We start from the raw sequence: 54395 nt of genomic DNA, 5'->3' as shown, positions 1-54395 counted from the left end.
GAGGCGCTGGAACTGTTCTCGCACCTCGCCAATGTTGGCGACACCAAGTCGCTGGTCATTCACCCGGCCTCGACCACGCACCGGCAACTGTCCGACGAGCAGAAGGTAAAGGCCGGTGCCGGCCCGGACACGGTCCGCCTGTCGATCGGCATCGAGGACGTCAACGACATCGTCGCCGACCTCGAACAGGCGCTGAGCAAGGTCTGAGCGCGATGTCCGCCTTTCTCGCGGTTGATCCCGAAACTGTCGAGCCGGAGGCCGGCGCGCCGGCCCCGGAACGCTTGATCTCCGGCGATCCGAAATTCCGCACCTGGAATGTCGAGGAGCGGGACGGCAGCCTTTATGCCGGCATCTGGGAAGCGACGCCGGGCAAGTGGCGCATCGTCTATGACGAATGGGAATTCTGCCACATCCTGTCCGGCGTCTCGGTGATCGCCGAAGACGGCGGCGACGCGCGCACGGTCAAGGCCGGCGACAGTTTTGTGCTGCGGCCGGGTTTCAAAGGGACCTGGGAAGTGGTGGAGACGACTCGCAAGGAATATGTGATCAAGCTGTGAAGCGCGCTTGCCGGGCTGTTAGAGCAGCGGGTCGACATCCGCTTCGGAGAAACCGAATCCGGCCATCAGGTCGCGGTGCCACCGGCTTCCAAGCAGGTCGCCCAGACAATCATCCACACGCCGCCTCAACGCGTCGTTGCCTTTGGCGACCGCAAACGCGCCGGCGGCGGGCAGCCGTTCGGACGCGGGAACGTCAATGACATCGGCCAGCGCAGCCGGTCGCCGCGCGATGTAGCCGCGATGCGCCATGGCGACGCTGGCATAGGCCTGCACCATGCCGGTAGCCACCGCCTCCGCCGCTTGGGCCTGCGTGGTGAACACACTGATCCGCTCCGGCGGCACGCCATTCTGCAGGGCCGTCCGATGCTGGATCTGGTTCGATATCACGCCAAGCCTCGCGGAGGGGTGGCCTGCAAGAGAGCGATAGCCTTCAAGGTCGAGCGGGTTGCCCTTGGCGACCATCAAGCCGTCCGGCAGCGACCAGATCGGGCGACTGAAGTCCACCAGCTTGCTGCGCTCTTCCGAGATGAACAGGCCGGTGGTCATGTCCCAGCGGCCGTCGGCCAGTCCCGGCAGTAACTCGGCGAATTCAGTCTCGACGGGCGTGAAAGCCGTCGTTTCGGACATCGCGAAGATCTTCTCGGCCAGCATCGCGTCGCAGCCGCCGACTTTCCCGGATGCATCGGTGAAGCAGAAGGGCGGTTCCTGCAGAAAGGCGAATCTCATTTTCAGATCTTCGGATTTTTGCGGCTCAGAAGCGCACCGAGAGCGCTTCCAATCCATGAAAATGATAGGTGTCGCGGAAGCGCGGCTCTTCCGTCAGGCCTAGATCCGGCAGCCGGTCGAACAGCGTCTTCAGCGACACCTGCAACTCCAGCCTGGCCAGCGGCGCGCCGATGCAGAAGTGGATGCCGGCGCCGAACGACACGTTCTTCTGGTCCGTCCGCGCCGGGTTGAATGTGGCCGGTCCGGCGAAAGCCAGCGGGTCGTGATTGGCCATGCCGAGCAGCAGCGCCACCGTCTCTCCGGGCTTGAGCAAAATGCCCGGAGCAGCTTCCATCTCTTCATAGGCATAGCGCAGGAACATGTGCAGCGGCGCATCGTAGCGCAGGCATTCCTCGACCGTGGCGGCATTGGCCTCCGGTGTTGCAAAGAAGCGGCGCCCATCGCCGCCCTGCGCGAGGATCGTTCTCACGGCATTTCCGGTCTGGTGCACAGTCGCTTCGTGCCCTGCGTTGAGCAGAAGGATAGCTGAGGAAACCAGCTCGTCCTCCGAGAGCTTCTGGCCGTTGTCCTGGGCCTCGATCAGCAGCGAAAGCAGATCGTCGCCGGGTCTCTTGCGCCGCTCGGCGACATAGCCGCGCAGGAACGCCGCGAAATCGCGCGCGGCGCGGTTGGCCGTCTCCTCGGTCTCGCGCGTGCGGCCGTGCATGTACATGGCGACCATCTGATGCGACCAGTCGAGCAGTTGCGGCCCCATCTCGACCGGAACGCCGAGCATCTCGGCGATGATGGTGATCGGCAAGGGCGAGGCGTAAGCGGGCAGAAGATCGGCAGAGCCCGGCTCGAAGCGGTCGATCAACTCGTTGGCCAGAGCCTCGATGCGCGGCCGCAGCCGCTCGACCTGGCGCGAGACGAAGGCTCGATTGACCAAAGTTCTCAGCCTAGTATGCACCGGCGGCTCGAGCTCAAGCATCGAATTGGCTTCGATGGCGTCGAAGGCTGTCAGGTGCGAACGGTCGTCGCCAACCCCGCGGCTGTCGGGAATGCCGGCCGGGTTCTGGCGGCCGAAGCGACGATCGCGAAGCAGGCGGTTGACGTCGTCGAAGCCGCCGAAACACCAAAAACCGTAATTCTCCCAGAAGAAGGCGTTCGAAGCGCCGTGCAAGAAGGCGTAGCCCTCATACGGGTTCTGCACAAAGGCCGGTTCATGCGGGTCGAGGCGCAGGCGGCGGCTGACGGGGTCGAACGTGAGATAGGGTGGCATCATGTTCGACCAATAGCGCGCCTTGCCGGCCCGATGCCAGACCGCATCGCCGAGCCGGTCGTGCCGATATATTGAGCCAGGCTGGCCGCTGGAGAGGAAGAGCGGGTGGCGCGCCCATGGCTCCGGCGCAGCGCTTCAGCGTCCCGTTTTCAGGATACCGGCCACCTTGGTGGCGATCGCGGCATCGAGCACCTGCCAGTTCCCGAGCAACTCGCGCGGGAAGCGGTAGGTGAGGCTGAGATCGTCGCCGACCTGGATGTCGCGCTCGCAGGGGGCCAGCGATTCCTCGGCACTTGGGCCGCTCAGGCAGCGGGCGACGAACGGGTCTTTGCCGGGGCGGTCGGCGACCGCCAGGACCTCGTTGAGATAGCCCGATTTCTCGGCGAAGCCGTAGAGCGTCGTCCCGCCCGGGCCGGGTGTGCCCGGCTTGACGATCAGGGCGCTGTAGATCGGCGCGAAACGGCCGCTCATGTCGCGCGACATCATCCGCGGCTCGAATGACAGGAAGATGATCTTCCTGGTCGTGGTGTGGTTGAAGTCGCCGCGCGCGGCGGTGCTGTAGCCGTCCATTTCGGGATAGCGCAGATAAAGGTCGAGGCGCGAGGCGTTTCCGTCGCGCCTGGCCTGGTCGAAGCGGATGAAGTTGGCCGGCACACTGATCACATTGTTGCCCATGACGACCTGGCGCACGGTCGTGTCGTCGGTGTAGCCGGCCATGGCGATCGACCGGCCGAGCCATTTGCCGCCGAGACTGATAGCCACCGAAAGCAGGGCGAGCGCCGCGAAGACATAGAAGACCCGCTTCATCAAGGTCGAGTCGACAACCTCGAATTCCTCCGCGGCGGCTGCCTCTCTCATCGCAATTCCCCGATCCGCTCACCTGTCCTCAGGTGGCACAACTAGCGCGGCATGGCTCTTGCAGCGCGTCGGCACGACTGTGCGGTCTCATGGTAAACGGTTGGTAAAGATGGATCTCATGCTGCTCCCTCTCTACGCTTTTGCGGTCGGCCTGACGGCTTGCGGCCTCGCCGGCTCGGCGATGGAAATCGTCTGCGGTGGCCGGCTGGCCTTCGCCGAACCCTATGTCACGCCTGCCCATATTGTGCGCTCGCTCGCGGTGACCGCCTGCGCCGGCCCGTTCATGCTCACCAATGATGCTCTGGCTGCGCGGCGCGAGGGACGCATCGGCACGCTGGCGCTGCTTTCCTGCGGCTGCACGGCGATTGCCTGGGCACTGGCGCTCGGCATCGTGCTGATCACCATTGCTTCCTGGGCAACGGGTCTCCTAAGCTCCGCCGAATTCTCGGCTTGAGACGAATCGGAGAAAAGATGCCGATCTATGCGATCGACGGGAAGGCGCCCCGGTTCGAGGACGCCGAAACCAATTGGGTGGCGCCCGACGCCACGCTGATCGGCGATATCGCGATAGGCCGCAATGCCGGCTTCTGGTTCGGCGTCGTCATCCGCGGCGACGGTGAAACGATCACCATCGGCGCCGACACCAATGTGCAGGAACATACGGTCATGCACACCGATCCGGGCTATCCGCTCACCATCGGGCAGGGCTGCACGATCGGTCATCGCGCCCTGCTGCATGGCTGCACGGTCGGCGACAGCAGCCTGATCGGCATGGGCGCCATCGTGCTCAACGGCGCGAGGATCGGCAAGAATTCGCTGGTCGGCGCCGGCGCTTTGGTGACGGAAAACAAGGTTTTCCCGGACAATTCGCTGATCGTCGGCTCGCCCGCCAAGGCGATAAGGGTGCTGGATGACGCGGCAATCGAGAGGCTGCGGGTCTCGGCCGCGCACTATGTCGCCAACGGCAGGCGCTTCAAGACCGGATTGAAGGAGCTGTGACAGCGGTTCAGTCCGCCGCTTCGCCCGCGACCTTATTCACTGCGTCGGGACATTGCCTGACGCAGCAGCGACGCCCCCGCTTCGAAACCGGCGCGGTCTGCACCTTCCAGGGCGGTTTCACAATCATCGATGCGCGTCCTGAGCGACGGATCCGCGCCCGACGCCAGCAGCAGGCGGATTGCCTCGGCGTCGCGCTGCGCCACGGCGTAATGCAGAGGCGTCCAGTCGTTGACCCCGCGCATGTTCGGGTCGGCGCCCTGCTCGAGCAGGATCTGGATAAGCTGCAGCCTGTCCGGCCGCTCGGTGGATAGCGCGGCGATGATCGACGGGAAGCCGGCGGGATCCTCGTAATTCGGATTCGAGCCTGCATCAAGCAGCGTGACGATGAAGCCGGCCGGGCTCCAATAGATCGCGTATTCCAAGGGATGGCCGAGGCCGAGCTCGAACGGCATCCTCTCGTCGTACCATTGCGCGGAGCCGCCGAGCGCCTTGCCAAGCCCATCGAAATCGCCCGCCTTGAAGGCGTCGTCTATCGCCTTGAACAGCTTGGCGCGCTCGCAGCGGTCGTCAGGGATTTCCAGCATCGCCGTCCATCCAAAAATAAACGGCCATAGTGCTCCGGTCTGCCGTTACGAGAAAGGCCCGCAGGCGGCGGCAAAAAAAGCGGAGCCGGCCCGGGGACAGGGCCGGCTCCTAAAACCCGGTCGTTGGGGACGGGGAGGGTGGGGACTCGACCGGGCTTTTTCCAGGCACGCCGTATGAATGCGGCGTGCTTAATCTCTTCGTGTTGCCCCAAAAGCCCTGCGCATCTTGGGGCAGCATGCATTGGGATCCTAGCGGACGCTGGCGACCGCGTCCTCGCGGCCGTCGTTGATCGAAACCCAAACGCCTGAATTCTCTGTCGATTGACGTTTGAGGTAGGTGTAGACCGTGTCGTTCCAGGCGAGCACTTTCGGCTCGAGATTGTCGAGGATGAACTCGCCGAGGCTGGTGCGCACCGTCAGCACCGCGTGGCCGTCGCCGTTCGGCTGGCGCACGACCGTCATCAAAAGGTCGCCGGCGGGGACACCGGCGGCCATTAATTCGCGGCGCTTCTCCAACGCGAAGTCCTCGCAGTCGCCGAAACCGTTGTCGGGATAGGCCCAGTATTCCTCGACCCCGTAGATCTCCATATCGGTACGTGGCTTGACGCGGGTGTTGACCGAATTGTTGACCTTGATCATCGTCGCCCACAGCTTGCGGGTCAGCTCGACAGGAGACCCATTCGGCGTCCTCTCATTGCATTCGATGGGGATACGCTGGCAGAGTTCATAATGGCCGACGGGCTGGGCGGTGCGGCCACCCGTATGCATGAACAGCGGTCCCGCGCTTGCCGTGCCCCAGGCGGAAAGCTGCATCGCCATTGCCAAGAGCAACAGCTTGCCCCTCGTCATTTTCATTATGGTAGTCTCCCCGTTTGAGAGAGACTGTGCCACGTTGGGATTTATTTGACGCAAAAACCGGAAGTAGAGATTGAGTAAAACGCCCGTAGATTAAATATAAAATTTGAACTATCTCGACTGCGGATTGTTGAGAATCTAAACCGGCCGCCGCACCCGGATCACGTGGCTTCTCGACATGCCGCCCGGCTGCTAGAAGGCCCTGATCCGGCCAACAAAAAACCGGCCGCTGGAGGCCGATTGGATGCATGTCCGCATTCTAAGCGGTCAGGACCGCGGCGCGTTGAATTCCGAATCCAAGGTTTCCGGCCGCTGGATGACGGCAAACTCAATGGCGACGCCGTCCTCGAAGTGACGCACGACCTGGCCGCGCATCGTTCCCAGCATGACCTGCACGCCGATTGCTGGTTTGACGTCGATCTCGATCGCCGCGCCCGAGAGCGACAGGTCGATGATGCGGCACTGATACTGTCGCCCGTCGGTGAGCTGCAGCACGCTCATCGGATTGCGCGGCGCGACGCGCTCGTGGCGGCGGTCTTCCGGCAGGTCGAGCTCATGCTTGTTCGCAAGCCAGGTGAGCTGCGCGGCGAGCTTGTCCTTCTTGCGGTCCGAAGCGACGACGGTCATCGCGAAACCGTCCTGCGAGGTGCGCGTCACGATGCCTTCGATGCGACCGATGTGATCGATATAGGCAATGACCTTTTCCCCCGGCATGCCGACGCGATCGGTGCGCAAGGCGACATTGCCTGGCGACATGTCTATCACCTGGCACGCGTGTTCCGTGCGGTCCTCCAGCATGAAGCGTCCGTAGATTTTCACCCGGACACGCTGAAAATTGCGCCGCTCCACACGGGACGGCGCAAATTCCGCCGCTGACCTCATGACTGCCTACACCCCGTTGGCATTCCGCGCGACGTGCGAGGAATTTCACCGGAAAAAGCTACAGCAAAGCAGGTTAACAAACGGGAAAAAGCCGGCCCAAATGGGTTGGGGGCGGACGCCCACGCAAGGCAAAGGCCTGGACCAGATCGGGGCAAAATCTCGCGCTCCGCTCTACTCGTTGCGCCCGCCGTCGAAGACGACGAGATGCCGTATCCGGCGTACGCGGCCGAGCGCCGAAATGGTCTCGGGCGCGTCGAACTCCGTCGGCACGAGCGACGGAACATCGATCGCCGGCCGGTTCTTCAGGAACATCGGGTCCTTGTCGGGATCGATGACCCGAATCGCGTCGATCAGGGCGTCCGCCAGCGGGTCGGCACCAAGCCAGAACGGCCGATCCGCGGCGCTGACGATGCCGAGGCAGCGAGGGCTCTCGACGCCGCCATCGAGCGGCAGCGCCAGCAGCTCGAACTTGCTGGAACGACCGTTTCGGCTGAATCCTTCATAGGTCAGAAGCAGCACCGATTTCTGGTCGAAGACGCCGTGGATGAGACGCGACATAAGCCGCTGGTCCTTCTCGCGCCAGAGCGAGGGGAAGGAAAACCCTTTGAGCTCGCGGCCGTAATAGGCGCAGAGCCTGGTGCCGGCCAGCCGGAACACGGCTTCGGCGCGTGTGTCGCGCTCCAGGATGAATGTATCGGCCAGGAGCGTCTTGATGTCCGCCGGCTCCACTTCCGAGCGTTTCGGAGCCGGGCGGCCATCACGCAGCCGGTTCCAATATTGGAACAGCGCGATTGATCCGTTCTGATTCATTTCCATTCCGCTCCGGCAATCTGTCTTTCTTGTTGTCCCATCGGCGAACAGACAGGGCGCCCTCCGATGACCTTCATGCGGTGCGGAGCAGGATGCGTGCCAGCATCGTTAACGTTTGTTCACGTCTCGGGGCCGTTAAGGTTAACAAGTGGTTTACGTTGCGCGCCGACGGGGCCTGTGGCACATCAAAAACCACTCCACAACGGTCGTTTCAGCAGCGATCGGCAGCGCTTCAGTCAGTTTTCGGGGAGCAGGGGACTCGACCGGCCGTTCAGGGAAACCTGGACGGCTTTCTTTTGATTCGCGTCGCCGATCCAGGCCCTATCCGATTCAGCTTGAGCGATTCGCGATTTGTGATTCGATCAGGCGTGAACTACATGCTCGGCCGAAATCGAGTCTCCAGCCATCTGCGAAGAGGCCATGAGCGAGCCGGTAACACCGACCGAAACCGAAATGCAACCAGACGACGAAGCGCCGGAGCCGCGCCGCGAGCCGGTGTTCAACTTGCCGCCGGTTGTGCTGGCGGTGATGGGGATCTGCGCGATCGTCTTCCTGCTGGAGCGATATGTGCTGAACGACGACCAGCAAATGACGCTGCTCTACGACGGAGCCTTCATTCCGGTGCTCTACACCGGTCAATACGGCTTCGACTGGTTCCTGTTCACGCGCCCCTTCACCTATGCCTTCATGCATGGGGGCCTCGCTCACATTGCCGTCAACATGGTGTGGCTTGCCGCTTTCGGCTCACCGCTCGCCAATCGTTTCGGCGCGGCCCGGTTTGCGGTGTTCTACGCCGTGACCGGGCTGGCTTCGGTAGCGCTGTTCTGGGCGATGCATCCTTATGGCGAGATGCCGCTGGTCGGCGCGTCGGGCGCGATCTCGGGCATGATGGGAGCTGCGGCGCGCTACGGGTTCCGGATCGATCGCTCGTCAGGCCAGGCGGCCTTCGCCGGCGAGCCGTTGCCGATCGCAATCGTGCTGCGTTCGCGCGGCGTCATGACCTTCCTCGGCGTCTGGATGGTGATCAACCTCGCCACCGGCCTTCTCGGCTTTGCGCCGGGGATCGAAGGACAGATCGCCTGGGAAGCCCATATCGGCGGCTTTGTCGGAGGCTTTTTCGGCGTGCGTTTTTTCGATCGGCCCCAGCCGTCCGAGTAGCGCTGCGGCGCACTTGAAATGCAACCAATCACGGCGCACCATGTTCACCGGAACGTGAATGCCGGTCAGGGCAGGAGCCGGCGGGCAAGGCACAGGAGGACGCCATGACTGTGAAGGCAATTCTTGAGCAAAAAGGCCATGACGTGTTCACACTCGGGCCTAATGAAAAGCTGAGCGAAGCTATTCGCATCCTGACCGAGCATAGGATCGGCGCGCTGGTCATCACCAATGGCGACCGCAAGATCGTCGGCATCCTTTCCGAACGTGACATCGTGCGAGTGCTGGCCAGGGAGGGCGCGGCCGCGCTCGATATTCCGGTCCGATCGGCCATGACGCCGAAGGTCAAGATCTGCAACGAGAACCACACGGTCAACGAGGTCATGGAGATCATGACGAAGGGTCGCTTCCGCCACCTGCCGGTGGAGAAGGACGGGATGCTCGACGGCATCGTGTCGATCGGCGATGTGGTCAAGCGCCGGATCGAGGATGTCGAGCGCGAGGCCGAGGAGATCCGGGCCTACATCGCCACCGCCTGATACAGGCGGGAAGGTGCCGCCAGCACAGCCCGTGGGCTTACAAGCGCAAGCTGCCTGGAAGCCTGCGCGCGGCTTTGGACTTGTCTCAAGGAACGGTTTGCACTAGCGAGTGATGCGATTTTCGCAACGCGATAAGCAAAATCGCGCCAGCCACAAATGCGACCCATAGGCCTCCATGAGCATCATCGATACCCGCACGCCCGACCCGAAACGCCTGATCTCCGGCGCCACCGGCGACTGGGAAATCATCATCGGGCTCGAAGTGCATGCGCAAGTGACGTCCGAGGCAAAGCTGTTCTCCGGCGCCTCGACCTCTTTCGGCGCGGCGCCCAACGCCAATGTCAGCCTGGTCGACGCGGCGATGCCCGGCATGCTACCGGTGATCAACGAGGAATGCGTCAAGCAGGCGATCCGCACTGGGCTGGGCTTGAAGGCCGCGATCAACCACAAGTCGGTCTTCGATCGGAAGAACTATTTCTACCCGGACCTGCCGCAGGGCTATCAGATCTCGCAGTACAAGCAGCCGATCGTCGGCGAAGGCAAGGTGATCGTCTCGGTCGGACCGGACCGGCAGGGCGAGTTCGAGGACATCGAGGTCGGCATCGAGCGCCTGCATCTGGAGCAGGATGCCGGCAAGTCTATGCACGACCGGCATCCGACAATGTCCTATGTCGACCTCAACCGGTCCGGCGTTGCGCTGATGGAGATCGTCTCCAAGCCGGACATGCGCTCTGCCGACGAGGCCAAGGCCTATGTCAGCAAGCTGCGCACCATAATGCGCTATCTCGGTACCTGCGACGGCAACATGGACGAGGGTTCGCTGCGCGCCGACGTCAATGTCTCGGTGCGCCGCCCGGGCGGCGCGTTCGGCACGCGCTGCGAGATCAAGAACGTCAACTCGATCCGCTTCATCGGCCAGGCCATCGAGTCCGAAGCGCGCCGTCAGATCGCCATCCTCGAAGACGGCGGCTCGATCGAGCAGGAGACGCGCCTATTCGACCCCAACAAGGGCGAGACGCGCTCGATGCGCTCCAAGGAAGAGGCGCATGACTACCGCTATTTCCCCGACCCCGACCTTCTGCCGCTGGAGTTCGACCAGGCCTATGTCGATGATCTGGCACAGCATCTGCCGGAACTCCCGGACGAGAAGAAGGCGCGGCTGATCGGCTCGCTAGGCCTATCGCCCTACGACGCCTCGGTGCTGGTCTCGGAAAAGCCGATCGCCGACTATTTCGAGAAGGTGGCCTCGGGGCGCGACGGCAAGCTTGCCGCCAACTGGGTCATCAACGACCTGCTGGGCGCTCTCAACAAGGCTGGCAAAGATATTGAAAACGCTCCGCTTTCGCCTGAGCAGCTCGGTACGGTCGTCGACCTGATCAAGGAGGGCACGATCTCCGGCAAGATCGCCAAGGACCTGTTCGAGATCGTCTGGAACGAGGGCGGTGATCCGCGCCAACTGGTCGAAAGCCGCGGCATGAAGCAGGTGACAGACACCGGCGCCATCGAGAAGGCGGTCGACGAGGTCATCGCCGCCAATCCGGACAAGGCCGAGCAGGCGCGCGCCAAGCCGACCATGGCCGGCTGGTTCGTCGGCCAGGTGATGAAGGCGACCGGCGGCAAGGCGAACCCGCAGGCGGTCAACGAGCTGGTCAAGGCCAAACTCGGCATCGAATAGAGCGATGTTCGTCCGCACCGCCAGCGAGCGCGATCTTGTTGCGATCCGCGCGCTGCTGGTCGAGACGTGGCATGCGACCTATGACGCCATCTACGGCGCCGAGCATGTAACGGCGATCACCGACGACTGGCATTCTCTTGCTTCGCTCAAGGCGCAACTGGCCCGGCCGAATTCCGAATTCCTGGTCGCTGACGATGGCAAGCGGCTTGGCGGCATGGCTTTCGCGGCCGCGACTGCCAACCCGAGGATCGTCCTTCTGAACCAGCTCTACGTATCTCCGGATTGTCAGCGGCAAAGGATCGGCCAGGCGCTGCTCGACGAAGTCGAGGCCAGTTTTCCGGAGATGCGGACGCTGCGTCTGGAGGTTGAGCAGGCGAATGCGGTGGCGATCGCCTTCTACGAGGCGAACGGATTTCGGACGGCAGGCAGGACAGCGGATTGCGGCGGCAGTTCGGGATGGCCCGCGCTCATCCTGGAGAAGCGGCTCGGCTAAAGCGCCGGCGGATGCCGATTGCCTCATCGCAGGGTTTTGATTGATCGCGCCGATCCCCGCGATCAAACCTGCCCTCGCACAGGTGCACCTCCGCCAGCGGATGATGCGGTGCGCGATGGACTGAACGCTGCCTGAGACGCCGGGCTGATCAGCACAGATCAGGTAGCTGGGACTTCCACATTGTCGATCAACCTGGTGGTGCCGAGCCAGGCCGCCGCGAGCAGGCGCCCGTCGCGGTCCCGCCGCCAGGGCGCGAGCGCTGCGGCCTCCCGCGCGGCGATGTAGTCGACCTTCCGAAAGCCCGCGCTGACGAGCGCTTCGGCAGCCGCATTCACCGCACGTGCCTCATCCGCGCCGGACGCGAGCTCGGCCGCGGTCTGACGCAGAACCACGTTGAATTTGCGCGCGATCTCGAGCTCGGCCGCGCCGAGATAGGCGTTGCGCGACGACATGGCGAGGCCGTGGGAATCACGCACGGTCGGCGCGCCGACGATCTCGACCGGCAGATCGAGATCACGGCACAGCTGCCTGACAACGCAAAGCTGCTGGTAGTCCTTCTCACCGAACACGGCACAGTCGGGCGCTGCCTGCAGGAAAAGCTTGGCCACGACAGTGGCGACGCCGTCGAAGAAGGCAGGCCGAAAATCCGTCTCCAGGCCGGAGGAGGGGCCTCCGACCGAGATTTTGGTGGCGAAGCCGGCCGGGTACATTTCCGCCACGCCTGGCGTGAAGGCCAGATGCACGCCTGCTTCCCGCAGTTGGTCGAGATCGCGGGCCAATTGGCGCGGATATTTGTCCAGGTCCTCGGTCGGCGCGAACTGGGTCGGATTGACGAAGACGGAGACGACGCAGCGCTCCGCCTTTTTGAGCGCGATCCTGACCAGCGAGATGTGGCCGTCATGCAGCGCGCCCATGGTCGGCACCATCGCGATCTTGAGGCCAGCCCGGCGCCAATCCCGGATCTGCGCGCGAAGGGCCGCAACGCTCTCGACGACGATTGGCCCGCTCATGCCTGGTCCTTGCCCGATGCCGCCGAAAAAACGTGGTCAGGTCCGGGAAATGCGCGGCTGCGCACCTCGTCGGCGTAACGCGCCGCCGCATCCGCAATGGTGTCGCGCAGCACTGCGTATTCCTTGACGAATTTCGGCACGCGGTCGACGGTCATGCCGATCATGTCGTCTACCACCAGGATCTGGCCGTCGCAGTCGCCGCTGGCGCCGATGCCGATGGTCGGGATCGCGATATGACGGGTGAGGTCCGAAGCCACCGCCTCGACCGTGCCCTCGATGACGACCGAGAAGGCGCCGGCCTTTTCAACCGCTTCGGCGTCGCGAAAAAGGGCGGCGATGTTTTCCCTGCTCCTGCCCTTGATCTTGTAGCCGCCGTCCTTGTCCACCGACTGCGGCTGCAGGCCGATATGGCCCATGACCGGGATGCCTTCCGCGACGATTGCCGCGATCTGCGCGGCCATGTCGACCCCACCCTCGAGCTTGACCGCCTGGCTGCCCGTCTCGCCGATGATGCGCCTTGCCGAGGCAACGGCTTGCGCCACTGAGGCCTCGTAGCTGCCTGCCGGCATGTCGACCACCACACAGGCCTTTGCGGAGCCACGCATCACCGCTTGTCCGTGCGCGATCATCATCTCCAGCGAAGCGCCGAGCGTTGTGGCATGGCCATGCAGCACCATGGCGACGCTGTCGCCGACCAGAAGCAGGTCGACATGCGGATCGAGCATGCGGGCTATCGGATAGGTATAGGCGGTGAGACAGACGATCGGCACGCCGCCCTTGCGGCGGCGAATGTCTTCGGCGCCGATCCGATTGCCGGTGGACCGTTCTGGGGCCAATCGTCACCTCCCTCAACCGGCGCGGGCCGGCCGCCAGCTTTGCCGGGCGTGCGAGCTTTAGAAACTGCGCAAACGCTTGGCAAGCCGAGGTGGCGATATCTCCACGCGTGTATCGATTTAGCGCACGAAGCATTTACATCGCAGGCTGGGCAAAACCCTTGCCTTCGCGTTGACCTGACGCCATAAGCAGGAAACGGCGCGGCCGCTGCCGCAACGAGGATCTGGATGAAGACTTTCCTGCTGCAGTTTTTCACCTGGTGGAACAGCCAGACACTTGGCACGCGCTTCCACACCTGGCGCTTCGGCAACAAGGTCGGCGAGGACGAGGTCGGCAACGTCTATTACGAGGGCGGCATCGATTCGGAAGGTCGCACCCGCCGCTGGGTCATCTATCGTGACTATTCCGAAGCCTCGAAGATCCCTCCGGGCTGGCATGGCTGGATGCATCATCGCGTCGACACGCCTCCGTCGAGCGAGAGCTATAAGGCTCGTGATTGGCAGAAGCCGCACCGGCCCAATCTCACAGGAACGCCGAGCGCCTATCGCCCGCAAGGTTCCATTCTGACCAACCAGCATCGTCCGCAGGTCACCGGCGACTACGACGCTTGGACGCCCGGTTCGTAAACGCGTTTTCGGTCTTTTGTCGCCACAATTGGCGTTTAGCTCCTTGCTGATAGCGCAGCCCTGACTAGCCTTGGGCGATTGAGAGAATCACCCGGGCGCAACCACCGGTATCCCTGCATGAACTCTTTCGGCCGACTCTCGACGGGACTGTTCGCGGCAGCGTCCGTTCTGGCTGCCTCGACGGCAGGGTTCGCCGCCGCGCAGACACCGGCGGCGCCGGCGGTTTCCGACCGCATCACCAATCCGGTCGCCGAATTCGCCGGCATCGACAAGATCACCGGCCGCATCATCACCTTCGACGTCTATATCGACGAGACGGTGCAGTTCGGCGCCCTGCAGGTGACGCCGCGCGTCTGCTACTCTCGGCCTGAGACCGAACAGCCGAAGACCGATTCCTTCGTCGAGGTCGACGAGATCACGCTCGATCGCAAGATCCGCCGTATCTTTACCGGCTGGATGTTCGCCGAAAGCCCCGGTCTCAACGCGGTCGAGCACGCCGTCTATGACGTCTGGCTGAAGGGCTGCAAGCAAAAATCGGACGTGCCGCCGCCGACCGCCGCCAAGGCCGATACGGGCAAGCCGAAGACGAATGCCGCCAAGCCGAAGCCGCCTGCCGAGGCAGCGCCTGAGCCGTCGGACGCGGCGCCCGCGCCGGATGGCGCCGACACCACAGACACGAACTGATCTCGGAACTCTCGGAACCCTCTTTTTCGCAATCCGTTGGATAAACGGTGATGGCGACGGGAGATTTCCATGGCAACGATCAGGCCGATCACTGCCAGCAAGAAAGAGCTTCTCGATATCGAGAAAGGCTTCTGGACCGGCGATTCCGCATATTTCGCGGCCCACGCCGATGTGGATTGCCTCGTCGCCTTTCCGGAGATGGCGCAGGCGATGACCAATGCCGATCTGGCCAAGACCGCCACCAAGCCCAATCGCTGGCGCGATCTCGACATTCGGCTGAAAGGCATGGTCGAACCCGGCAGCGATATCGTCATGCTAACCTACGAGGCGCGCGCGACGCGGGAAAACGGCGAGCCCTATGCCGCTCTCGTCAGCACCGGCTATGTTCATCGCGCCGATGGCTGGAAGATGATGTTTCATTCCCAGACGCCAATTGAAACTGCGAGCGGGTGACCGCTTATCTCAGGGATAAAAGACCGCGTCGCCCTTCAGGGCCTCGGCCAGGATTTTTTCGTAGCGGCTGCGCGGCACGTCGATGGCGCCGAAGCGCTTCAGGTGCTCGGTGGTGAACTGCGTGTCGAGGAGCGCGAAGCGGCGTTCGTTCAGCCGCTCGACGAGATAATAGAGGCAGGTCTTCGAGGCGTCGGTTTCCCGGGCGAACATGCTTTCGCCGAAGAAGACGCGCCCGAGTGACACCCCATAGAGACCGCCGGCCAGCCGGCCCTCGCGCCACGCCTCGACGGAATGGCAGTGGCCCAGCCGATAGAGCTCGACATAGGCTTCGCGGATCGGCGCGTTGATCCAGGTCGAGCGGCGCTCGTCGCGCCTTTCCGCGCAGCCGTCGATCGTCGCCTCGAAGTCGAAATCGTAGCGGATGTCGAAAGGGTGCCTGCGGATCGTCTTCTTCAGACTGCGCGGCGTGTGGAATCCGTCGAGCGGGATGATGCCGCGCGTCTCCGGCCGCACCCAGAACACTTCCGGGTCGGTGGCGCTCTCTGCCATCGGGAACACGCCCGAGGCATAGGCTTTCAGCAGCAGGTCGGTCGGGATGCGGTAGCCGGGCGCGTAGGGACGAGTCATTGCGCCATTATAACCGCAAGATCCTATTCCTCCTTGGCCAAATATTTCTCAAGCCAGTGGATGTCGTAATCGCCGTTGGCGATATCCGGATTTCCGACCAGGTCGCGGAACAGCGGCAGCGTCGTCTTGATGCCGTCGACAACGAATTCGTCGAGCGCCCGGCGCAGCCGCATCATGCATTCGACGCGGTTGCGCCCATGCACGATCAGCTTACCGATCAGGCTGTCGTAATAGGGCGGGATCCGGTAGCCGGAATAGACGCCGGAATCGACGCGGATGCCGAGGCCGCCCGGCGTGTGGAAATGCGTGATCGTACCGGGCGACGGCGTGAACGTGCGCGGATCCTCGGCGTTGATGCGGCACTCGATGGCGTGGCCGTTGAACTTGATGTCTTCCTGCTTGACCGACAGTCCGCCGCCGGAGGCGACACGGATCTGTTCATGCACGAGGTCGATGCCGGTGATCGCTTCGGTCACCGGATGCTCGACCTGCAGGCGTGTGTTCATCTCGATGAAATAGAATTCACCGTTCTCGTAGAGGAATTCGATCGTGCCGGCGCCGGAATAGCCAAGATCGGCGATCGCCTTGGCGCAGATGCCGCCGATGCGCGCACGTTCCTCGGCGTTGAGGGCCGGTGAGTTCGCTTCCTCCCACACCTTCTGGTGGCGGCGTTGCAGCGAGCAGTCGCGCTCGCCGAAATGCACGCCGCGTCCGGCGCCGTCGCCGAACACCTGCAATTCGATATGGCGCGGCTTTTCCAGATATTTCTCGATGTAAACGGCGTCGTCGCCGAAGGCAGCGCCGGCTTCTGATCTGGCGGTCTGCAGCGCCACTTCGAGGTCGGCTTCGGTGCGGGCGACCTTCATGCCGCGGCCGCCGCCGCCGGCCGAAGCCTTGATGATCACCGGATAGCCGATCGCGGCGGCAATGCGCTTTGCTTCCTTCTCGTCGCTGATCGCGCCGTCCGAACCAGGCACCACCGGGATGCCGAGGCGCTTTGCCGTGCGCTTGGCTTCGATCTTGTCGCCCATGATGCGGATATGGTCGCCCGAAGGGCCGATGAAGGTGATGTTATGGGCGGCGAGGATATCGGCGAACTTGGCGTTTTCTGACAGGAAGCCGTAGCCCGGGTGCACGGCATCGGCGCCGGTGATCTCGCAAGCGGCGACGATCTGGTGAATGTTGAGATAGCTTTCGCGTGACGGCGGCGGGCCGATGCAGACGCTTTCGTCGGCAAGCCGCACATGCATGGCGTCGGAATCGGCCGTCGAATGGACCACCACCGTCTGGATGCCGAGCTCCTTGCAGGCGCGCAGCACCCGAAGCGCGATTTCGCCGCGATTGGCGATGAGGATTTTTTGGAACATCTGCCCGCTGTTCCCGGCTCTACTCGATGACCACGAGCGGCATGCCGTATTCGACCGGCTGGGCGTCCTCGATCAGGATCGCCGTCACCGTTCCGGCGCGCGGCGAGGGAATCTGGTTCATCGTCTTCATCGCTTCGATGATGAGCAGCGTCTGGCCTTCCTTCACCTTCTGGCCGATCTCGATGAACGCCTTGGCGTCGGGCGAGGGCGCGAGATAGGCGGTGCCGACCATCGGCGAGGGCACGGCGTTCTTGGAAGGATCGGCTGCCGTCGCGGGCGCGGCCGCTACCGCCTGAGCCGGCCCGGCAACCGCCGCGGACGGCATAGGAAGCGGAGCAGCGACCGCGTGGACGGCCTGAGACTGACGCGACACGCGCACTTTCAGATCGCCGAGCTCGACCTCGATCTCGGTCAGGTTGGTGTCGTTCAGTATGCCCGCCAAGTCGCGGATCAGCTGCTGGTCAACACCGTTCTTCTTTATCGACATTTTCGAGCCTTCAGTTTGGGAGCCGGTCACAGGCGCGCCGCCAGAGCCTGCAGCGCAAGCGTATAGCCGAGTGGCCCGAACCCGCAGATCATGCCGACAGCGACCGGCGCGACCATGGAGACGTGGCGGAAAGGCTCCCGCGCGTGGATATTGGAAAGATGGACTTCAGCGACGGGCAGCGGCGCGATGGCGCGGATGGCGTCGTGAATGGCAATCGAGGTATGGCTGTAGGCCCCGGGATTGATGACGATGCCTGCGGCCTTTTCACCGGCTTCCTGGATCCAGTCGACGAGATCACCTTCGTGATTGGACTGACGAAAATCGATCTCGAGCCCGAGCGCCGTGCCGGCGGCCTTGCAATCCTCGGCGATGGCGGCAAGCGTCTTGCCGCCATAGATCCCCGGCTCGCGCTTGCCGAGTGCATTGAGATTGGGACCGTTCAGGACGAAAATCGTTTTCAAATATGCCGACCTCTTCGGCGCCGGCCTCAAGCCGGCGCGCCGGACCTCTATAATGGGCATATCCGCCCGCGAAAAGAGCGCAAGTACATTCTTTCGCTGTCCACAACAGGCGGAAAACCGCCTGTTATCGCGACTCGCAATCGCTTAGAGCATGATCCCGAAAACTGTGCAGCGGTTTTCGGAAAAGACCATGCCCAAACCTAGAGCGCGCTCTTGGCCTGCTCGATCTTCTCCGCCAGAACCTGCTGTCCGAGCGCGCCGAACACCACCTCATTGCCGACCACATAGGACGGCGTGCCGGTGATCGACAGCTTGGTGGCGAGATCGTAGGTGCGCGAGAGCGCTTCGTTGATGCTCGGATCCTTCATCTTCTCGCGCAGCTTCGCCTCGTCGGCACCGAGCGAAACAGCGACCTTCATGGCGGTGGATTCGGTGGCACGGCCCTGGCTGCCGAGCAGCGCAGTGTGGAACTCGCTGTACTTCTCCGGCATCATCAGATGGAAGGCCATCGAGACCACGCTGGCCTTTTGCGAATCCGGGCTGAGGATTGGAAACTCCTTGAGCACGAAGCGCAGGTCCGGATCGGCTTTGGTCAGCGCCTTCATGTCCTCAATGGCGCGTTTGCAGAAGCCGCAATTGTAGTCGTAGAACTCGACGATGGTGACTTTGCCCTTCGGGTTGCCGACCACGCCGTCGAAGGTGGAGTTGAAGATCTCGTCCTTCGCATCCTTGATGACGCCGAGTGCGGCGAGCCGCTGCTCTTCCTTCTGCTTGGCCTCGAGCGCGTCCTGAACCTCGAGCAGGACCTCGGGGTTTTTCAGCAGATAGTCGCGGATGATGCCTTCGACCTCCTTGCGGTCGATCTTGCTGTCCGCCGAGGCCACCTGGATGGCTTGCGTCGTGTCGGCCCTAGCGGCCTGCGGGCTTCCTGCCACGAAGCCGAATGCCAGCATGCCGAGCGCCACCGCCACGCCGGCGCTGCCGAGCAGGATTGCCTTGTTCATGATCAGTTCCTTCTGCCTGTCCCGGTCCAACCTGGTCGCCGTGCGCGGCCGGGAGGTTCACTTGAGTTTGTTAGATGGCGTGTAGTTTATGATATCCTGCGCGCGAAGCCAGCGGGGCTCGCCGCGCTTCAATTTCTGTTGAGCGCGCATGGCGAAGATCTTCGCGTTCTTATAGTCGCCCGAATAGAAATGGCCCTCCGCTGTCGCAAGGTCGGCGGCCGGGATTTGCCCCAATTCGCCATAGGCTTGAGCCAGGTAGCGGTAGGCTACGGCGTTTTCCTTGTCGCGCCCGATCCCGCTGTTGAGCTGCGCCACCGCTTTGTTGATTGAGTCCGGCGTGCCGACCGCCATCAGCGCCTGGCCGAGCGAGACCAGCAGCAAGCCGGACCGCGCCGCGTCGAGGCTCGCCGCTTTGGCATAGGCATCCGCGGCGTCCTTGGGCCTGTTGGCCTTCATCAGGATGTCGCCGCGCAGTTCCTGGAAATAGGGGTTCTTCGGCTGTTCCTTGATCAGGGCCGCGGTTTTCGTCAGCGCCGCGCCAGGATTGCCGTAGAGATAGGTCTGCTGCGCGTCGCCATAGCGCGAGGCAAGGCTGGTCGGGTTCTTGCGCATCAGCCGCGCCACGGCCGCCTGGCCTTGCATATAGGCCGCGATCTTGATGCGCATCATGTCATGCCGCTGCTGCAGCGCCGGCGCGTCGACCTGGCTGACATATGGGCTCGCCTTGACCAGCACCTCGAGATTGGCGATGCGCTCCCGGGGCATCGGATGGCTGATCCGGTAAGGATCGAGCTGGGTGCCCGACAGCGAAAGCGCGCTCTGGAAGCGCCCGAAGGTCTTCAGCATGCCCATGCCGGACTGGCCGGTGGCATTGAGGTAGGTGATCGCCGAGCGGTCGGCGGTGATTTCTTCGCCGCGCTGATAAGCAAGGATGCTGCGCTGCGCCATCTCGCCGCCGCCGGCGGCGACGCCCATGCCGGCGCCGGCAAGGCCGCGGCTGTTGGTGGTGGCGCCGGCCACGATCGCGCCCGCCCCGAGCAGCGTGGCGATGATGGCCATGGTCTTGGCGCGATCGAGTTGATCGCGCAGCTTCTGCTGGTGGCCGCCGGCAATATGGCCGGCCTCGTGCGCGATGACGCCGATGATCTCGTTCGGCGTCTCGGCCGTCACTAGCGCGCCGGTGTTGATGAACAGGCGGCGGCCGGTCACGAACGCATTGAAGCTCTGGTCGTTGACCAGAACGATGTCGATCCCGTCATTGGCAAGGCCCGCCGCCTTGAAGATCGGTCGGGCATAGTCGCGCACCAGCGCCTCGATCTCGGCGTCGCGCACCACCGGCACGCCTTGCGCGAAGGCGCTCAGCGAAGTGGACACCGCGACGGCGGCGGCAAGCAGGAGCGTCGCGAACCCGCGCGCGGTTCGCCCTATTGCGGTCGATCTATCGATCATCGTTCGGGTCGGCTCAACATGACAGGTCCACTGGTAGACGAGCGGGCGAAGGATGAAAAGTCGGCGCCGATAACTTCCTGCGCGCTTGTGATCCCCACACCAATCGGGCATTTGTGCGGCGCTGCCGTCGAACTCCCGGCAGTTCCAGGGCAAGCGAGCGATGGTTTGCCTGTGGATTTGCCAACCAAAGGCAGGCTGAAGAGTCAGATGGTCGTTTCGCTTTCACGCCGCGGCGAGGTCGAGCCGTTCCACGCCATGGATATTCTGGCCGAGGCCAACCGGCTGAAGGCGACCGGGATTCCCGTGGTGTCGATGGCGGTCGGCCAGCCGTCGGACCCGGCGCCGGTCGGCGTCCGCGAAGCCGCCGCTCTCGCGCTGAAGCACGGCCGCATCGGCTACACCGATGCTCTTGGCCTGGCGGAGCTGCGCAAGGCGATCGCCGCGCACTATGGCGAGCATTACGGAATCGATGTCGCGCCCGCCCGTATCGCCGTCACTACCGGCTCGTCGGCCGCCTTCAACCTGGCTTTCCTGGCGATGTTCGATCCCGGCGACCGCGTCGCCATCGCCGCGCCCGGCTATCCGGCCTACCGCAACATCATGGCCGCGCTTGGCATCGAAATCGTCGAGATCGAGCTTGGCTCGGACGCCTATCTGCATGCCGACCACCTGAAGAGCGCACATCGCGAGAAGCCGTTGAAAGGCGTGCTGTTTGCCAGTCCAGCCAATCCGACCGGCGCGGTCATTCCAGCCGACGAGCTTTCCGCGTTGGTGAAGACCGCGGACGAGCTTGGCATCGCGGTGATCTCGGACGAAATCTATCACCGGCTGGCCTATGCCGCGCCCGACGTCACTGCACTTGCCTGTGGCGCCGGCGTGACGGTGATCAACTCCTTCTCGAAATACTATTGCATGACCGGCTGGCGCATCGGCTGGATGGTGCTGCCGGACGAACTGGTGCGGCCGGTCGAGCGCATCGCGCAGAGCCTCTACATCTCGCCGCCGGAACTGTCGCAGGTCGCGGCGGTCGAGGCCTTCAATGCCACGCAAGAGCTGGAAGCGGTGAAGGCGCGCTATGCCTGGAACCGCGACCTGCTGATGAAGCGTCTGCCGGAGCTGGGCTTCCTGCTCGCGGCGCCCATGGACGGCGCGTTCTACGCCTTCTGCGATGTCACGCGGCACACCAATGACAGCATGGCCTTCGCGCGCAAGATGCTGGCCGAGGCGCATGTGGCGGCCACGCCCGGCCGTGATTTCGATCCGCTCCAGGGCCATCGCACCATGCGCTTTTCCTATGCCGGCAGCCATGACGACATGGTCGAGGCGCTGGCGCGCATCGAAAGTTGGCTGAAATAGACGCCATGCCCGAGCTTGAACAGGCGCTGGCGGAAGTGGCCGCCGAAATGACCGAGCGCAGCGATCGCGGCGATGTCGCCACCTATATCCCGCAGCTCGGCAAGGTCGATCCGAAGAAATTCGGCATTGCCGCCGTGACCAATGACGGGCGCATCATCCTTGCCGGCGATGCCGATCAGCCCTTTTCGATCCAGAGCGTCTCGAAGGTGTTCACGCTGACCCTGGCGCTGGGCAAGGTCGGCGATGCGTTGTGGCAGCGTGTCGGCCGCGAGCCGTCGGGCAATCCGTTCAACTCGATCGTCCAGCTCGAGCATGAGAGCGGCATTCCGCGCAATCCGTTCATCAACGCCGGCGCCATCGTCGTGTCCGACATCCTGCTTGCCGGCCACCAGCCGCGCGAGGCGATCGGCGAGATCCTGCGCTTCGTCCAGTTCCTGGCCGACGACGACACGATCATCATCGACCGCGAGGTCGCGGCCTCGGAACGCGCTACCGGCTACCGCAACTTCGCTCTGGCCAATTACATGAAGTCCTTTGGCAATCTCGACCATGAGCCGGAGCTGGCGCTGGGCGTCTACTTCCATCATTGCGCCATCGCCATGAGCTGCCGGCAGCTCGCCATGGCCGGCCGCTTCCTCGCCAATGGCGGTCGGAACCCGGCGACCGGGCTGTCGGTAGTGTCGACCGAGCGTGCGCGCCGCATCGGCGCGCTGATGCTGACCTGCGGCCACTATGACGGCTCCGGCGATTTCGCCTTCCGTGTCGGCATTCCGGGTAAGAGTGGCGTCGGTGGCGGTATTCTTGGCATCGTGCCGGGCGTCGCCTCGCTCGCCGTCTGGTCCCCCGGCCTCAACGAGAACGGCAATTCAAAGCTCGGCTCCATAGCGCTTGAGAAGCTCGCCAGGATGATGAACTGGTCGATCTTCGCGCCTTAGCAGGTGCTGGGGCGCAAGATTGGAAGGCCAGAAAACGAAAATCCCGCGCCGGATCTTCTGTTTAACAACTAAGCCTAATGAGCTGACAGAGCTTAGAAAAAGCCCTTCCGCTGCCACCAGCCGGCACGCTTCGGCTTTTCTTCGGTCTTGGCTTCCTCGCTGACGTTGGACGAAACGACGGGGACAGCCGGCGTGTCGATCGACTGCGGTTTGCGCCGCGTCGGATGGGCATTGACCTGCGCTTCGGCCTCGGTCGGAGCAGCAGCGGCCGCTGTCAGCTCCGGTTCGCCGGCCGCAGGTTCAGCGGGAAGTTCCGCCGCCCGCTCGGGCGCTTTCTCGGAGACGGTTTCCTCGACAGCCTTCTTCGATCGCGGTGCACGGCGAGGCTTCTTCGGCTTCTCCGTTTCCGCGACATCGTCATTGGCGGGCGAGGGCGCGGCCTGCTCTTCGGCTGCAGCGACCGGCGGCGCGCCTTCGGGAGCTTCGACTTCCGCTTCTTCGCCTTCGAAACCATCGCCGGCATCGGCATCGGCAGGGATTTCGCCTTCCTCGCGGCGATTGCGCTTGCCGCCGCGCTTGCCGCGACGGCGCTTCTTGCCCTGCCCCTCTTCGGCTGCTTCCGCCCCGGCCGGTGCTTCAGCCGTTACCTCGGCTGTCGCTTCGCCAGCAATCGTGCCGGCGTCCGCAGGTGCGGGGGCCGAGACGGCATCGCCATGGCCTTGATGCTCGCGGTCGCGATCCTTGCCGCCGCGCCGCCGACGGCGTTTGCGGCGCTTGCGGCCGCCTTCGCCGTCCTCGGACCGATGCGGATGCTGTCCCTGCTGTGGATGGCGCGGCTGTTCGGCCTGGACCGATACCTCTTCTTCCTCCTCGACGACGATCTCGTCCTCGGGCTCTTCCGGCTCGACATAGGTCGGCAGGCTGCGCACCTCGACGAAGCCTTCCGGCTTCTCAGCCACCGCGCCGCGGAAGATCGCGTAGTGTTGCGCGCCCAGCGTCTCGTCGGCTTCGAGCGTGATGCTCAGGCCGAACCGGGCCTCGAGCTCGACCAGATTGGCGCGCTTGTGGTTGAGCACATAAAGCGCGGTCGCCGCCGGCGTGCGCACTGTGATGTGGCTGCGCGAATCCTTGAGCAGGAATTCCTCGATTGCCCGCACCACCATCAGCGCCACCGAGGAGTCCGATCTCACATGGCCTGTGCCGCCGCAATGCGGGCAGGGCTTCATCGTCGATTCCAGCACGCTGGCACGGATGCGCTGGCGCGACATCTCCATCAGGCCGAAATGCGAGATGCGACCGACCTGGATGCGGGCGCGATCGTTCTTGAGGTGATCCTTCAGCCGCTTCTCGACCGCGCGGTTGTTGCGGTTCTCCTCCATGTCGATGAAGTCGATGACGATCAGGCCGGCAAGGTCGCGCAGCCTGAGCTGCCGCGCGACTTCCTCGGCGGCCTCCAGATTGGTGTGGAGCGCGGTGTCTTCGATCGAATGCTCCTTGGTGGAGCGGCCGGAGTTGACGTCGATCGAGACCAGCGCCTCGGTCTGGTTGATGATGATGTAGCCGCCGCTCTTCAGCGTCACTTGCGGCTGCAGCATCCGGTCGAGCTGCGCCTCGATGCCGTTGCGCACGAAGATCGGCGTGGTGTCGCGGTAGGGCTGAACCACCTTGGCATGGCTCGGCATCAGCATCCGCATGAAGTCCTTGGCCTCGCGGTAGCCGTCCTCGCCGGAGACCAGGATCTCGTCGATATCCTTGTTGTACAGGTCGCGGACCGAGCGCTTGATCAGGCTGCCTTCCTCATAGACCAGGGCAGGGGCCGTGGACTGCAGCGTGAGATTGCGGACATTCTCCCAAAGCCGCATCAAATATTCATAGTCGCGCTTGATCTCGGCCTTGGTGCGGCTTTCGCCGGCGGTGCGCAGGATGACTCCCATGCCCTGCGGCACCTCGAGATCGGCGACGACCTCCTTCAGCCGCTTGCGGTCCTGGGCATTGGTGATCTTGCGCGATATGCCGCCGCCACGCGCGGTGTTCGGCATCAAGACCGAATAGCGCCCGGCGAGCGACAGATAGGTGGTCAGCGCCGCGCCCTTGTTGCCGCGCTCTTCCTTGACGACCTGGACCAGTAGGATCTGGCGGCGCTTGATGACTTCCTGGATCTTGTACTGGCGGCGCACCGGCTTGCGGCGGTTACGGACCTCTTCAAGCGCATCCTCGGCGCCGACCGATTCGATTTCGTGTTCGTCCGAATGTGCGGACGAAACTTCTTCGAGCATGCCGCGGTCATCGTCGCTGGGAGCGGCTTCCTCGGCCGGAGCGACCTCGCTGGTCGATTCGGCCTGCACCGGTTCCGAAATCACATCCGCATCGATGCTCGCGGCGATCGAAGTGGGGCCGCTCTCGGAAGGCTGGCGATTCTCGCTGTCGGTCGCATCGGCGTCTTCGGTGTCGCTGCCGGCTTCGGGGGCCTTGTTCTCCTCTTCGCCGGCTGCCTCGGCTACGGTCTCGACGGTTTCGGAGCCTTCGGTGGCTTCGGTCGAGGTATCGGCCGCATCGCCGGGCTCATCAGCGGAAGCGCTGGAAGCTGCGACCTCATCGGCGCTTTCGCCGCCTTCGTCGGCACCGGCAGCATCGGAACCGCGCTTTTGCTCGGCCCGGTCGCGGTTCTTGCCGCCGCGCCGGCGGTTGCGGCGGCCGCCGCGATCGCGCGCCTGCTGTTCCTCGCCGGTCTCGGCCTCCTCGTCCTCTTCGTCGTCCGCCTCCTGCGCTTCGGCGCGCAGCAGGGCCTGACGGTCGGCGACCGGGATCTGGTAATAGTCGGGGTGAATTTCACTGAAGGCGAGAAAACCGTGACGGTTGCCGCCATATTCGACAAAGGCTGCCTGAAGGGAAGGTTCGACGCGGGTTACGCGGGCGAGATAGATGTTTCCTTTGAGCTGCTTCTTGTCCTGGGATTCAAAGTCGAATTCTTCGATGCGGTTACCGCGAACGACAACAACGCGTGTTTCCTCCGGGTGGGAGGCGTCTATCAGCATCTTGTTGGGCATTATTTCGTTTCCTCCCGGCAGCCATCAGCCGCAGCTGGCGAGGCAGACCCCGCCGCTGTGTGCCTGGATTTGTGTGGCTGCCGGATAATTGAATGTCCGCCGGCCGGAGCTTGAGCGCGATGGCGGTGCCGCCCGCAGCCACAATGGCGCGGTTCGATGCGGACCTTTCCATGATTGCGCTTGAAGCCATCGGCACCCAGCAGAACCTTTTGAACCAAAGCCCGGGCTTGGCCGGACCAGCTTGTTTGCTCGCACAGAGCCGGCGCGGGAGATCCCGGCCGTTTTCATCGCGCAAGCGATTCCCCCGCCACGGGAGCACGCCTGCGAAAATCGTCGCGATCATCTGAAACCCGGAAGCGCCTTGCACATCTTACCCTGGCGGGAAGCTGCAGGGCGGGCGGTTCCAGGATTGCAGTGATCCAATGTCGCTTTTATGATTTGGCGGGTTGGAAGGCAACCCCGATTTCGGATGCCGGCAAAAAGCGCTTCCGCAGGGGAAGGTGGCGCTCCACCTGCTGAATGAAAAGGCTTGGTTAACCTTCTCTGGATACCAATCGTTAATCGGGTTGGCCGCCAGACAGGCCGTTCTGCCAAACAGGCCGGCGCGAGGCGCCTAACGGGGAGCGACTAGAATAGAGATGGGAATGGCAGGCACCGCAGACAAGGAGCGTGGCGCCGCCGGGCATCTGCGGCTCATGGCAAGGGCTGTTTTCCTGCTAGTGATCCTGCTTGGCGCGACCGCCGTCTCGCGGGCCGACGGGTTGCTTGGCGCCACCGGCTACAAGATGGCCGGCGACGCCACCAAGATGCGCATCGTCGTGACCTTCGACAGAGAACCGGACGTGAAGTGGTTCCTGCTGCGCGGTCCCAGCCGCCTTGTCGTCGACCTGCCGCGCACGCGATTCGCCCTCAACGCCAAGGACGTGAAGCCGCGCGGGCTGGTGCGCGCCGTCCGCTACGGCGATCAGGGCAAAGGCTCGCGGCTGATCCTCACCGGCAAGGGACCGTTTGCCGTCGACAAGCTCGAGGTGCTGAAGAATGACGATGGCAGCGGCTATCGCGTCGCCATCGACATGTCGGCCGCATCCGAAAGAGAATTCGACGAGGCTTTGGCCAACCAATCGCTGACGACCGGCTCGACCGTTTCTACCGACAAGGGCGGCCGTGTCGGCACAGGGCCGATTTCGGCGCCTGGGCACCGCTTCACAGTGGTAATCGATCCGGGTCATGGCGGCGTCGACGGCGGCGCGGAGAGCGCCGGCGGCACGGTCGAGAAGAACGTCACGCTCGCTTTTGCGACCGAACTACGTGACAAGCTGGCCGCGGTCGGCAGCTATGATGTCTATATGACGCGGGACAGTGACGTATACCTGCCGCTCGACGAGCGCGTGCGCATCGCCCGCCAGCACGAAGCCGATCTCTTGATCTCCATCCATGCCGATACGATCGCCGTCAGAGGTCTCCGCGGCGCCACGGTCTACACGCTCTCGGACAAGGCTTCCGATCCCGAGGCTCAGGCGCTCGCCGATCGTGAAAACCTCTCCGACCAGTTCGCCGGTCTGAAGATCGAGGACGACAACAAGGAGGTCACCGACATCCTGATCGACCTGATCCGCCGCGAGACCCACGGATTTTCGATGAGCTTTGCGCACACGCTGGTCGGCCAGTTGTCGACCAGCGTCGGTCTGATCAACAATCCGCAGCGCTCGGCCGGCTTCAAGGTGCTGAAGGCGCCCGACGTGCCCTCGGTTCTGGTCGAGCTTGGTTACCTCTCCAACAGCAAGGACGAGGCGCAATTGCTCAGCGCCGACTGGCGCGGCAAGGCGGCTCAGAGCATAACCAATGCCGTTGCCCTGTTTGCCGCAGCGAAAGCGGGAGCCAGGGCCGGGGGCTGACGGGACCCACCTGCCCACAACCTTGAGCCGTCCTACAACCGCAAGCAGCGTTGCGCGACGACAACACGTGGCGTTATTATTTGGCGGACTGAGTTCCTGAAACTTCGTGCTGCCGTATTTTGTCCACATGGTCGCGACAATGGGTTTCCATTGCGGATTGGGACCGCCCCTGAAGCTTGCGCGACTGTCGGCTTCGTTTAGGAAATCCCGAACCTCGGACTGGAGCGGGCATGATTCGTCTCATCGGCTATTTCTTCGGCATCGGCACGACGCTGGCGCTGCTGGTCGCTGCGGGCCTTGCCATCTATATCGGCCATCTGACGAAGGATCTGCCCGACTACGAGGTTCTGGCCAAATATGAGCCGCCGGTGACGACGCGCATCCATGCCTCGGATGGCTCGCTGATGGCCGAATATGCTCGCGAGCGGCGCCTCTATCTGCCGATCCAGGCGATCCCGGACCGCGTCAAGGCTGCCTTCATGTCGGCCGAGGACAAGAACTTCTACAACCATCCCGGCATCGACATCACCGGCCTCGGCCGCGCCATCATCGTCAATCTGCAGAATTTCGGCTCGGGCAGGCGTCAGGTCGGCGCCTCGACGATCACGCAGCAGGTTGCAAAGAACTTCCTGCTGACCTCCGACCAGACCTACGAGCGCAAGATCAAAGAGATGATCCTGGCCTTCCGCATCGAGCAGGCCTATTCGAAGGACCGCATCCTCGAGCTCTATCTCAACGAGATCTTCTTCGGCTTCGGCGCCTATGGCGTTGCCGGCGCCGCGCTGACCTATTTCGACAAGTCGGTCAACGAACTCACCGTCGCTGAAGCCGCTTACCTTGCTTCGCTGCCCAAGGGCCCCAACAACTATCATCCCTTCAAGCATGCCGACCGGGCGATCGAGCGCCGCAATTGGGTCATCGACCAGATGGTCGAGAACGGCTACGTCACGCGCGAGGAGGGCGACAAGGCCAAGGCCGAGCCGCTCGGCGTGAAGCCGCGCCGTAACGGCTCCTACCTGTTCGCGGGCGAGTATTTCACCGAGGAGGTGCGTCGCCAGATCATCGCCCGCTACGGCGAGAATGCGCTCTATGAGGGCGGCCTGTCGGTGCGCACCACGCTCGATCCGAAAATCCAGCTCATCGCCCGCAAGGCGATGCAGAACGGATTGCTGAAATACGACACGCTGCGCGGCTACCGCGGACCGGTGACCCATATCGACGTTTCCGGCGACTGGGGCGTGCCGCTCGGTGCGGTCAAGGGGCTGGAGGACGTGCCGGAGTGGACGCTCGCCGTCGTGCTCGACAGTTCTGCCGACGGGCTGACGATCGGCATGCAGCCGGCGCGCCAGGTCTCCGGCGACCTCGTCAAGGACCGCGTCGAAGGAACAGTCAGCAAGGACGACATGGGCTTTGCCATGCGCCATTTCGTCAACGGCAAGTCCGTCCGGGCGAAATCTCCGGCGGAAGTGCTTGAGCCCGGCGACGTCATCTTCGTGCAGAAGAACGAGGGCTCCGACAACGCCTATAGCCTGCGCCAGGTGCCCGAGGTCGAAGGCGGTCTGGTAGCCATGGACCCGCATACCGGGCGTGTATTGGCCATGGTCGGCGGCTTCTCCTACGCGCAGTCGGAGTTCAACCGCGCGACCCAGGCGATGCGCCAGCCGGGCTCCTCGTTCAAGCCGATCGTCTATTCGGCGGCGCTCGACAACGGCTACACGCCGGCTTCCGTGATCATGGACGGGCCGATCACCATCCAGAGCGGCAACACGACCTGGACGCCGAAGAACTATGACGGCACGGCCGCCGGCCCGGCCACCTTGCGCTCGGGCATCGAGAAGTCGCGCAACCTGATGACGGTGCGGCTGGCCAACGACATGGGCATGAAGCTGGTCGTCGAATATGCCGAGCGTTTCGGCGTTTACGATCATCTTGCGCCCTATCTGCCGATGGCTCTGGGCTCCGGCGAGACGACGGTCATGCGCATGGTGTCCGCCTATTCGATTATGGCCAATGGCGGCAAGTCGATCAAACCGTCGCTGATCGACCGCATCCAGGATCGCTACGGCAAGACCGTGTTCAAGCAGGACGAACGCGGCTGCGAGGGCTGCAACGCCGCCGAATGGAAGAACCAGCCCGAGCCGGAACTGGTCGACAATTCCGAGCAGGTGCTCGATCCGATGACCGCCTACCAGATCACCTCCATGATGGAGGGCGTGGTGCAGCGCGGCACCGGCGCCACCATCGCCGAGCTCGGCCGCCATATCGCCGGCAAGACCGGAACCACCAATGACGAGAAGGACGCCTGGTTCATCGGCTTCACGCCGAACCTCGTCGTCGGCCTCTATATGGGCTACGATACGCCGCGCGGCCTGGGCAAGGGCGCCACGGGTGGTGGCCTCGCCGCGCCGATCTTCAAGGACTTCATGCGCGTCGCGCTCGACGGCACGCCCAATGTCGACTTCCAGGTTCCGGAAGGCATGAAGCTGATCGCCATCAACCGCAAGACCGGCATGCGCGCGGCCGAAGGCGACCCCAACACCATCATCGAGGCGTTCAAGCCCGGCACCGGCCCGGCCGACAGCTATTGGGTCATCGGCATGGGCGCGGACGGCTCCAATGGTGCCGGCGGCGCGCTGTCGCCGCAGGCCAATCAGGCCATCCAGGACGGTGGCGGCGGCCTTTACTGACTTCCCCAGGTTTCGAATGGGCCGGCAGCTCAACGCCGGCCCATTTCGCTTTACAGGCGGCGGTGCCGTGCCTATGTATCGCGCCGATTCCGAAAAGAACGACAAGTACAGGACAGAACGAAGAGCCATGCGCGCGGAAACGCAGAACATTGTCGACGAGATCAGGCAGGCGATAACCCTGCTGAGGAGGCATCTTTGACTGGGATCCGGCCCTCAAGCGGCTTGAATATCTGAACTCGCGCGCGGAGGATTCCAGCCTCTGGAACGACCCCGCGGAAGCGCAGAAGCTGATGCGGGAGCGCCAGAGCCTCGATGAGGGGATCGCGGCGGTCAAAGGGCTGACCCAGGCGCTCGAGGACAATATCGGCCTGATCGAACTCGGCGAGGAAGAGGGCGACGAGGGCGTCGTCGCGGAAGCCGAAGCGGCGCTGCGTTCGATGCAGGGCGAGGCCAAGGCCCGTCAGGTCGAGACCCTGCTGTCGGGCGAGGCGGACGCCAACGACACCTATCTTGAAATCCATGCCGGCGCCGGCGGCACCGAGAGCCAGGACTGGGCGTCGATGCTCTTGCGCATGTACACGCGCTGGGCCGAGCGGCGCCGCTTCAAGGTTGAGGTGCTGGAAGTCCATGAAGGCGAAGAGGCCGGCATCAAGTCGGCCACTGTGCTCATCAAGGGGCACAACGCCTATGGCTGGCTGAAGACGGAATCTGGCGTTCACCGCCTGGTGCGCATCTCGCCCTACGACAGCAATGCGCGCCGCCACACCTCCTTCGCCAGCGTCTGGGTCTATCCCGTCATCGACGACACGATCGAGATCAACGTTTCGGAATCCGACGTGCGCATCGACACCTATCGTTCGTCCGGCTCGGGCGGCCAGCACGTCAACACCACCGACTCGGCGGTGCGTATCACCCACCTCGCGACCGGCATCGCAGTTGCCTGCCAAGCCGAACGCTCGCAGCACAAGAACCGGGCCAAGGCCTGGGAGATGCTGCGCTCGCGGCTCTACGAGGAAGAGCTGAAGAAGCGCGAGGCCGTGGCGAACGCCACCGAGGCCTCGAAGAGCGATATCGGCTGGGGCCACCAGATCCGTTCTTACGTCCTCCAGCCCTATCAGCTGGTGAAGGATCTGCGCACCGGCGTCGAAAACACCAGCCCGTCAAGCGTGCTCGACGGCGATCTCGACGAATTCATGGAGGCCTCGCTGTCGCATCGCATCGAGGGCGGTGCAGGTGAGGCGGTGGCGGACCTCGACTAGGTATTTCGAAAAACTTCCGCAGGGTGGCGGCTGGCAGGGGGTGACCTTGGCAAATCCGGAAAAGGCAAGTGCTCGTACGCTTGCCGGGCAATGCTTCTGCGGCACTGTCCGCTACGAGGTGACCGATGAATTCGCCTACGCGGTGAATTGCCATTGCTCGAACTGCCGCCGTACCACAGGGTCGGCTTTCAAGCCCATTGCCGGCATCGCGCGCGACAAGTTTCATCTCACCGCGGGCGACGACAGGCTGCTGATCTATGGCGATGTCGGCGGCCACGACGCGCATTGCGGGCAGTGCGGCTCCTTGCTCTACTCCTTGGTGCGGGAGGGTGCCTACGTCCATGTTGCCATGGGAACCCTGAGGGGCGATCCGAGCATTCGCCCAAGTGCACATATCTTCGTCGGTTCCAAGGCGCCATGGTTCACGATTACGGACGACCTGCCGCAATATCGTGAACATGTCACCGGCTGACGGTCGGAACTTCCGTCGGCAGAATTTCGTTCTTAGGCACCCCTGGTCGCAGGCTTGTCGTAGTTTTTGTTAACCAAGTCGGCGCACCCTTTTCTGCGGCCGCTGCTGAACCCCGGTGCGATTCCGAGGGCACGCCCAGTTCTTGCGCCGGCCAAGGAATCAGCCCAGCATTCGGGCTGGGTATAGAAGCATGTATGGCCGGACGCGGCATATCTGCGACTGACGATCCGGCCACTGGGAAGACACGTTCCGGGAACGGGCAAGCGACAAAACGCTTGATGCTCGAAAGGAACGCTTCGATGTCTGCTGCCAAGTCAAGATCGGCCCGAGCCGTTCGCCCGGCCGGCCGGCTCCTGTTTTCCCTGTTCGCCACCTTCGGGACCATGATGCTGACCGCTGCTGCCGTCGCGCACGACGCCAAACCTACGGCGGTGCTTCCGCAAGCCTGGAGCTATCCCTTTGCCTGCTGCGCCAACTACGACTGCAAGGAGGTGCCACAGACATCGATCGGCGAGCGGCCGGAAGGCTATGTGATAAAAGGCACGGGCGAGGTGGTCGCCTACAGCGACAAGCGGGTCAAGGATTCGCCTGATGGCGAATATCACTGGTGCGCGCACCAGGCCGGATTGGACGCCGGCAAGACCATCTGCCTGTTCGTGCCGCCGCCCTCTTACTAGGATTGCCGCGGCCAGGCAGTGCCATGTGAGCTCTCGACCGGGCGCTGCCGCGCCTGCTGACGAACGGTTGTCAGGACCACTTGTTTATGTTGCCTTGCTGCCACGGAAGTTCCGCGGCGTCTTCCGCACGGAACTGTGCGGGGGGCGGCGGACAACGGAGAGATCCATGATCATCAAGGGAAGCTGCCACTGCAAGGCCACGACTTTCGAAGTCTCCGAGGCGCCGCAGACGGTGACGCAATGCACCTGCTCATTCTGCTCCAAGCGCGGGTCGCTCTGGGCCTATTACGTCCCGTCGCAATTCAAGCTCACCAGCCCGCCTAAGAACGTCTCCTTCTACCGCTGGGGCTCGAAAACCATAAAGCATGGTTTCTGCTCGACCTGCGGCTGCGGCACCTTCACCGAAACGCCGGACTGGTCGACGGGCCAGCCCGACTTCGACAACCCGAGGATCAGCGTCAACTCTCGCCTGTTCGACGACTTCGACCTGGACAGGGTCGAAGTGGTGGTGATCGACGGCAAGAACCTCTGGTAGCTTTGCCGTTCCGCTTTTTGCCGCAATTCATGGTACAACGCGTGCGGAAGGGCTGATTTGGCGCGGCTGCAACGGCCGCGATTTGGAGAGGGACAATCTTATGAAGAAGACCGTGCTCGTCGTCGTGGCGACGGCTGTGCTCGTGAGCGCCTGCACCACCACCGATCCGTATACCGGCGACCAGAAGATCTCCAACACCGCGGCCGGCGCCGGCCTCGGCGCGTTGGCGGGTGCCAGCCTTGGTCTGCTGGCCGGCGGCAACGACCGCCGCAACGCGCTGATCGGTGCGGGCATCGGCGCCCTTGCCGGCGGCGCGATCGGCGCGACGATGGACCAGAACGAGGCCGAGCTTCGCCGTCAGCTGCAGGGCACCGGCGTCAGCGTCACCCGCAGCGGCGACCAGATCATTCTCAACATGCCGTCCGACATCACCTTCAACGTCGACCAGGACGCGGTGAAGCCGGGCTTCTACCCGGTGCTGAACTCGGTGGCGCTGGTGCTGAACAAGTTCCGCCAGACGACCGTCGACGTCTTCGGCCACACCGACTCGACCGGCGGCGACGAGCACAATTTCGACCTGTCGCAGCGCCGTGCGCTGGCCGTCGCCAACTACCTGTCGGGCCAGGGCGTCGATTCCCGCCGCTTCGCCGTCACCGGCTTCGGCAAGACACGTCCGGTCGCTTCCAACGCGACGGCCGCCGGTCGCGCCCAGAACCGTCGCGTCGAGATCCAGCTGTCGCCGCTGACTTGATAGAAGCTGCTGCCAGGAGAACTACTCTACTATGCAAAACGGCCCCGCGAGGGCCGTTTTGTTTTTGACCTCGAGATGGGAAAAGCCGTCGGGGCCTCAGCTAGTTCTAATTGATGCCTTTCCATCGCCTTGGAAAGGACTAGCATCGACGCTGTTCAGCGGGGACGAGGCGGTACAACCGGCCGCGCAATCAGCATTTTTCCGCCTCGGTCTTGCACGGCCAGTTCAAGAATCTGGGAGGAATGCATGACAAGAACGACTCGCCTTGGGCGCTGCGGCGTCCTCGTTTTAACTGGCCTCTTGGGCGCATGGGTTGGAGCCGCCACGGCCCGGGCCGAAGACGCCAACAAGGCCGACATCGAAGCTCTGAAAAAATCGCTGGCCAAATATGAGGACTACACGGCCGCCGTTCGCGACCTCTATCTGTCGACCGTCGGCTGCGTCTATTACTCGGGCGAGAAGATTCCGGGCACGATGGAATATCCGAAGGGCGCCATGGGCATCCATTTCGTCAACGTTCCGAGCGTCGGCCAGAAGCTCGACCCGATGAAGCCCAACGTGCTCATTTACGAACCGACCAAGGAAGGCTTGAAATTGGTCGGCGTAGAATGGCTGGTGCCCTTGACCCCGGATGTCAAGGAACCACCGAGCCTATTTGGCCAGAAATTCATGGGTCCGATGGAGGGGCATTATCCGCTCATCCCGAAGGAGTTCGTCCATTACGATCTTCACGCCTGGCTGTTCAGGGACAATCCGAACGGCATGTTCAGCCCGACGAACCCGAAGGTGAAATGCAGCGACGCCGAGTTTCCGATGCTGGAGAAGCCGACCAAGATGATGCCCGGGCCGATGTAGGCAGCAGCAGGACAATCCCGGCAAAGCGCTTGTATCCTTCAAGCGAAGCGGCAGTAGAGGAACGGCCCCATTCGGGGCCGCCTCGTTGTTGCCGACGCGGTATTGAGGTCAGACCTTCGCGACGATGCGCATGAAGGCGGGCACGTCATCGCCGAAGCCGACGGTCGCGTCGTCCTCTTCATGGCGGTGGCGGCCAGGGCGGCTGTGGTCGCGCTGAGGACGGGAAGCCCCGCGCTGCTCGTTGCGGTTGTCGAAACCCTTGCGGTCGTTCTCGGAACGGATCGCATCCTTGCGGGCGCGGCGCTCGGCAATGTCGGCAATCTCGGCCACCGGCTGCTCTTCGCGTGGTGTCTCCGGCGTCTCGTCGTCGCTGTGCCTGGCGTGGCGGTCCGCGCTTTTCTTGCGCTCGCCACGGCTCTTGCGGTCCTCGTCCTTGCGACCGGCGCGCCGCGGCCACGGCGAGGCGCTTCTTCGCCTTCGCTCTCGGCGACCGTTGACAGGTCGCCGTCATGCCATTCGATCTTGGTGCCAATCAGCTTTTCGATGGCGTCGACATATTTGGTGTCGGAGCGCGTCGCGATGGTGAAGGATTTTCCGGAGCGGCCGGCCCGGCCGGTGCGCCCGATACGGTGGACATAATCCTCTGCATGGATCGGCACGTCGTAGTTGAAGACGTGGCTGACGTCTGGAATATCGAGGCCGCGGGCGGCGACGTCCGAGGCGACGAGGTAACGCAGCTTGCCATCGCGGAAATTGGCAAGCATCTGCATGCGGGCGCGCTGATCCATGTCGCCATGCAGCGCGCCGGCGTCGAAATCATGCTTCAGCAGCGAGCGGAAAAGCTCCGACACTTCGACCTTGCGGTTGCAGAAGATGATGGCGTTCTTCAGATCGGACTCTTCGGCCCGCATGAGATTGCGAAGCGTCTCGCGCTTGTCCCACGGCTTGGAGCCTGACTTCACCAGGCGCTGCGTGATGCTGGTCGCGGTGGAAGCGGCTCTGGATACCTCGACGCGCACCGGCGCATGCAGGAATTTCTCGGTGAGCTTGGTGATTTCCGGCGGCATGGTCGCCGAGAAGAACAAGGTCTGGCGCGTGAACGGGATCATCTCGCAGATGCGCTCGATATCCGGGATGAAGCCCATATCGAGCATACGGTCGGCCTCGTCGATGACGAGGATCTCGACGCCGTTGAGCAAGAGCTTGCCGCGCTCGCGGTGGTCGAGCAGCCGGCCGGGCGTGGCGATCAGCACATCGGCGCCGCGCTCCAGCTTCTTGTCCTGCTCCTCGAAGGAGACGCCGCCGATCAGCAGCGCGATGTTGAGCTTGTGGTTCTTGCCGTATTTGACGAAGTTTTCCTCGACCTGGGCGGCGAGCTCGCGTGTCGGCTCGAGGATCAGCGTGCGCGGCATCCGGGCACGCGCACGGCCCTTTTCCAGCCGGGTCAGCATCGGCAGCACGAAGGAAGCGGTCTTGCCGGTGCCTGTCTGCGCAATGCCCAACACATCCTTCCCGAGCAGCGCATGCGGAATGGCGCCGGACTGGATCGGGGTAGGCTTGGTGTAGCCGGCATCGGTGACTGCGGAGAGGACCTTCGGCGACAGGCCGAGGTCTGTGAACGTCAACGCTTCTTGAGCGGTCTGAGTGTCTGCGGACAAGTTGTGGCTGTCTTTGGCTGGTTCGGTAAAAATCGCAACACGCGTTGCGGCGGGCGCCGCGCGCCTGCAAGATCGGGTTGCAGTTAGGCGCAAGTCCGCGATTTGTCAACAGAAACGGCCGGGAATCCGGCGGATTGTGAACACGTAACCTTAATTGCGATGCTTAATCGGGGTTATTGTCTTCTACCGGCTCAATAGCGGAATTGCTCGGCAAGAATACGCTCGTTCCATGAATGATTGGGATCGAACAGCAACGTCGCCGTCGCGGTCGGCGATTCCCGCACCGTGACAGAGGCGATCGCCTTGACCTCGGTGTGGTCGGCGGCGGCGTTCACCGGGCGCTTTTCCGACTCCAATATGTCGAAGCGCACGATCGCTTTGTTGGAGAGCAGCGCGCCGCGCCAGCGCCGGGGCCGGAAGGGGCTGACCGGCGTCAGCGCCAAAAGCGGCGCGTCGAGCGGTAGGATCGGCCCGTGCGCCGACAGATTGTAGGCTGTCGAACCAGCGGGTGTCGCGATCATGACGCCGTCGCAGTTCAATTCCTCCAGCCGCACCTGCTCGTCGACGGTGATGCGTATTTTCGCGGTCTGATAGGATTGGCGCCAAAGCGCCACTTCGTTGATCGCCAGCGCCGAGATCGTTTCGCCCTCGTGAGTCACCGCCTGCATTTCCAGTGGGCGGATCGTCTCGGATACCGCTTTCGAAATGCGTTCATCGAGACCGCCGGCGCGATATTCGTTCATCAGGAAGCCGATGGTGCCACGGTTCATCCCGTAGACCTTCTTGCCCGTGCTCATCGTGTCGCGCAGCGTCTGCAGCAGGAAGCCGTCACCGCCGAGCGCGATGATGATCTCCGCCTCGGCGACAGGTATTTGCCCATAGCGCGCCGACAAGGTTTCCAGCGCCGCGCGGGCGTCGTCGGTGTCGGAAGAGACGAAGGCGAAACGGCTGGTTTCTTTGCTCATGGATCCCGAACGGCGACCGCTACCGCCTGCCGGTCGCGCAGGCGACGGCGTAGCATGCGCCGACCGCATCTGCAAAGGGCGGTGCGCCCCGCCATGCGGATAGGCGTTGGCGCTCGCGCTTCGTGACAGCCATGCAACGAATGTGATGGCTGTAATGGTTAAGACCAGGCTTAAACACTCGTAAAGCCGGATCGATCATGTTAGCCGGCAGTGGATGGGTTGGCGGGGGCTGGCCAGTCGAGAGACCTGTCTATTGCCGGTGACGCGTCTGATCATAGTCTTCCTGATGATGGGAAGTTTCGCCCTCATGTTCGCCGAGCTTGTGCGCCACTCGGAGGAGATGAGCCAGCGGCCGCATCCGACGGCCTCCCGCTGCGGCGACGCCGCCGGGATGCCCTGTCCGCAAAGGGCGCTTTGAAGCGCTAGCGGTTCTGCAGCAGGTGACAGCCCGCCTGCCGCTTCTGCGCGAGATACTCGTCGATCACCTGGCGGTAGCGCACCTTGCCGAAGCTCGGGAAATGGCCGCCATGCACGACCGAGACGTCGAGGTCGCGCATGGCAAGCAGCGTCTCGACATAGTCGCCGATATCGGAGTGGTAGACGTCGTCGATCAGCGGCCCGTCATAGACGATGTCGCCGGACAAGAGGATGCGGGTCTTTCGCTCGTAGAGCGCGATGCCGCCGGGTGAGTGGCCAGGCGTGTGGATGACCTCGAAGGCACGATCGCCGAGATCGACAACGTCGCCCTGCTCAAGCAGCCGGTTGGCCGGCGCAGGCGGGATGCGGTAGCTGGCCGTATCCCATCCGTCGGGCATGCCGTCGAACATCTCGTCTGTCGCGTAGCGGTCGGCGACCGTCCACTCGTTGCGCGGATCCGCGAGGACTTTGGCTTCAGCCGAATGCACGCAGCGATCCGGAAATTCGTGGTGGCAGCCGATGTGGTCGAAATGCGTGTGGCTGGCGACGCAGACAAGCTTGCGTTCGGTGACCAGCGGCACATGGCGCCGCAGGCTGACATGGCCGAGGCCGGTATCGAACAAAAGATCGCGGTCGCGGCCGCGCACATGCCAGATGTTGCAGCGGAAGAACGGCTTTATCCATGGCTCATGGATGAGCGTGACGTCGTCGCCCATGCGGATGGCCTCGTACCAGTCCGGAGCCTCGATGACCGGAAGCATGCTCATTGGATCAGTCCGCCAGCAGGATGATGTCTTGAGCATTGCATGAAACCGCGACCGTGTCGCCGGCCTGGACGGTCGCGGGAGCTGGTGCCTTGGCGATGAACTGCAATGTAGGATCCTGCGCCGAGGTGGCGAGCACCCGCTTGAAGCTCCCTTGGTAGACGACGTCGCTCACTTTGGCGGTGCCGAGCGCGACGTCGCCTTTCGCTCCCGCAAGGATGAGGTGCTCGGGCCGGATGGCAAGCGCCACAGCCGCGCCAGCCGGCGCAGTGCCGGGCAGCGAGATCGGCCCGAGCCTGGTCGCGACTTCGACGCGTCCATCCTGCGTTTCGCCGGCTTTGCCTGCGAGAATCGTGCTTTCGCCCATGAAGGTCGCCGAGAAGCGAGTCTTCGGCCGCGCATAGACCCGCTCGGGCGCGCCTTCGTCCTCGATGCGCCCATCATTCATCACCACGCAATGGTCGGCCAGCGCCATCGCTTCTTCCTGGTCGTGCGTGACATGGACGAAAGCGGTGCCGACCCGCTTCTGGATCGCTTTCAACTCGTCCTGCATCTGCCGGCGCAGCTTAAGATCCAGCGCGCCGAGCGGCTCGTCGAGCAACAGCACCGCCGGCTCGATGACCAGCGCGCGCGCCAGCGCGACGCGCTGGCGCTGGCCACCGGAGAGCTGGTGCGGCTTCTTGTCGGAGGAGTCTGCAAGCCCGACGAGGGCGAGCGCTTCGCGTGCCTTTGCCGTCCGCGTCGCGCCATCGACGCCCTGCATGCGCAGCCCGAAGCCGACATTCTTACCGACGCTCATATGCGGGAACAGCGCGTAGTCCTGGAAGACGGTCGTCGTCGGGCGCTTGGCCGGCGGCACGGCGGTGCAATCCGCGCCGCGAATGAACACCTCGCCTTCGCTGGGGGTGACGAAGCCGCCAAGGATCGAAAGCAGCGTCGTCTTGCCGGAGCCGGACGGGCCGAGGAGGATCGTGTAGCTGCCGGGCTCGATCGCGAGCGAGACGTTCTTCAAAACGGCGAGGAGGCCGAAACGATGCGAGACGTTGCGGATGTCGACCAATGGGGCGCTCATGCCGGCTTTCTCCGCAGCAGGGTCAATTCGAACAGCACCACGAGCACAATCGAGACCGCAAAGACCAGCGAGCCGACGGCATTGGTCTTGGGATTGAGGCCGGAGCGCAAGAGGTTCCAGATCTCGACCGGGAGCGTCGTCTCGAATCGGGTGAGCAGGAAGGAGATGACGAACTCGTCCCAGGAGAAGGTCATCGACAGGAAGAAGCCGGCGAAGATCGCCGGCGCCATGACCGGCACGGTGATCATCAGCAGCACCTTCCATTCGGGAGCGCCGAGGTCGCGCGCGGCGCGCTCGATGTTGATCTGGTGGTCGCCCATCTGGCTATAGATGATGGCGAAGCAGAGCGGCAGGTTGATCACCACATGGCCGATGCCGGCGGCGATGAGCGATTTCGGCACGCCGGCCCAGTTGAACAGCACCAGCAGCCCCATGCCGATGATCAGATAGCTGACGGTGAGCGGCAGCGTGATCAACCCGCGCAGCAGGGCCGAGCCCGGCAGCACGAAGCGCGCGAAACCCCAGGCGGAAAGGAAGCCGAGCGTGACGGATGCGAGCGAGGACAGCACCGCCACCAGCAGCGAATTGACCAGCGCGGAGGTGAGGCGTGCATCGGACAGCACCGCCTGGTACCAGCGCAGCGACGGGCCGGTGAAAGGCGGGATGGGGAAAGAGGTCGCCTGCAGCGAGAACAGTATCAGCACGACCACCGGCAGGAAGATGAAGCCGTAGACGGCGATCGCGTAGAGCCAGGCGGCGAGGCGGACGGCAGCACGCATGGTCAAGCCCGCTCGATCTTCAGCCAGCGGGCGCAGGCGAGATAGGCGACGGTGACGACGGCCATCAGGATGATCGAAAGCGCCGAGGCCAGCGGAAAATCGCCGCGCCGGCCGATCTGCATCATGACCAGCTGCGGCATGACCAGCTCGTTGTTGCCGCCGAGGATCTGCGGCGTGATGTAGTCGCCGATGCAGAGTACGAAGGTGAGGAAAGCCCCGACCATGATACCGGGCAGGGTCAGCGGCAGCACGACATGCAGGAAGGTCCGCACCGGCCCGGCACCGAGGTCGGCGGCCGCCTTGCGATAGCTCGGGCTGAGTTGTTTCAGATTGGCGAAGATGGTGAGCGTCAGCAGCATGACGAAGAAGTGGACGAAGCCGGTGACGGTAGCGAACCGAGTGTTCGCAAGCTGCAGCGGCTCGGCGACCAAGCCGATGCCGGTGAGCGCCCGATTGATGACGCCGTTCTGCGCCAGCACGAGCAGCCAGGAATAGGAGCGCACGACGTAAGACGTCCAGAACGGCAGCACGGCGAGCATCAGTGCCAATCGCTGCCAGCGCTCCGGCACTTTTTCGGCAAGGATCCAGGCGAATGGATAGGCGAGCACGATCGAAATCACGGTGACGATTGCGGTCACCTCCAGCGAGTTCACCATCGCCCGCCAGTAGGATGGATCGGTGAAGAACTGGCTGTAATTGGCCAAAGTGAAGCCGCCGCCTTCATGCGCCGTCAGGCTCGACAATCCCATGGCGACGAAGGGCAGCACGAAGAACAGAAGCGTCCAAGCCAGCGCCGGCGTGACCAGCGCCCAGGGCAGGGCACGCAGGTTGCTTCCGGCAACGCTCATCGGCCGATTACTGCGCCTGCAGCATTTCGGTCCACATGTCCTGCATCTTCTTGTCGAGATCGGCGTTCGGCGCCGGATAGGCCTGGGCGCGGGCGAGGAAGCCGGGCTGCTCGTCGAAGCGCAGGATCTTCTTCTGCTCGTCGGTGAGCGCTGCCTTCTTGTTGGACGGCATGCCCCAGTAGCAGGAGGAGGTGGCAAGGCGCGCCTGGCCCTCCGGGCTCAGGATATACTGGATGAATTTTAGCGCCATGTCCTTGTTCTTGGATTCCTTGAACATGGCGAGCGACTGCGACCACAGCACCGCGCCTTCCTTGGGGATCGTGAAGTCGAGCGCCGGGTTTTCCTTGGCGAGCCCCGCCGTCACCCACTCGCCGCCGCCGACAAGGACATCCACCTCGCCGGTCGCAAGCGCGGTCTGGCTGGCGGTGACTTCCCCGACCAGCTTGGCGTTGGCCTTCATCTTGAGCAGCTCGGCCTTGAGAGCGGGCAGGTCTGCCTCGGTGAGGTCGGCCGTCTTCTTGCCGATCGCCAGAGCCGCCATGCCGATGACCGGCAGGTAATAGTCGTAGATCGCGATCTTGCCCTTGTATTTGTCGCTGGTCAGCGAAGCCAGCGACTGCATGTCGGCCGGATCGACCTTGGTCTTGTTGAAGCCGATCGTGTTGTAGCCGAACTTTTCGGTGATGCCGTAGCGCTTGCCGTCGACCACGGTGGACTTGTCCATCTTCACTTCCGGAAAGAGGTCGGCGAAAGGCAGCTTGTCCTCCGGCAGCGGCTCGAACAGGCCTTTCTCGACACCGCGCGGTACGTCGATGGAATCGATCACCATCACGTCCCAATCGCCCGGCTGCGACTGATCGACGATCGCGAGCCCTGCGCCTGTGCCCTCGAATTCCTTGACGTTGACCTTGACGTTGTTGGCCTCCTCGAAGGGCTGCAGCAGCGCCGGATCGGAGTGGTCGCACCAGATCAGCGCGTTGAGATCGGCGGCCTGAGCGCCGCCAGCGGCGAGCAGTGCCACAGCAGCGCAGGCGGCTCCGAGACGGGACTTCAGGCTGGAAAGCGGATTCCGGACAGTCATCGAGTGTTCTCCCTGCCTTGCTGGCTTGTTGAGGAAAAGTTGAACCAATTCTAAAATTGAGTCAATTATGATTTTGTGGCAGAGAGGCCGATATGAGCGGATTGCGCGCACGGCAGAAGGCGGACAGGCACCGCCGCATCATCGATGCGGCGACGGAGCTTTTCCGTGAGGCCGGCTATGAAGGCGCCAAGATCGAGGCCATAGCTGCGCAGGCAGAGGTCTCGATCGGCACGATCTACAATTACTACCAGAATAAGGGTGACATCCTCGGCGCCATCGTCGCTATGGAGGTCAACGAGGTGCTGAATGCCGGGCAAGGCGTGGTCGGCAGCCCGCCGGCCGATGTCGGCGACGCGCTCGACAGGCTGATCGGCATCTATATCGAGCACTCGCTCAATTACCTGAGCAAGGAGATGTGGCGGCAGGCGATGGCAATCTCGACCCAATTGCCCGACAGCCCTTTCGGCCAGGCCTATACCGCGCTCGACCGCGCCTTGACCGAACAGATCCGGGCGCTGATCGCCCGCCTGCAGGAGATCGGCCTGGTTCGGTCAGACATCGATGGCCCGGCGGTGGGCGAGTTGATCTTCAACAACATGAACATGATGTTCATCGAGTTCGTGAAGCGCGACGAGGCGAAAATCCCGGAGCTGCGCGCGGCGATAAGGCGGCAGAACCGGATCTTGGTGGCTGCGATCGGCGTATAGAAGATCAAGAGCGAGCAGGTAGAGGGCTTTCAGCAAAGCGTCGCGGCCGAACGTACTCACTGACGGTTGATCAGCCACAGAATGGTCGAGAGAACCACACTGATCAGAATTCCCGTGGTGATGGGAACGTAGAGCCTGAAATTCTCGCGCTCGATCACGATATCACCGGGCAACCTGCCGAGGCCGATCCTGGTCACCCATGGCCACAGCAGGCCAGCGGCAACTATGCTGAGGCCAATGACGATCAGAGTTCGCGACATGGCAGCACCTGCCGGAAATAGCGCATTGCCAGAATATAGTGATGCTTCGAAAGCTGGCAGAGCGAAGGATGGTGCCCCCGGCAGGGATCGAACCCGCGACCTTCGGTTTACAAAACCGCTGCTCTACCAGCTGAGCTACAAGGGCACGGCGCTCCGGTAGCACATTTCGTGCGCCAGTAAAGACAAAACTCCGTTTTGGGTTGCTAATGGACCGCTTGGCTTAGTCGGCATGCTGAAATGAGGCGCGCCGCTTCCTACATCTCTGTCGGGTGCAATCGCGTCGAACGGGGTGTCGCATGATCAGATTCGTCATCATCCTGCCGCTCATCGTCGTGACCTGGCTTCTCCTGATGAAGGCCGTCAGCGATCTGAAGAAGGCCAACATCGACTGGACGGGCGTCACCATGATCATCGGCTTCATCGTGCTCGCCTTCTGGCTGCGGCACGTCACGGGAATGGGGTGAGGGGAGTGAATGGTGAATGGTGAAAGGCGGCGTTTTCTGGACCATTCGCTATTCACCATCCACTATTTACCCAATCCATCGTACCTTTTGCCGCCGCTCCGCCACAACTGATCGCCAGAGGCGAATGGTCGCCTCGATCAAGGATAGGGGCAGTTCCGAAAGATTTGAGCCGCTTCCGGCCACTCAAAAAAATCAGAAAAAAACTTCGAACCTTTTCCGCGCTGCAACGACAGATGATCAAGAGGCGGATGGATCGCCTCGGTCAGGAAACCAAGGAGATCATCATGTTCAAGCGCACGCTCGTTTCGACCCTTATCGCCACCTCTGTTGCCGCCGGCACGCTGGCCGGCACCGTCCAGCCTTCGGCCGCTCACGACCATCATCACCGCCGCGAGCTCGGCATCGGCATCGCCGCCGGCGTTGGCGGCTTCGTCCTGGGCAACCTGCTCGCTCAGCAGCCGCGGACGGTCTATGTCGAGGATGGCTACCACGGTTCCTGGCATGTTCGCCGCTGCATGGCCCGCTATGCCAGCTACGATCCGGGCTCGAACACCTACATCGGCTACGACGGCTATCCGCATTATTGCCGCCTCTGAGAGCAGTTCCAGGAAAAGCGCATAGCGGTTTTCCGTCCGGAATTGCGTAAAACAAGAGGAGAGCCACCGTCTCGGCAACCGGAAAGGGGGCTTCGCGGCCCCTTTTTCGTTTGGTGCTACGAAGTCTTGGCCTCGATCGCCAATCCCGCGCTGCGGCAAGCGCCGGCAACGGCAAGCCCGGCATTAGACGTTTCACCGCTCATCGCGACAAGTTCGAAGCTGTTTCCGGCATCCGGGTTGACCTTGGCAATGAAGGCTTTGCCGTCGCTGGAGCCGCCGGCCGAGCGCTTGTCGTCGACAAAGCCGCAAACCACGATCTCATGGCGGCCGTTCAACGTCCGCTCACCGGCAAGCATCGTCCCGAACTTCGCCGAGACTGGATCCTTCAAGTACTGGCGGACGCCGGCGGTAATGATCTCCTCGAGGGCGAGCGAGATCGGTATGGAATCGACGCGCTGCCCGTTCGAGTCCGGCACCGGTGTCGTGGCAGCGCATCCGCAAAGTGAAGCGGCGAGCAAGAGTTGAACCGTTTTCCGCATCCACGCCCTTTCGCATGCATTCGAACGCCGCGGCAAGACGGCAGGGCCCATGCAGCCGAGGGTGTACAGCGATACGTTTAGTCTGGCCGTCCCGGAATGGCGGCCAAGAGCGCGCTGCCCGGCGCATGACGCCGGGGTCATGCGCAAACAAAAACTGTCGCAGTCAGTAGGCTTTCACGCCGCCGATCATCTTCGTCACCTCGGCCGCGGCCTCGCGCACCAGCGGACCGATCTCGGCCAGGCGCTCCGGCGTCACCCGCACCGTCGGGCCGGACACGGAAACGCCGCCGATCGGCTCGCCGAACTCGTTGAAGATGGCAGCGGCGACGCAGCGCATGCCGGGATGGCGTTCCTCGTCGTCGACCGACCAGCCGCGATGCTTGATGGTCGCCAGATCATGAGCCAGCGCCGAGATGTCGGAGAGCGTCTTGTCGGTGAAGCGCTGCAGGCCGGCCTTGCGCAGGATGGCGGCGACCCGCTCCGGCTCGAGATGCGCCAGCACCGCCTTGCCGATGCCCGACGCATGGAAGGAACTGCGCGTGCCCGGCCGGAAGAAGGCCCGGATCGCCTGATGCGTCTCGACCTGACTGACGAACACCACGCAATCGTCTTCGGCGACGCCCAGATTGGCGGTCTCGCCGGTCTTTTCCATCAGTTCCTGCATCACGATGCGGGCGCGGTCGACCAGCTTGCGGCGGCGCAGGAAGGCGGCGCCCATGCGATAGGTCTCGACGCCGATCGACCAGAGCTGGTCGGTCGAGTCGAACTCGACCATGCCGTGGTTCTCCAGCGTCGTCAGCATGCGGTAGGCCGTTGAGGCGGCGATGCCGCTGCGCGCCGCGATCTCGCTCAAGGACAAGCCGCTGGCGTCCGCGACGATCGCCAGGATGCGCAGCGCGCGGTCGAGCGACTGCACTGAAGCCGCTTCCTGCGGGCCGTTGAAGGCACGCGGCCGGCCGCGTTGGCGTTTTTCCGTGGTTTCCATGCACGCATTCTCCGCAATTTCGCGCGGAGCACAATGAAAAAGTTTTTCACTGGCCCCCCGTGGCGATTTTCTGGAAAAGGAAAAGATCAGTGAATTCAGCAAGGTACAACAGTTTTCTAGAAATGAAAAAATATTCTGAAAAAATTGAAAAATCGAGAACGCGCTGGCATTCTAAAGCCAACCAACCAAGTGGAGGCTGAACATGGCCAGGATGCGCGCTGTCGACGCGGCGGTTCTCGTTCTAGAAAAGGAAGGCATCACCAATGCCTTCGGCGTGCCGGGCGCGGCGATCAACCCCCTCTATTCGGCGCTGAAGGCGCGCGGCACCATCCGCCACGTTCTCGCGCGCCATGTCGAGGGCGCCTCGCACATGGCTGAAGGTTTTACCCGCGCCAAGGCCGGCAATATCGGGCTCTGCATCGGCACCTCAGGTCCGGCCGGCACCGATATGATCACCGGGCTCTATTCCGCCTCGGCGGATTCCATTCCCATCCTCTGCATTACCGGGCAGGCGCCGCGCGCTCGCCTCAACAAGGAGGATTTCCAGGCCGTCGACATCGCTTCGATCGCAGCACCCGTCGCCAAATGGGCCGTCACCGTCATGGAACCCTATCTGGTGCCGATGGCGCTGCAGAAGGCGTTCCACCTGATGCGCTCCTCGCGACCGGGCCCGGTGCTGATCGACCTGCCGCTCGATGTGCAGCTTGCCGAGATCGAATTCGACATCGAGGCCTATGAGCCGCTGGTTCCCTTCAGGCCGGCAATGACGCGCGCCCAGGCCGAAAAGGCTTTGGCAATGCTCAACCAGGCGCAAAAGCCGCTGATCGTCGCCGGCGGCGGCATCATCAACGCCGATGCTTCCGATTTGCTGACCGAGTTCGCCGAAGTCACCGGCGTGCCGGTCATTCCGACGTTGATGGGCTGGGGCGCGATCCCCGACGATCACCGGCTGATGGCCGGCATGTGCGGCCTGCAGACCTCGCACCGTTACGGCAACGCGACAATGCTTGAAGCCGACTTCGTCTTTGGCATCGGCAACCGCTGGGCCAATCGCCACACCGGGTCGGTCGACGTCTACACCAAGGGCAAGAAATTCATCCATGTCGACATCGAGCCCACTCAGATCGGCCGCGTCTTCGCGCCGGATCTCGGCATCGTCTCGGATGCGGGCGCGGCGCTGAAGATGCTGCTCGACGTCGCCACCGAGTGGCGTACGGCCGGCAAGCTGCGCGATTGGTCGGGCTGGGCGAAGGAATGCCAGCAGCGCAAGAAAACCATGAAGCGCAAGACGCATTTCGAGCAGGTGCCGCTGAAGCCGCAGCGCGTCTATGAGGAGATGAACAAGGCTTTTGCCCGCGACACCACCTATGTCACCACGATCGGCCTGTCGCAGATCGCCGGCGCGCAATTCCTGCATGTCTACAAGCCGCGCAACTGGATCAACTGCGGCCAGGCCGGCCCGCTCGGCTGGACGCTGCCGGCCGCGCTCGGCGTGCGCGCCGCGGATCCCGATCGCGCCATCGTCGCGCTCTCCGGCGACTACGACTTCCAGTTCATGATCGAGGAGCTGGCGGTCGGCGCGCAGCACAACCTGCCTTACATCCACGTCGTCGTGAACAACGCCTATCTCGGGCTGATCCGCCAGGCGCAGCGCGGCTTCTCGATGGACTACGAGGTGAGCCTCGCCTTCGAGAACGTCAACCGGGCAAACGATCCCGAGGCCGGCTACGGCGTCGACCATGTCGCGGTCGCCGAGGCGATGGGCTGCAAGGCGGTTCGCGTGCGCAAGCCGGAAGAGTTCGCCGGCGCCTTCAAAGAGGCTGAGCGGCTGATGAAGGACCACCAGGTCCCGGTCGTTCTCGAATTCATCCTTGAACGTGTCACCAACATTTCCATGGGCACCGAAATCGACAAGATCACCGAATTCGAGGAGCTTGCCGAAAGCCACGAGGATGCGCCGACGGCGATCGTGATGCTCGATTGAGGTCCGGCGGAAAGAAGGAGCAAAAAGAATGCCGCGTTTTTCAGCCAATCTTTCGATGCTCTTCGGGGAGCACGAATTCCTAGATCGTTTCGATGCCGCTGCCCGCGCCGGCTTCAAGGGCGTCGAATATATCGGGCCGTACGACCATGCGCCGGACGTTGTTGCCGCTCGCCTCAAGAAGAACGGCCTGACGCAGGTTCTCTTCAACCTGCCGGCCGGCGACTGGGCAAAGGGCGAGCGCGGCATTGCCGTGCTGCCCGACCGCGTGCCTGAATTTCGCCAGGGCGTCGCCAAGGCGATCACTTATGCGCACGCGGTTGGCTGCGAGCAGGTCAACTGCCTCGCCGGCATCGCGCCGCAGGGTGCCGATCGCACTACTTTGGAAAACGTCTTTGCCGAAAATCTCGCTTTCGCGGCCGAAAAGCTGGAGCAGGCCAGCATCAAGCTGCTGATCGAGCCGATCAACACTCGCGACATTCCGGGCTTCTTCCTGAATTACACCGATCAGGCGCTGGCGCTGATCGACCGCATCGGCTCGAAGAACCTGTTCCTGCAATACGACATTTATCACATGCAGATCATGGAGGGGGATCTCGCCCGTACCATCGAGGCAAACCTTGGCCGCATCGCGCATATCCAGCTTGCGGACAATCCCGGCCGTCACGAGCCGGGGACGGGCGAGATCAATTATCCCTTCCTCTACGACCATATCGACCGGCTCGGCTATTCCGGCTGGATCGGCGCCGAATACAAACCGAAGGCCGGCACGGAGGTGGGACTCGGCTGGTTCCGGCAGTTCGCCGGGCAGGGGAGTGCGGCGGCTTAGGCGCTTCTCAACCAGCCTCGGCGCTGCCCCTCACCCTTACCCTCTCCCCGTGAAAAACGGGGGAGAGGGGGGTCGCCAGCGCTGGAGCTTGTCCCCCTTCTCCCCATCCTTCACGGGGAGAAGGTGCCGGCAGGCGGATGAGGGGCGGCGCCAGCCTTCGATCCATTCGGACAAAGACCTTCAGGAGACCGCAAAATGGAAACCATCGGCTTCATTGGCCTCGGCATCATGGGCGCGCCGATGGCGGGGCATCTGCTCGACGCCGGCTACCCGGCCATCGCCAGCGACCATCGCTCGAAGCCGCCGGCCGCTCTCGCGGCCAAGGGGCTGAAGACCGTCACCGGCCACGATGCGGTGGCCAGCGCCGCCGACATCATCATCACCATGGTGCCCGACACGCCGCAGGTGGCGGATGTGCTGTTCGGCGAAAACGGCGTCGCTTCAGCTCTGTCGAAAGGCAAGCTCGTCATCGACATGAGCTCGATCTCGCCGATCGCCACCAAGGACTTCGCCAAGAAGATCAACGATCTCGGCTGCGACTATCTCGACGCGCCGGTATCCGGCGGCGAGGTCGGCGCCAAGGCAGCCTCGCTTACCATCATGGTCGGCGGCGAGGACAAGGCGTTCGAGCGCGCCAGGCCGGTGTTCGAGAAGATGGGCAAGAACATCACGCTGGTCGGGCCGAACGGCGTCGGCCAGACCACCAAGGTCGCCAACCAGATCGTCGTGGCGCTCACCATCGAGGCGATCGGCGAAGCCCTGGTCTTCGCCTCGAAGGCCGGCGCCGATCCTGCAAGGGTTCGCCAAGCCCTGATGGGCGGTCTCGCCGCCTCGCGCATCCTCGAAGTGCATGGCGAGCGCATGATCAAGCGCACCTTCGCGCCCGGTTTCCGCATCGAACTGCACCAGAAGGACCTCAACCTCGCGCTGGAAGGCGCCAAGGCGCTCGGCGTTGCGCTCCCCAACACCTCGACGACGCAGCAACTGTTCAATTCCTGCGCCGCCAGTGGTGGGGCGAAGGAGGATCACTCGGCGCTGGTCAGGGCGCTGGAGCGGATGGCGGGCCACGAAGTGGCCTAGAAGCGAATAGCGAATAGGGAGTAGCGAATAGGGATTGCAGGCCGACGGGCCGCCGTGTTTCGGCTATTCGCTATTCGCTATTCGCTATTCGCTATTCGCTATTCGCTATTCGCTATGAATTTTCGCGCCGCATAAAGGCTCACCGCCGCGGCGTTCGACACGTTGAGCGAGCGGATGGCGCCGGGCATGTCCAGGCGGGCAAGCGCGGTCACCGTCTCGCGCGTCTTCTGGCGCAAGCCCTTGCCCTCGGCGCCCAGAACCAGCGCAATTTTTCCTCCGGCGAAGCTCTTTTCCAGCTCCGCCGATCCCTCGGAATCGAGCCCGATCGTCTGGAAGCCGGCATCGTGCAGTTGACCCAGTGCGTCGGCCAGGTTCTTCACCTCGATCTGGTCGATGTGCTCCAGCGCGCCCGAGGCCGATTTCGCCAGCACGCCCGATTCCTGCGGGCTGTGGCGGGCCGTCGTGATCAGCGCGCCGGCGCCGAAAGCAACCGCGGAGCGCAGGATAGCGCCGACATTGTGCGGGTCGGTGACCTGGTCGAGCACCAGCACCAGCTTTGTGTCGCCGAGCGTGTCAAGGCGCTTGGGTTTAAGCGGTTCCGCCTCGATCAGCACGCCCTGATGCACGGCGTCCGAGCCGGTGATTTTGTCGATATCTTTGGGCTCGACCAACTCGGTCATGAAGGACAGGGCGGAAAGATCGCCGATCGCCAGCCTCTCGGCGGCATTGCGGGTCACCAGCATTCTTTTGATCTTGCGTCGCGGATTGTCGAGCGCGGCCCGCACCGTGTGCAGGCCGTAAAGCCGCACCAGTCCGTCGGCGGGGCCTTCGCCTGGCGGCACCGGTTGGCGCGGCCGGAATGCCGGCGCGCCGCCCGCCTTCTGGTCGCGATGCGCGCGCCTCAGCTTGGCGTAGTGGGTGTCCTTCGGGGTGCCCGGTTTGCTGCTTTTGTTGTCGCTCATGCCGGCCTCTATAACCGTCCCGGCCGGCTAAGGATACGGGCTGCGGCGACGAATGCCGAACATCCTCGAAAAACCCTGGCCGCGCCGGTTGACACCCACCGGCCTTGCCGCCATAAGGCGCATCGCTGATTTCGGAGAAGATCCTTACTCGGGCTCCGGGTCGGCTGAAATGCCTCGTTGCATGGCTCCGGCGGCAGACTGGAGAGGTGCCCGAGTGGTTAAAGGGGACGGACTGTAAATCCGTTGGCTTAGCCTACGTTGGTTCGAATCCAACCCTCTCCACCACTGCCGGCCCGGAAGCCCTGAAACGAAAAGCACCGGAAGTGTGCCGCTGTTTTCCGATGCTAGCGCAGGCGGGTATAGCTCAGTGGTAGAGCAGCAGCCTTCCAAGCTGAATATGCGGGTTCGATTCCCGCTACCCGCTCCAGATTTTCTTCGTCGTAGGCCTCAAAAGAAAAACGCCGAGCACCCGTGGCGCGCGGCGTGTTCGATCTGCCTTATGCTTAGCTGTTGAAAGCCGATGTCGCCTGATGTTGCGGCGGGACTTGGCCGTTCGGCGTCAGCTTGTCGACAACGCCGGGCAGCGCCGTGGACAATTGCTGCAGCAGCTCCTGCTCGTTCATACCGGTATGTTGCGCGATCTCGCGGATCACCGCCGGCCCCAGCGCCGAGCCGAGATCGTTGGCGTTGATCGGCCGGTTCTGGCCGGTGCCGACCCAGGAATCGGCTACGCCGCCGTGGCCGGCGTCTCGCAGTCTGTCGAGCAGCCCGCCCAGTCCGCCGAGCAGGCCGCCATCGGCGGAGGTTCCGGCGGGAGTTGGGGCGGGGGCCTGAGCTTCGGCTGGCTGTTCCTCGCTTCTGCCGCTCAGCATCTTGCCGACCAGCAGCGCGCCGAGCGCGATCATCAGGGGTTTGGTGATGTTGCCGCCGGGAACGGCGTTGTCAAAAAGGCCCATCATGGATCTCCTATCAACCAAGTCCACCCGGCGCCAGAATGGCTCAACCGGGGGGATTTTCAAGCTGTCTTGAGCTTTTGACAATCATATGAAAATGATTGGCAGCGAGGGGATTGGAGGGAAGAAATGGGCATCATCAGCTGGATCATTCTCGGCGCGATCGCCGGCTTCATCGGCAGCAAGATCGTCAACAAGACCGGTCAGGGCTTGATCATGGACATCGTGCTCGGCATCGTCGGCGCTATCGTCGGTGGCGTGATCTTCAGCGCCTTCGGCGCATCGGGCGTCACCGGCCTCAACATCTGGAGCCTGATTGTCGCCGTCATCGGCTCGGTCGTCGTGCTCTGGGCTTATCACCAGTTCTCCGGCAGGCGCACGCTGTAGAACGGTCGAACGATCGGCGAAACCACGACTCGATCGCCGTGGTGGGATCGTCAGCCGAGCGCTGGTCGTCGAACGCGACCGCGCTGCGTATTGGCATTGGATGGCGTGGGGCGGAACGGCGATGGCGGTCCAGATTCAAGGCCTTCCGGTCACCTATTATCCAATCCCGAAAAGCGGCACCAGCAGCGTCAAATACGCGCTGATGGCGCTCGGCGGCAAGGAAGCCGTTCTGCTTGACCCGGACAACGACGTCCACAGTCAAATTGCAACCAATTGGGCCGATCCGTTCGAGCCGGTCTATGACGGCCTCAGCGGTAAATTCACGATCGTTCGTGATCCGCTGGAGCGGCTGCTCTCGGCTTATTCCAGCAGGATATTGGACACCGATGTCCTACGGTCACGCTCGCCCAACCTCGAGTTGCTCGAGAGCTTTGGGCTGCCGACCAACCCGGATCCCGATACCTTCATCCTCAACATCGAAAAATACTGCGCGTGCTCAGGGGACATCCACTTTCACGTCGCCTCGCCACGCCGCTTCATCGGTTCCAGCCTGTTCCTGTTCGAGCACGTCTTCAAATTCGAGGACATGGACAAGGTCGGCGCCTTCCTGTCCACGGTCAGCGGCAAGACAGTCTCTATGCCGCGGCTGCAGGCAGCTCGGGGCAAGGTCAGTCCCTCGGATCTGTCCCCCGCGGCGTTCAGAAAGGCGATGCGCTTCTGCCGCTACGACTACGGTTTCCTTGTCGACTACTACGATCCGGAACGATGGGGAGGCATCCCCCCAGGCGATCCCGATGAGACGTCCTCGCTGCATGTCGCCGGCGATCTGACCGCTTTTCGCAACGGCCGTCTGGTCTACCCGCGGACGCTGCGCAACCTCGTCGGATTCCTTGCCAAACGTCCGTTGAAGAAAAGGGTGGGGCTGTAGCGTTCAGCTTTTCAGTCCGGACGACCTCAGGCCACAACGCTCAAGCGCCTCCTTCGCTCGTCGAGCGAGACGATGGCGAGGCCGCTGCCGATCACCAGGAGAATGCCGCAGACGGCGAGCGTGTTGGGGAGCTGCCCGAACACCAAAAGGCCGGAAATCACCGCCCAGACGGTGAAGCAATAGTAGAAGGGCGCCACCGCGCTTGTCGGTCCGACGCGATAGGCCATGAAGATGAAGAAGTGACCGAAGATCAGGAACAGGCCGGCGCCGGCAAGCAAAAGGAGATGACGGCCCTCCGGCATCACCCACTGTTCCGAGACAAGGTGTGCGACACCTGAGCCGAGCAGCACGACAACCACGGCGGAGATGGCGACGATCATGCCGGGCACCTCGGCGCCCACCTTACGTCCGGCGAGGTCGCGCGCCGCGGCCAGGGCCGCGTTGCCCAGCGCCAGCAAGGCATAGATGGAAATGCCCTGCATCGTCGGTTGCGCCACCATGACGGCGCCGACAAAGCCTAGGCTAATCAGCGCCATTCGCACGGCGCCGATCTTCTCGCCGAAAAGGAGCGAGGACCCGACCAGCACGATGAGCGGCGTGATCTGCCCGAGCGCCGTCGAATCGGCGATCGGCATGTTGGCCAACGCCACGACGTAGCAAAGGATCGCCGCCAGCTCGCAAAGGTTCCGGCGCAGCACCTTGCGTTCGAACAGCAGCGGGATCTGCCTGCCATAGCCCAGCATGAAAAGCAGCGGCATGCCCCACAGTGTGGCGGCCGCGCCACGCAGCAGCAGCACCTCATAAGGCGGCAGCCCTGCGGTCGCGAGCTTCATCATCGTGTCATTGACGAGGTAGGATCCCGTCGAGACGATCATGAACAGCGGGCCGCGGATATTTGCCGGAAGGAATTGCATTGGCTGAAGAAATCAGAGGCCGATCGGGGCGGCAATGGGCCAGTTCCGGCCGATCTGGCGTCTACCCGCGCGAAACTGTCGATGGGCTAGCCGAGGCAAGACGCGCGGATTTGAATTCGCCTGTCGCGATCCTATATCCGCACCATACCCCTGAAATCAGATCATTGGTTCGGCTCGAGCGAGACAACGCTCAACCACAAGGCACTTGTGTTTTGCGGCCGTTGTCGCTAATCGCCCCGCATTCGACTGAACTGAAGGTCAAGGCCGCCCAAGGAAAGAGACTATGGCAAAAGGTAAATTCGAGCGCACCAAGCCGCATGTGAACATTGGCACGATCGGCCACGTCGATCATGGCAAGACG

The 54395-nt window shown here is 63.2% G+C and carries 58 protein-coding genes, 3 tRNA genes and 1 pseudogene (1 of these 62 cut by a window edge); 32 read left to right on the top strand and 30 right to left on the bottom strand.

Annotated features, from left to right (window positions below; translation table 11 throughout):
- Positions 1-207, top strand: the final stretch of a protein-coding gene (locus P9217_RS23665; RefSeq protein ID WP_066989881.1) for an O-acetylhomoserine aminocarboxypropyltransferase. Its footprint begins 1074 nt before the window's first position; only the last 207 of its 1281 coding nucleotides appear in the window; its start codon lies beyond the left edge, outside the window; its stop codon occupies positions 205-207.
- 5 nt (positions 208-212) lie between these two features.
- Positions 213-557 carry a cupin domain-containing protein gene (locus P9217_RS23660; RefSeq protein WP_095824721.1) on the top strand — a complete coding sequence of 115 codons (345 nt, stop codon included), beginning with the start codon at positions 213-215 and terminating at the stop codon, positions 555-557.
- Between the two features lie 18 nt (positions 558-575).
- Here the strand turns inward: P9217_RS23660 and P9217_RS23655 are convergent, their stop codons facing one another.
- The 3 genes from P9217_RS23655 to P9217_RS23645 all read right to left on the bottom strand — a co-directional run bounded on the left by P9217_RS23655 (position 576) and on the right by P9217_RS23645 (position 3402).
- Positions 576-1340 carry a transporter substrate-binding domain-containing protein gene (locus tag P9217_RS23655; protein ID WP_278088053.1) on the bottom strand — a complete coding sequence of 255 codons (765 nt, stop codon included), beginning with the start codon at positions 1338-1340 and terminating at the stop codon, positions 576-578.
- The gene (locus tag P9217_RS23650; RefSeq protein WP_278088052.1) at positions 1309-2547 is read right to left on the bottom strand and encodes a cytochrome P450; all 1239 of its coding nucleotides are present in this window, start codon (positions 2545-2547) and stop codon (positions 1309-1311) included. The genes P9217_RS23655 and P9217_RS23650 overlap by 32 nt, the downstream gene beginning before the upstream one ends.
- 132 nt (positions 2548-2679) lie before the next feature.
- On the bottom strand, positions 2680-3402 hold the full coding sequence (locus P9217_RS23645) for a hypothetical protein (RefSeq protein WP_095801298.1): 723 nt from the start codon (positions 3400-3402) through the stop codon (positions 2680-2682).
- A gap of 109 nt (positions 3403-3511) precedes the next feature.
- Between P9217_RS23645 and P9217_RS23640 the strand changes: the two genes are divergently transcribed.
- Together P9217_RS23640 and P9217_RS23635 are read left to right on the top strand one after the other, a co-directional pair.
- Positions 3512-3856, top strand: coding sequence for a hypothetical protein (locus P9217_RS23640; protein ID WP_095801299.1), 345 nt, complete (start codon positions 3512-3514; stop codon positions 3854-3856).
- A 17-nt stretch (positions 3857-3873) separates the two neighbouring features.
- A complete protein-coding gene (locus P9217_RS23635; protein ID WP_095801300.1) occupies positions 3874-4401 on the top strand; it encodes a gamma carbonic anhydrase family protein in 528 nt (175 codons plus the stop codon).
- Between the two features lie 32 nt (positions 4402-4433).
- On the opposite strand, the gene P9217_RS23630 is transcribed toward P9217_RS23635, so the two are convergent.
- From P9217_RS23630 to P9217_RS23615, 4 genes are all read right to left on the bottom strand, one after another.
- Complete coding sequence (locus P9217_RS23630; RefSeq protein WP_095801301.1) at positions 4434-4985, bottom strand: ankyrin repeat domain-containing protein; 552 nt, start codon at positions 4983-4985, stop codon at positions 4434-4436.
- 249 nt (positions 4986-5234) lie between these two features.
- Positions 5235-5840 carry a transglutaminase-like cysteine peptidase gene (locus P9217_RS23625; RefSeq protein WP_278088051.1) on the bottom strand — a complete coding sequence of 202 codons (606 nt, stop codon included), beginning with the start codon at positions 5838-5840 and terminating at the stop codon, positions 5235-5237.
- 267 nt (positions 5841-6107) lie between these two features.
- The gene (locus P9217_RS23620) at positions 6108-6722 is read right to left on the bottom strand and encodes a PilZ domain-containing protein (protein ID WP_278088050.1); all 615 of its coding nucleotides are present in this window, start codon (positions 6720-6722) and stop codon (positions 6108-6110) included.
- Between the two features lie 171 nt (positions 6723-6893).
- The gene (locus P9217_RS23615; RefSeq protein ID WP_067321654.1) at positions 6894-7532 is read right to left on the bottom strand and encodes a PAS domain-containing protein; all 639 of its coding nucleotides are present in this window, start codon (positions 7530-7532) and stop codon (positions 6894-6896) included.
- Between the two features lie 420 nt (positions 7533-7952).
- On the opposite strand from P9217_RS23615, the gene P9217_RS23610 reads away from it, so the two are divergent.
- From P9217_RS23610 to P9217_RS23595, 4 genes are all read left to right on the top strand, one after another.
- A complete protein-coding gene (locus tag P9217_RS23610) occupies positions 7953-8690 on the top strand; it encodes a rhomboid family intramembrane serine protease (RefSeq protein ID WP_095824717.1) in 738 nt (245 codons plus the stop codon).
- A gap of 104 nt (positions 8691-8794) precedes the next feature.
- Positions 8795-9226, top strand: a complete 432-nt coding sequence (locus P9217_RS23605) for a CBS domain-containing protein (protein WP_066989480.1) — start codon at positions 8795-8797, stop codon at positions 9224-9226.
- Between the two features lie 175 nt (positions 9227-9401).
- Positions 9402-10901 carry an Asp-tRNA(Asn)/Glu-tRNA(Gln) amidotransferase subunit GatB gene (gatB, locus tag P9217_RS23600; protein ID WP_278088049.1) on the top strand — a complete coding sequence of 500 codons (1500 nt, stop codon included), beginning with the start codon at positions 9402-9404 and terminating at the stop codon, positions 10899-10901.
- A gap of 4 nt (positions 10902-10905) precedes the next feature.
- Positions 10906-11394: a GNAT family N-acetyltransferase gene (locus tag P9217_RS23595; RefSeq protein ID WP_278088048.1), complete on the top strand. Its 489-nt coding sequence runs from the start codon at positions 10906-10908 to the stop codon at positions 11392-11394.
- 158 nt (positions 11395-11552) lie between these two features.
- On the opposite strand, the gene panC is transcribed toward P9217_RS23595, so the two are convergent.
- The gene (gene panC, locus P9217_RS23590) at positions 11553-12404 is read right to left on the bottom strand and encodes a pantoate--beta-alanine ligase (RefSeq protein WP_278088047.1); all 852 of its coding nucleotides are present in this window, start codon (positions 12402-12404) and stop codon (positions 11553-11555) included.
- Positions 12401-13240, bottom strand: a complete 840-nt coding sequence (gene panB, locus P9217_RS23585) for a 3-methyl-2-oxobutanoate hydroxymethyltransferase (protein WP_278055944.1) — start codon at positions 13238-13240, stop codon at positions 12401-12403. Before panB ends, panC begins: the two co-directional genes overlap by 4 nt.
- A gap of 225 nt (positions 13241-13465) precedes the next feature.
- Here panB and P9217_RS23580 point away from each other — a divergent pair, with 225 nt between their 5' ends.
- The 3 genes from P9217_RS23580 (at position 13466) to P9217_RS23570 (ending at position 15001) form a co-directional block, all read left to right on the top strand.
- Positions 13466-13864 (top strand): NADH:ubiquinone oxidoreductase subunit NDUFA12, encoded by a 399-nt coding sequence (locus tag P9217_RS23580; protein ID WP_066989491.1) that lies wholly within the window; start codon positions 13466-13468, stop codon positions 13862-13864.
- 117 nt (positions 13865-13981) lie between these two features.
- Complete coding sequence (locus P9217_RS23575; protein ID WP_095824712.1) at positions 13982-14548, top strand: DUF2155 domain-containing protein; 567 nt, start codon at positions 13982-13984, stop codon at positions 14546-14548.
- 69 nt (positions 14549-14617) lie between these two features.
- Positions 14618-15001, top strand: a complete 384-nt coding sequence (locus tag P9217_RS23570; protein WP_066989496.1) for a hypothetical protein — start codon at positions 14618-14620, stop codon at positions 14999-15001.
- Positions 15002-15010: 9 nt separating this feature from the next.
- On the opposite strand, the gene aat is transcribed toward P9217_RS23570, so the two are convergent.
- The 6 genes from aat to P9217_RS23540 form a co-directional block, all read right to left on the bottom strand.
- The gene (gene aat, locus P9217_RS23565; protein WP_278088046.1) at positions 15011-15628 is read right to left on the bottom strand and encodes a leucyl/phenylalanyl-tRNA--protein transferase; all 618 of its coding nucleotides are present in this window, start codon (positions 15626-15628) and stop codon (positions 15011-15013) included.
- A 23-nt stretch (positions 15629-15651) separates the two neighbouring features.
- Positions 15652-16995 carry an acetyl-CoA carboxylase biotin carboxylase subunit gene (gene accC, locus P9217_RS23560; RefSeq protein ID WP_066989500.1) on the bottom strand — a complete coding sequence of 448 codons (1344 nt, stop codon included), beginning with the start codon at positions 16993-16995 and terminating at the stop codon, positions 15652-15654.
- Between the two features lie 19 nt (positions 16996-17014).
- Complete coding sequence (gene accB / locus P9217_RS23555; protein ID WP_067321651.1) at positions 17015-17482, bottom strand: acetyl-CoA carboxylase biotin carboxyl carrier protein; 468 nt, start codon at positions 17480-17482, stop codon at positions 17015-17017.
- A 26-nt stretch (positions 17483-17508) separates the two neighbouring features.
- A complete protein-coding gene (gene aroQ, locus P9217_RS23550) occupies positions 17509-17943 on the bottom strand; it encodes a type II 3-dehydroquinate dehydratase (RefSeq protein WP_066989889.1) in 435 nt (144 codons plus the stop codon).
- A gap of 200 nt (positions 17944-18143) precedes the next feature.
- Positions 18144-18947 (bottom strand): DsbA family protein, encoded by an 804-nt coding sequence (locus tag P9217_RS23545; protein ID WP_067321649.1) that lies wholly within the window; start codon positions 18945-18947, stop codon positions 18144-18146.
- 57 nt (positions 18948-19004) lie between these two features.
- Entirely contained in the window at positions 19005-20396 is a 1392-nt protein-coding gene (locus P9217_RS23540) for a M48 family metalloprotease (protein WP_278088044.1), read from the bottom strand.
- A 207-nt stretch (positions 20397-20603) separates the two neighbouring features.
- On the opposite strand from P9217_RS23540, the gene P9217_RS23535 reads away from it, so the two are divergent.
- Both P9217_RS23535 and P9217_RS23530 read left to right on the top strand, forming a co-directional pair.
- The gene (locus tag P9217_RS23535) at positions 20604-21752 is read left to right on the top strand and encodes an aminotransferase class I/II-fold pyridoxal phosphate-dependent enzyme (protein WP_127246962.1); all 1149 of its coding nucleotides are present in this window, start codon (positions 20604-20606) and stop codon (positions 21750-21752) included.
- A gap of 5 nt (positions 21753-21757) precedes the next feature.
- Positions 21758-22687, top strand: a complete 930-nt coding sequence (locus P9217_RS23530) for a glutaminase (protein WP_164746708.1) — start codon at positions 21758-21760, stop codon at positions 22685-22687.
- A gap of 92 nt (positions 22688-22779) precedes the next feature.
- Here the strand turns inward: P9217_RS23530 and P9217_RS23525 are convergent, their stop codons facing one another.
- Positions 22780-25734 (bottom strand): Rne/Rng family ribonuclease, encoded by a 2955-nt coding sequence (locus P9217_RS23525; RefSeq protein WP_278088043.1) that lies wholly within the window; start codon positions 25732-25734, stop codon positions 22780-22782.
- 638 nt (positions 25735-26372) lie between these two features.
- Between P9217_RS23525 and P9217_RS23520 the strand changes: the two genes are divergently transcribed.
- The 8 genes from P9217_RS23520 (at position 26373) to P9217_RS23485 (ending at position 34865) form a co-directional block, all read left to right on the top strand.
- A complete protein-coding gene (locus tag P9217_RS23520) occupies positions 26373-27629 on the top strand; it encodes an N-acetylmuramoyl-L-alanine amidase (protein ID WP_278088042.1) in 1257 nt (418 codons plus the stop codon).
- Between the two features lie 230 nt (positions 27630-27859).
- Positions 27860-30316 (top strand): penicillin-binding protein 1A, encoded by a 2457-nt coding sequence (locus P9217_RS23515; protein ID WP_095801312.1) that lies wholly within the window; start codon positions 27860-27862, stop codon positions 30314-30316.
- A gap of 127 nt (positions 30317-30443) precedes the next feature.
- A protein-coding gene (gene prfB, locus P9217_RS23510) for a peptide chain release factor 2 (protein WP_127246966.1) occupies positions 30444-31575 on the top strand; the annotation gives its coding sequence in 2 pieces (ribosomal slippage) (positions 30444-30509 and positions 30511-31575; 1131 coding nt in all).
- A gap of 46 nt (positions 31576-31621) precedes the next feature.
- A complete protein-coding gene (locus P9217_RS23505) occupies positions 31622-32047 on the top strand; it encodes a GFA family protein (protein ID WP_278088041.1) in 426 nt (141 codons plus the stop codon).
- Between the two features lie 299 nt (positions 32048-32346).
- Positions 32347-32724, top strand: a complete 378-nt coding sequence (locus P9217_RS23500) for a hypothetical protein (protein ID WP_278088040.1) — start codon at positions 32347-32349, stop codon at positions 32722-32724.
- A 166-nt stretch (positions 32725-32890) separates the two neighbouring features.
- Positions 32891-33259 (top strand): GFA family protein, encoded by a 369-nt coding sequence (locus P9217_RS23495; RefSeq protein WP_066989521.1) that lies wholly within the window; start codon positions 32891-32893, stop codon positions 33257-33259.
- A 100-nt stretch (positions 33260-33359) separates the two neighbouring features.
- Positions 33360-34010, top strand: a complete 651-nt coding sequence (locus P9217_RS23490) for an OmpA family protein (protein WP_059184805.1) — start codon at positions 33360-33362, stop codon at positions 34008-34010.
- A gap of 246 nt (positions 34011-34256) precedes the next feature.
- A complete protein-coding gene (locus tag P9217_RS23485; protein WP_278088039.1) occupies positions 34257-34865 on the top strand; it encodes a hypothetical protein in 609 nt (202 codons plus the stop codon).
- A gap of 38 nt (positions 34866-34903) precedes the next feature.
- Here the strand turns inward: P9217_RS23485 and P9217_RS23480 are convergent, their stop codons facing one another.
- The 7 genes from P9217_RS23480 to P9217_RS23450 all read right to left on the bottom strand — a co-directional run bounded on the left by P9217_RS23480 (position 34904) and on the right by P9217_RS23450 (position 42449).
- Positions 34904-36490: a DEAD/DEAH box helicase gene (locus P9217_RS23480; protein ID WP_336618914.1), complete on the bottom strand. Its 1587-nt coding sequence runs from the start codon at positions 36488-36490 to the stop codon at positions 34904-34906.
- A gap of 224 nt (positions 36491-36714) precedes the next feature.
- Positions 36715-37488 carry an NAD kinase gene (locus tag P9217_RS23475; protein ID WP_067321550.1) on the bottom strand — a complete coding sequence of 258 codons (774 nt, stop codon included), beginning with the start codon at positions 37486-37488 and terminating at the stop codon, positions 36715-36717.
- A 422-nt stretch (positions 37489-37910) separates the two neighbouring features.
- Complete coding sequence (locus P9217_RS23470; RefSeq protein ID WP_278088038.1) at positions 37911-38672, bottom strand: MBL fold metallo-hydrolase; 762 nt, start codon at positions 38670-38672, stop codon at positions 37911-37913.
- A gap of 4 nt (positions 38673-38676) precedes the next feature.
- The gene (locus P9217_RS23465) at positions 38677-39741 is read right to left on the bottom strand and encodes an ABC transporter ATP-binding protein (protein ID WP_278088037.1); all 1065 of its coding nucleotides are present in this window, start codon (positions 39739-39741) and stop codon (positions 38677-38679) included.
- Entirely contained in the window at positions 39738-40520 is a 783-nt protein-coding gene (locus P9217_RS23460) for an ABC transporter permease (RefSeq protein WP_095783289.1), read from the bottom strand. The genes P9217_RS23465 and P9217_RS23460 overlap by 4 nt, the downstream gene beginning before the upstream one ends.
- A 2-nt stretch (positions 40521-40522) precedes the next feature.
- On the bottom strand, positions 40523-41368 hold the full coding sequence (locus tag P9217_RS23455; protein WP_127241912.1) for an ABC transporter permease: 846 nt from the start codon (positions 41366-41368) through the stop codon (positions 40523-40525).
- 7 nt (positions 41369-41375) lie between these two features.
- Positions 41376-42449 carry a spermidine/putrescine ABC transporter substrate-binding protein gene (locus tag P9217_RS23450; protein WP_278088036.1) on the bottom strand — a complete coding sequence of 358 codons (1074 nt, stop codon included), beginning with the start codon at positions 42447-42449 and terminating at the stop codon, positions 41376-41378.
- 92 nt (positions 42450-42541) lie between these two features.
- Here P9217_RS23450 and P9217_RS23445 point away from each other — a divergent pair, with 92 nt between their 5' ends.
- The gene (locus P9217_RS23445; protein ID WP_066989542.1) at positions 42542-43156 is read left to right on the top strand and encodes a TetR/AcrR family transcriptional regulator; all 615 of its coding nucleotides are present in this window, start codon (positions 42542-42544) and stop codon (positions 43154-43156) included.
- A 56-nt stretch (positions 43157-43212) separates the two neighbouring features.
- Here P9217_RS23445 and P9217_RS23440 read toward each other — a convergent pair whose 3' ends face one another.
- On the bottom strand, positions 43213-43416 hold the full coding sequence (locus P9217_RS23440) for a DUF2905 domain-containing protein (RefSeq protein WP_067321527.1): 204 nt from the start codon (positions 43414-43416) through the stop codon (positions 43213-43215).
- A 69-nt stretch (positions 43417-43485) separates the two neighbouring features.
- Positions 43486-43561: transfer RNA gene (locus P9217_RS23435), tRNA-Thr, on the bottom strand.
- 151 nt (positions 43562-43712) lie between these two features.
- On the opposite strand from P9217_RS23435, the gene P9217_RS23430 reads away from it, so the two are divergent.
- On the top strand, positions 43713-43880 hold the full coding sequence (locus P9217_RS23430) for a hypothetical protein (protein WP_278088035.1): 168 nt from the start codon (positions 43713-43715) through the stop codon (positions 43878-43880).
- A 248-nt stretch (positions 43881-44128) separates the two neighbouring features.
- Positions 44129-44476 (top strand): BA14K family protein, encoded by a 348-nt coding sequence (locus P9217_RS23425; RefSeq protein ID WP_245459740.1) that lies wholly within the window; start codon positions 44129-44131, stop codon positions 44474-44476.
- A 116-nt stretch (positions 44477-44592) separates the two neighbouring features.
- Here P9217_RS23425 and P9217_RS23420 read toward each other — a convergent pair whose 3' ends face one another.
- Complete coding sequence (locus tag P9217_RS23420; protein WP_127217555.1) at positions 44593-45015, bottom strand: hypothetical protein; 423 nt, start codon at positions 45013-45015, stop codon at positions 44593-44595.
- Between the two features lie 163 nt (positions 45016-45178).
- Positions 45179-46000 (bottom strand): HTH-type transcriptional regulator BhcR, encoded by an 822-nt coding sequence (gene bhcR / locus P9217_RS23415; protein WP_067321643.1) that lies wholly within the window; start codon positions 45998-46000, stop codon positions 45179-45181.
- A 202-nt stretch (positions 46001-46202) separates the two neighbouring features.
- Between bhcR and gcl the strand changes: the two genes are divergently transcribed.
- The 3 genes from gcl (at position 46203) to P9217_RS23400 (ending at position 49890) form a co-directional block, all read left to right on the top strand.
- Positions 46203-47984 carry a glyoxylate carboligase gene (gene gcl / locus P9217_RS23410; protein ID WP_278088034.1) on the top strand — a complete coding sequence of 594 codons (1782 nt, stop codon included), beginning with the start codon at positions 46203-46205 and terminating at the stop codon, positions 47982-47984.
- A 28-nt stretch (positions 47985-48012) separates the two neighbouring features.
- Positions 48013-48810 (top strand): 2-oxo-tetronate isomerase, encoded by a 798-nt coding sequence (gene otnI / locus P9217_RS23405; protein WP_095801328.1) that lies wholly within the window; start codon positions 48013-48015, stop codon positions 48808-48810.
- Between the two features lie 195 nt (positions 48811-49005).
- Complete coding sequence (locus P9217_RS23400; protein ID WP_278088033.1) at positions 49006-49890, top strand: 2-hydroxy-3-oxopropionate reductase; 885 nt, start codon at positions 49006-49008, stop codon at positions 49888-49890.
- Positions 49891-49988: 98 nt separating this feature from the next.
- On the opposite strand, the gene P9217_RS23395 is transcribed toward P9217_RS23400, so the two are convergent.
- On the bottom strand, positions 49989-50852 hold the full coding sequence (locus P9217_RS23395; protein WP_127325662.1) for an RNA methyltransferase: 864 nt from the start codon (positions 50850-50852) through the stop codon (positions 49989-49991).
- 200 nt (positions 50853-51052) lie between these two features.
- On the opposite strand from P9217_RS23395, the gene P9217_RS23390 reads away from it, so the two are divergent.
- Together P9217_RS23390 and P9217_RS23385 are read left to right on the top strand one after the other, a co-directional pair.
- Positions 51053-51137: transfer RNA gene (locus tag P9217_RS23390), tRNA-Tyr, on the top strand.
- 68 nt (positions 51138-51205) lie between these two features.
- Positions 51206-51279, top strand: a tRNA-Gly gene (locus tag P9217_RS23385).
- A gap of 76 nt (positions 51280-51355) precedes the next feature.
- Here the strand turns inward: P9217_RS23385 and P9217_RS23380 are convergent.
- The gene (locus P9217_RS23380) at positions 51356-51808 is read right to left on the bottom strand and encodes a YidB family protein (protein ID WP_278088032.1); all 453 of its coding nucleotides are present in this window, start codon (positions 51806-51808) and stop codon (positions 51356-51358) included.
- A gap of 126 nt (positions 51809-51934) precedes the next feature.
- Here P9217_RS23380 and P9217_RS23375 point away from each other — a divergent pair, with 126 nt between their 5' ends.
- Both P9217_RS23375 and P9217_RS23370 read left to right on the top strand, forming a co-directional pair.
- Positions 51935-52192, top strand: a complete 258-nt coding sequence (locus P9217_RS23375; protein WP_066989559.1) for a GlsB/YeaQ/YmgE family stress response membrane protein — start codon at positions 51935-51937, stop codon at positions 52190-52192.
- 121 nt (positions 52193-52313) lie between these two features.
- Positions 52314-53120, top strand: a complete 807-nt coding sequence (locus P9217_RS23370; RefSeq protein ID WP_278088031.1) for a sulfotransferase family 2 domain-containing protein — start codon at positions 52314-52316, stop codon at positions 53118-53120.
- Between the two features lie 26 nt (positions 53121-53146).
- Here P9217_RS23370 and P9217_RS23365 read toward each other — a convergent pair whose 3' ends face one another.
- Positions 53147-54034 (bottom strand): DMT family transporter, encoded by an 888-nt coding sequence (locus P9217_RS23365; protein WP_095824693.1) that lies wholly within the window; start codon positions 54032-54034, stop codon positions 53147-53149.
- Between the two features lie 283 nt (positions 54035-54317).
- On the opposite strand from P9217_RS23365, the pseudogene P9217_RS23360 reads away from it, so the two are divergent.
- Positions 54318-54395, top strand: a pseudogene (locus P9217_RS23360) (elongation factor Tu); the annotation flags it as partial.

This window comes from Mesorhizobium sp. WSM4989 (assembly GCF_029625795.1).
Taxonomy (GTDB): domain Bacteria; phylum Pseudomonadota; class Alphaproteobacteria; order Rhizobiales; family Rhizobiaceae; genus Mesorhizobium.
This window is presented reverse-complemented; position numbering and strand designations above follow the sequence as displayed.

Excerpts from the sequence above, each read along its gene's own strand:
- P9217_RS23660 (WP_095824721.1), top strand. The coding sequence starts at position 213 with ATGTCCGCCTTTCTCGCGGTTGATCCCGAAACTGTCGAGCCGGAGGCC.
- P9217_RS23655 (WP_278088053.1), bottom strand. The coding sequence starts at position 1,340 with ATGGATTGGAAGCGCTCTCGGTGCGCTTCTGAGCCGCAAAAATCCGAA.
- P9217_RS23650 (WP_278088052.1), bottom strand. The coding sequence starts at position 2,547 with ATGATGCCACCCTATCTCACGTTCGACCCCGTCAGCCGCCGCCTGCGC.
- P9217_RS23645 (WP_095801298.1), bottom strand. The coding sequence starts at position 3,402 with ATGAGAGAGGCAGCCGCCGCGGAGGAATTCGAGGTTGTCGACTCGACC.
- P9217_RS23640 (WP_095801299.1), top strand. The coding sequence starts at position 3,512 with ATGGATCTCATGCTGCTCCCTCTCTACGCTTTTGCGGTCGGCCTGACG.
- P9217_RS23635 (WP_095801300.1), top strand. The coding sequence starts at position 3,874 with ATGCCGATCTATGCGATCGACGGGAAGGCGCCCCGGTTCGAGGACGCC.
- P9217_RS23630 (WP_095801301.1), bottom strand. The coding sequence starts at position 4,985 with ATGCTGGAAATCCCTGACGACCGCTGCGAGCGCGCCAAGCTGTTCAAG.
- P9217_RS23625 (WP_278088051.1), bottom strand. The coding sequence starts at position 5,840 with ATGAAAATGACGAGGGGCAAGCTGTTGCTCTTGGCAATGGCGATGCAG.
- P9217_RS23620 (WP_278088050.1), bottom strand. The coding sequence starts at position 6,722 with ATGAGGTCAGCGGCGGAATTTGCGCCGTCCCGTGTGGAGCGGCGCAAT.
- P9217_RS23615 (WP_067321654.1), bottom strand. The coding sequence starts at position 7,532 with ATGAATCAGAACGGATCAATCGCGCTGTTCCAATATTGGAACCGGCTG.
- P9217_RS23610 (WP_095824717.1), top strand. The coding sequence starts at position 7,953 with ATGAGCGAGCCGGTAACACCGACCGAAACCGAAATGCAACCAGACGAC.
- P9217_RS23605 (WP_066989480.1), top strand. The coding sequence starts at position 8,795 with ATGACTGTGAAGGCAATTCTTGAGCAAAAAGGCCATGACGTGTTCACA.
- gatB (WP_278088049.1), top strand. The coding sequence starts at position 9,402 with ATGAGCATCATCGATACCCGCACGCCCGACCCGAAACGCCTGATCTCC.
- P9217_RS23595 (WP_278088048.1), top strand. The coding sequence starts at position 10,906 with ATGTTCGTCCGCACCGCCAGCGAGCGCGATCTTGTTGCGATCCGCGCG.
- panC (WP_278088047.1), bottom strand. The coding sequence starts at position 12,404 with ATGAGCGGGCCAATCGTCGTCGAGAGCGTTGCGGCCCTTCGCGCGCAG.
- P9217_RS23580 (WP_066989491.1), top strand. The coding sequence starts at position 13,466 with ATGAAGACTTTCCTGCTGCAGTTTTTCACCTGGTGGAACAGCCAGACA.
- P9217_RS23575 (WP_095824712.1), top strand. The coding sequence starts at position 13,982 with ATGAACTCTTTCGGCCGACTCTCGACGGGACTGTTCGCGGCAGCGTCC.
- P9217_RS23570 (WP_066989496.1), top strand. The coding sequence starts at position 14,618 with ATGGCAACGATCAGGCCGATCACTGCCAGCAAGAAAGAGCTTCTCGAT.
- aat (WP_278088046.1), bottom strand. The coding sequence starts at position 15,628 with ATGACTCGTCCCTACGCGCCCGGCTACCGCATCCCGACCGACCTGCTG.
- accC (WP_066989500.1), bottom strand. The coding sequence starts at position 16,995 with ATGTTCCAAAAAATCCTCATCGCCAATCGCGGCGAAATCGCGCTTCGG.
- accB (WP_067321651.1), bottom strand. The coding sequence starts at position 17,482 with ATGTCGATAAAGAAGAACGGTGTTGACCAGCAGCTGATCCGCGACTTG.
- P9217_RS23545 (WP_067321649.1), bottom strand. The coding sequence starts at position 18,947 with ATGAACAAGGCAATCCTGCTCGGCAGCGCCGGCGTGGCGGTGGCGCTC.
- P9217_RS23540 (WP_278088044.1), bottom strand. The coding sequence starts at position 20,396 with ATGATCGATAGATCGACCGCAATAGGGCGAACCGCGCGCGGGTTCGCG.
- P9217_RS23535 (WP_127246962.1), top strand. The coding sequence starts at position 20,604 with ATGGTCGTTTCGCTTTCACGCCGCGGCGAGGTCGAGCCGTTCCACGCC.
- P9217_RS23530 (WP_164746708.1), top strand. The coding sequence starts at position 21,758 with ATGCCCGAGCTTGAACAGGCGCTGGCGGAAGTGGCCGCCGAAATGACC.
- P9217_RS23525 (WP_278088043.1), bottom strand. The coding sequence starts at position 25,734 with ATGCCCAACAAGATGCTGATAGACGCCTCCCACCCGGAGGAAACACGC.
- P9217_RS23520 (WP_278088042.1), top strand. The coding sequence starts at position 26,373 with ATGGGAATGGCAGGCACCGCAGACAAGGAGCGTGGCGCCGCCGGGCAT.
- P9217_RS23515 (WP_095801312.1), top strand. The coding sequence starts at position 27,860 with ATGATTCGTCTCATCGGCTATTTCTTCGGCATCGGCACGACGCTGGCG.
- P9217_RS23500 (WP_278088040.1), top strand. The coding sequence starts at position 32,347 with ATGTCTGCTGCCAAGTCAAGATCGGCCCGAGCCGTTCGCCCGGCCGGC.
- P9217_RS23495 (WP_066989521.1), top strand. The coding sequence starts at position 32,891 with ATGATCATCAAGGGAAGCTGCCACTGCAAGGCCACGACTTTCGAAGTC.
- P9217_RS23490 (WP_059184805.1), top strand. The coding sequence starts at position 33,360 with ATGAAGAAGACCGTGCTCGTCGTCGTGGCGACGGCTGTGCTCGTGAGC.
- P9217_RS23485 (WP_278088039.1), top strand. The coding sequence starts at position 34,257 with ATGACAAGAACGACTCGCCTTGGGCGCTGCGGCGTCCTCGTTTTAACT.
- P9217_RS23475 (WP_067321550.1), bottom strand. The coding sequence starts at position 37,488 with ATGAGCAAAGAAACCAGCCGTTTCGCCTTCGTCTCTTCCGACACCGAC.
- P9217_RS23470 (WP_278088038.1), bottom strand. The coding sequence starts at position 38,672 with ATGAGCATGCTTCCGGTCATCGAGGCTCCGGACTGGTACGAGGCCATC.
- P9217_RS23465 (WP_278088037.1), bottom strand. The coding sequence starts at position 39,741 with ATGAGCGCCCCATTGGTCGACATCCGCAACGTCTCGCATCGTTTCGGC.
- P9217_RS23460 (WP_095783289.1), bottom strand. The coding sequence starts at position 40,520 with ATGCGTGCTGCCGTCCGCCTCGCCGCCTGGCTCTACGCGATCGCCGTC.
- P9217_RS23455 (WP_127241912.1), bottom strand. The coding sequence starts at position 41,368 with ATGAGCGTTGCCGGAAGCAACCTGCGTGCCCTGCCCTGGGCGCTGGTC.
- P9217_RS23450 (WP_278088036.1), bottom strand. The coding sequence starts at position 42,449 with ATGACTGTCCGGAATCCGCTTTCCAGCCTGAAGTCCCGTCTCGGAGCC.
- P9217_RS23445 (WP_066989542.1), top strand. The coding sequence starts at position 42,542 with ATGAGCGGATTGCGCGCACGGCAGAAGGCGGACAGGCACCGCCGCATC.
- P9217_RS23440 (WP_067321527.1), bottom strand. The coding sequence starts at position 43,416 with ATGTCGCGAACTCTGATCGTCATTGGCCTCAGCATAGTTGCCGCTGGC.
- P9217_RS23430 (WP_278088035.1), top strand. The coding sequence starts at position 43,713 with ATGATCAGATTCGTCATCATCCTGCCGCTCATCGTCGTGACCTGGCTT.
- P9217_RS23425 (WP_245459740.1), top strand. The coding sequence starts at position 44,129 with ATGGATCGCCTCGGTCAGGAAACCAAGGAGATCATCATGTTCAAGCGC.
- P9217_RS23420 (WP_127217555.1), bottom strand. The coding sequence starts at position 45,015 with ATGCGGAAAACGGTTCAACTCTTGCTCGCCGCTTCACTTTGCGGATGC.
- bhcR (WP_067321643.1), bottom strand. The coding sequence starts at position 46,000 with ATGGAAACCACGGAAAAACGCCAACGCGGCCGGCCGCGTGCCTTCAAC.
- gcl (WP_278088034.1), top strand. The coding sequence starts at position 46,203 with ATGGCCAGGATGCGCGCTGTCGACGCGGCGGTTCTCGTTCTAGAAAAG.
- otnI (WP_095801328.1), top strand. The coding sequence starts at position 48,013 with ATGCCGCGTTTTTCAGCCAATCTTTCGATGCTCTTCGGGGAGCACGAA.
- P9217_RS23400 (WP_278088033.1), top strand. The coding sequence starts at position 49,006 with ATGGAAACCATCGGCTTCATTGGCCTCGGCATCATGGGCGCGCCGATG.
- P9217_RS23395 (WP_127325662.1), bottom strand. The coding sequence starts at position 50,852 with ATGAGCGACAACAAAAGCAGCAAACCGGGCACCCCGAAGGACACCCAC.
- P9217_RS23380 (WP_278088032.1), bottom strand. The coding sequence starts at position 51,808 with ATGGGCCTTTTTGACAACGCCGTTCCCGGCGGCAACATCACCAAACCC.
- P9217_RS23375 (WP_066989559.1), top strand. The coding sequence starts at position 51,935 with ATGGGCATCATCAGCTGGATCATTCTCGGCGCGATCGCCGGCTTCATC.
- P9217_RS23370 (WP_278088031.1), top strand. The coding sequence starts at position 52,314 with ATGGCGGTCCAGATTCAAGGCCTTCCGGTCACCTATTATCCAATCCCG.
- P9217_RS23365 (WP_095824693.1), bottom strand. The coding sequence starts at position 54,034 with ATGCAATTCCTTCCGGCAAATATCCGCGGCCCGCTGTTCATGATCGTC.